The organism is Actinocatenispora comari, assembly GCF_017312725.1.
GTDB classification, from domain to species: Bacteria; Actinomycetota; Actinomycetes; order Mycobacteriales; family Micromonosporaceae; genus Actinocatenispora; species Actinocatenispora comari.
This window is the reverse complement of sequence record NZ_BOPO01000076.1, coordinates 1-56,731: the sequence shown is the minus strand read 5'-3', so window position 1 is coordinate 56,731 and position 56,731 is coordinate 1. Positions and strand designations below refer to the sequence as shown.

Sequence of the window (56,731 nt, the reverse complement as noted above, 5' to 3'; positions counted from 1 at the left end):
CGACCGCGCGCAGCACCGGCAGGTCGTGGGTGACGAACACGATCCCGCCGACCAGGCCGCGGTGCAGCAGCTCGCGCAGCAGTTCGGTCAGGGCCCGCTGGGTGGAGACGTCCAGCGCCGAGGTCGGCTCGTCGGCGATCAGCAGCTTCGGGTCCAGCAGCGTGGACAGCACCGTGACCACCCGCTGCCGCATCCCGCCGGACAGCTGGTGCGGGTAGCTGTCCACCACCCGGCGCGGCAGGTCCAGCGCGTCCAGCCGGTCGGTGAGCAGGTCGAGCGCGTCGGCGCGGCGGACCCGGCCGCGGTGCGCCCGGACCACGTCGACGGCGAGGTCGCCCACCCGGGTGGTCGCCGACAGCGAGTTCATCGCGCCCTGCGGCAGCAGCGACACGACGCTGCCGCGCCAGGTACGCGGCGGGCGCCGGCCACCGGACAGGTCGAGCTGCTCGCCGTCGATGGTCAGCTCGCCACCCAGCACCGACAGCGGCGGCCGCGCGGTCAGCGACAGTACCGCGGCCAGCGTCGACTTGCCGCTTCCGGACTCGCCGGCGATGCCGAGCACCTGGCCGCCGGACAGTTCCAGGCTCACGTCGTCGACCGCGACGACGTCGGACCCGCGCTGGGAGCGGTACGCCGCGCGCAGCCCGCGGGCGCGCACCAGTGGCGCCGCCGGTGCGGTGTCGCTCATTCCGCCGCTCCTTCCGGTACCGGGCGCTCCACCGGCAGCGGCAGCGCCGCGGGCCGGGCGGTACGCCGGCGCCGGGCGTGCCGGCGCAGCCGCGGATTGAACAGCTCGTCCAGGCTGGACTGCAGCATCAGCAGCGCGAACGCCAGCAGCGTCAGCAGCAGGGTGGGCGGCACGAACGCCCACCAGGCGCCGGTGCGCACCGACTCCCAGGCGAGCGCCCAGTGCAGCATGATGCCCAGCGACACCCCGCCGGACGGGCCGAGCCCCAGCATCGACAGCGCCGCCTCGTTGAGCACCGCGCCGGAGACCTGCAGCACGAACGCCATGCAGATGTACGACAGCATGTACGGCACGACGTCGTAGCAGATCAGCGAGAACGTGCCGGCGCCGGACAGCCGGGCCACGTCCAGGTGCTCGCGGGTACGCACGCTGGACGCCTGGGCGCGCACCGCACGCGCGGTCCACGGCCAGCTGGTGACCGCGAGCACCACCGCGAGGGTCAGGGTGGAGCGGGTGCCCAGCGCGATGGAGATCAGCACCAGCACCACGATCGACGGGATCGCCAGGATGACGTTGGTGAACCCCATCAGCCCCTCCTCGACCGCGCCGCCGCGGTAGCCGGCGAGGGTACCGACGGCGACCCCGAGCAGCGTCGCGATCGCGCCGGCGACCAGGCCGATCAGCAGCGAGGTGCGGGTGCCGTACATGAGGTTGGTGAACACGTCGTGGCCGAGGTTGTCGGTACCCAGCCAGGCGTGCGCGCTGGGGTGGTCGTACAGCCCGCCGACCACGTCGCCGACCTGGTGGGTGCGAAACACCAGCGGTGCGACCAGCCCGAACAGCAGGACCGCGGCGACGATGCCGGCCGCCACGTAGAACCGGGCGGAGAAGCGTGCGGCCGACATCAGCGCTCACCTCTGCTGCTCGCCCGGATGCGCGGATCGATGATGCCGTAGGCGATCTCGACGCAGAAGTTCGCGACCAGCACCGCGACCGCGATCAGCAGCGTCAGTCCGGTCACGACCGGGTAGTCGTTCTGGCTGATCGCGGTGAACAGCAGGGTGCCGACGCCGGGGTAGGAGAACACGATCTCGGTGATCAGCGCGCCGCCGACCAGCGTCCCGATCGACAGCGCCAGCCCGGTGACCTGCGGCAACATCGCGTTACGGAAGATGTAGCGGATGATCGTACGGTCCCGCAGGCCCAGCCCGCGGTCGTAGTTGACGTAGTCGCTGCCCAGCTCGTACACCGCCATCGAGCGCATGCCGACCGCCTGACCGCCGACGAACACGATCACCAGGGACAGGAACGGCAGCCAGTAGTGCGTCAGCGCGTCGGACACGAACGCGGCACTCAGTTCCGGCGAGTTGCCGAACGAGTACCCGCCGGACGGCGGCAGCACCGGGATCACCACCGCGAGCAGGTACAGCAGCAGGATCGCGACGCAGTAGTACGGCATCGACGAGGTGAACAGCGAGCCGAGGAACGCGCCGCGGTCGAACCAGCCGCCGCGGTAGGCGGCGAGCGCACCGAGCACGTTGCCGACCAGCCAGCCGAGCAGGATCGCCGGCAGCTGCAGCGCGATGCTCCACGGCAGCGCCTGCCCGATCAGCCCCTGTACCGTCGCCGGCGACTGGGCGAACGAGACGCCCAGGTCGCCGTGCGCCAGATGGCCGAGGTAGACCACGAACTGCTGCCACAGCGGCTTGTCCAGTCCGAACTCGTGCACGTAGTGCGCGTGGATGGCGTGCAGCTGGCTGCCCTCCACGCCACCGCGCGACAGCGACGAGACGATGGTGTCCACCGGGTTGCCCGGGATCAGCCGCGGTAGCAGGAAGTTGAGCAGGATCGCCACCAGCAGCGCACCCAGGTACCACGCCGCCTTGCGGCCCAGATACCGCGGCAGGCTCATGAGCGTTCCACCTTCACCACCTCCGGAACGCCCGTCACTTCGTGGTGGGCTTGAGGTCGTAGAGCCAGTCGATGCCGGCGCCGCGGAACTGCGGCGGTGCGGTCGGGTGCTTGGCGGTGGGGAAGCCGCTCCAGGTGCCGGTGTTGAACTCGTAGAAGTCCAGCGGCCGGTACACCAGCGGGATCATCGGGGCGTTGGCCATGAAGATGCGGTCCAGCTCGCCGTAGGTCTGCTTGGCCTCCGCGCCGGTCTGGGTCGCCGCCCTGTCCAGCAGCGGTGCCACCCGCGCATCGTGGAACCGGCCGTAGTTGTAGAACGCCGACGTGCCCGGCTTCGGCACCCCGCGCGAGTCGAGCACGTCGCGGAACCGCTGCCACGGGCTCGCCGCGCTCACCCCGGCCACGTACCAGCAGGCCAGGTCGAAGTTGCCGTTCTGCACCGCGGTGGTGGTCTGCGCCTGCTGCGGGAACTTCGTGGAGATGTCGAAGCCGGCCTCCTTCGTGCTCTCCGCCACCACCTGCAGTGCGGTCTGCCAGTCCGACCAGCCGGTCGGGGTCTGCGCGCTCCACGGGCCGAGCCGGGTGCCGTCGGGCAGCTTGTACACCCCGTCGGAGCCCTTCTTCGCGCCGAGCTCGTTCTCCAGGATCGACCGGGCCTGCGCCGGGTCGTACTTCCAGCCGTGCTGCGCGACGTTCTGCGCGTCGAAGTACTGTTCCTCCACACCGCGGGGCAGGATCACCGACGAGCGCGCGGGGTCGGAGTACTGCGACATCGCGGTCTTCGCGATCCGGGCGTAGTCGATGGCGAACGCCAGCGCCCGGCGCACCTTCGGGTTGTCCAATCCCTTCTTGGTCGTGTTGACCACCAGCATCGGGATCGACCCCGGCACCTGGTACGGAGCCTTGTCGTACCAGGTGCCGACCGGCTCGTGCTTGTCCTGCCACATCTTCCAGATCTCCGGCGTGAACTGCTGCATCACGTCCACCTCGCCGCGTTCGAAGGCGAGGTTGCCGGCGCTGTTGTCCTTGAAGATCGGATGCACCAGGTACTGCGGTGCGGGCAGCTTGCCGCGCACCGCCTTCCCCCAGTACTTGTCGTTGCGGGTGTACGCGAGCTGCGAGGCGGAGAACTTGTCCAGCTTGTACGGGCCGGAGCCGACCGGTTTGGTCACCGGGTACTCGGACAGCTGCTTGGTCTTCTGCTCGATCGGCGCCCAGACGTGCTGGGGCATGATGTAGACGGTCGCGAGTGACGACTTGACCATGCCGGGGTTGGGCTGCTTCGCGTCCAGCTCGATCGTCACGGTGTGCGGGTCGGTCGCGGTGACCGACTTCGCGTACTCGAAGAACGACCCGAACGGCACCTCGGGATGGCTCTTGGCCAGCTCCAGCGTGTAGACGACGTCGTCGGCGGTGACCGGTTTGCCGTCCTGCCAGGTCGCCTTCGGCTGCAGGGTCACCTGCAGGGTGTGGTCGTCCGGGGCCGTCAGCTTGCTGCCCAGCTGCGGTTCGAGCTTGCCGTCGAGCAGGTTGAACCCGAACAGCGTCTCGAAGACCAGCTGCATGTTGTCCTGCGCGGTGGGCCAGCCGGCGTTGGGGTTGAGCGGGTTGAAGGTGGTGGGCGGGGACCACTGGAACCCGGCCACGAACAGGGTCTTGCCGCGCTTGCCGCCGGCGCCGCCGCCGCTGCTGCATCCGGTGAGCAGGGTGCCGCCGAAAGCGGCGCCGGCCCCGGCCAACGACACCCCGGCGAGAAACTGTCGGCGGGTGGGCTGTGGTGCGGATTTCTCGGTCATCGTGCTGCCTCCTCCACGGAGCCGCTACGTTTTGTGGTTGACCGGTTCAGCAATGAGCTGGAATGAGAGCACCATGAATGCGGGATGGGGGTGCACGAGCACCGGTTCCGCCGCGTCATCGTGGCTTCAAGAAATGACGACACGCCACCGAATCCGCGCCGGGCACGGGTAAAGACGTGCTCGGATACGATCCGACCTGAGCTGGTAGAAGGAGATTAGAGCGGACCGGAGTGTGGCGCAATCCCTGTGCAAGTCAATTTTCGTAGCGGTTTCGCCGACGCTGGGCCGACGAGCCTTCGAGCTTTGAAAACAGGGCTGCAAGGCGGCTCCGCAAACATTGAGGTGAACCGGTTCGCCAGCCGGCCGCCGGTACGCCTCGGATCGGCTCGCGCGGCCCCCCGGCGGCGCGGTGCTCGGTTGGTCCGGAGCGCTCCGTAGACTCGCTGGTGGTGTCCGGCGTCCACCGCCGGCCCGTCGGTGCGCCGCCGGTCGGCCCGACGGGACGGAGCGGGTGGCACCCGGCGCCGGCAGAGTGACGGCATGTCCAGGGAGGACAGCGGTGCAGACCGACAGCAATCGGACGCCGTTCCACGGCGTGGTCGCGATCGACGGGCCGTCCGGCTCCGGGAAGTCGACCGTGGCCAGGCGGCTGGCCGTCGCGCTTCGCGCCGGCTACCTGGACACCGGCGCGATGTACCGGGCGGCCACCTGGGCGGTGCTGGCCGCCGGCGTCGAGCCGACCGACGCGGACGCGGTCGCCGACTGCGTGCGCTCCGCCGTACTGACCATCACCACCGACCCGACCGCCGTGTCGGTCCGGGTCGGCGACGTCGCGGTCGACGCCGCGATCCGGGGCCCGGAGGTCACCGGTGCGGTGTCCGCGGTGTCCGGGGTGCCGGCGGTGCGGGCGCACCTGATCGCCGAGCAGCGCCGGCTGATCGACGCCGCGCGCGACGCCGGCGGCATCGTGGTGGAGGGCCGCGACATCGGCGCCGTGGTCGCACCCGACGCGGAGCTGAAGGTGTTCCTCACCGCCGACCCGGCCGAGCGGGCCCGCCGGCGCAGCGCGGAGAACTCGACCGACGTCGCCGCCACCGCGGCCGACCTGCAGCGGCGCGACACCGCCGACTCGAAGGTGACCAAGCCGCTGGAGGCCGCCGAGGGCGCGCTCGCGGTCGACACCACGTACGAGTCGATCGACCAGGTCGTCGACCGGCTGCTCGGGCTGCTGGCCCAGCACGCCCCGGCCGGGGTCGAGGCGCCGTGACCGGCTCGGTCCCCCCGGACGCCCGGCCCGCCGGTGACGTCCCCGACCCGGCCGCGTACGGCGAGTTCGACCTGCTGTCCGACGACGGCTTCGGTGCGCCCGGTCTCGACCTGCCCGACCAGCCGACCGGCCCGGTGCCGGTGGTGGCGGTGGTCGGCCGCCCGAACGTCGGCAAGTCGACCCTGGTCAACCGGATCATCGGCCGCCGGCAGGCGGTCGTGCAGGACACCCCCGGGGTGACCCGGGACCGGGTCGCCTACGACGCGTCCTGGAACGGCCGGCCGTTCACCGTGGTCGACACCGGCGGCTGGGAGCCCGACGCGAAGGGCCGCGCGGCGGCCATCGCCGCGCAGGCCGAGTCCGCGATGCAGGCCGCCGACGTGGTGATCCTGGTGGTCGACGGCGTGGTCGGCAGTACCGACACCGACGAGGCGGCGGCCCGGGTGCTGCAGCGCGGCGGCAAGCCGGTGCTGCTGGTCGCCAACAAGATCGACAACACCCGGCTGGAGTCGGACGCGGCGGTGCTGTGGTCGCTCGGGCTGGGCGAGCCGCTGCCGATCTCGGCGCTGCACGGCCGTGGTTCCGGTGACCTGCTCGACCTGGTCGTGGCGAAGCTGCCGGAGCAGCCGGCCGCGGTCGAGCCGGGTGCCGGCGGGCCGCGCCGGGTGGCCCTGGTCGGCCGGCCGAACGTGGGCAAGTCGAGCCTGTTGAACAAGCTGACCAAGGAGGAACGGGCGGTCGTCGACAACGTCGCCGGTACCACCGTCGACCCGGTCGACTCGCTCGCCGAGATCGGCGGGCAGACCTGGCAGCTGGTCGACACGGCCGGGCTGCGCAAGCGGGTCGGCACCGCGAGCGGCACCGAGTACTACGCGAGCCTGCGCACCAACGCCGCGATCGACGCGGCCGAGGTGGTCGTCGTGCTGCTGGACGCGAGCGAGCCGATCTCCGAGCAGGACCAGCGGATCCTGACCAAGGTCGAGGAGTCCGGCCGCTCGCTGGTCATCGCCTTCAACAAGTGGGACCTGGTCGACGAGGACCGGCGCTACTACCTGGCCCGGGAGATCGAGCGCGACCTGCGCCGCATCACCTGGGCGCCGCGGCTCAACATCTCGGCCCGTACCGGCCGGGCGGTGGACAAGCTCGCGCCGGCGATGCGCACGGCGCTGGCCGGCTGGCAGACCCGGGTGCCGACCGGTCGGCTCAACCAGTGGGTGACCGAGCTGGTGCAGGCGCACCCGCACCCGGTGCGGGGCGGCAAGCAGCCGCGCATCCTGTTCGCCACTCAGGCCGGTGTCTGCCCGCCGCGGTTCGTGCTGTTCACCACCGGCGCGCTGGACGCGGCCTACGTGCGGTACGTGGAGCGGCGGCTGCGCGAGGACTTCGGCTTCGTCGGCAGCCCGATCCAGTTGTCGGTGCGGCCGCGCAAGCGCCGCGGCGACAAGTCCGGCAAGCACTGACCGGCCGCCCCCGGCGCGCGCCGCCGAGTCCGGTCCGCCGCGGCGGTCGGTGGAGCGCCGCGGCGTTGCCGGTCAGCGGGCGGTGACCAGCACCGGGGTACCGGTGAGGTCGAGGTGCAGGTGGCCGTCGTCGACGGTGACGGTGACCGGGTCGCCGAACACGTCGACCGCGGTCGCGCCCGGGTGGCCCCACGGCACCGAGACCGCGGTGCTCTCCTCGTCGTCGGGGTCGGCGAATGCGTCGCGCCGGGCCCAACCGACCAGCCGCGGCGTCGCCGGCCCGGTCAGTGCGTGGACGTACGCGTCCGGCTCCGGGATGGCCAGCCGGACCACCCCGTCCACTGTGGACATATGCGCCGCGAGCAGCGCGAACGCCTCGGCCGCCGGCGTCCGCGTCGGCTCCGCCACCCGGTCCAGCAGGGCGAACTTGCCGAACAGCAGGTCCATCAGCTCGTACCGGTCGCCGAAGCGCTCCGGCTCCTCCGGGGCGAGGTTCCAGCAGGATGCCCGGTGCACCCCGGCGGCGCACGCGAGGACGGTGCGCTGCACCAGCTGGCGCGCCGCGATCCGGTGCCGGCGCGACTCCAGCTCGGGCGGGCAGTCGCGCAGGAACATCCGCAGCGTGTCGGGCAGGGTGTCGGCCCGCTCGTACAGCCGGCGCAGCGCGGCGCGCGGCGGCGTCTCGGTGTCCGCGTGCGCCCGGTACTGCGCGACGGTGCCGGTGATCGCCTCGGTGGACATCGCACCGGCGGCGAACACCTCACCGAGCTCGCCGAACACCGTCGGGTCCTCGAACGGCAGCGGGCCGTTGAACTCGCCGACCAGTACCGGCCGGTCGTAGCCGCCCGCCCGCATCATCGCGTGCCCGCGCTCGATCATCGGACCCGTCGCGTACACGTCGCCGTACAGGTGCACGTCGAGGGCGTCGACGTGCTCGCCGACCGCCGGTAGCAGCGCGGCGAACCAGCGCGCCTCCTCGTCGTCGTCGGCACCGAGCGCGCCGGGCGGTGCCCCGCCGAGTACCACGGTCGCGGTCGGGTCGGCGGCCTTCACCGCGCGGTGGAACCGGGCCAGGTGCTCGACGTACTCGTCCCGGCTGCCGGCCCAGAAGTACGGGTAGCACGGCTCGTTCTCCGGCTGCCAGTACCGCACCCGGCCGGCGCAGTGCGCGACCAGCGCGCCGACCATCCGCTCGTAGGCGGCCGGGTCGGTGGGCGGCGACGGCGGCAGCAGGTCGGTGCGCTCCCGGGTGCCCCACAGCGAGCTGGCGCAGACGGTCAGCCACAGCTCGGTGTCGGCGTCCTGCGTCGCGAGCAGCGTGTCCACGTCGTCGAAGCGGTACTCGCCGGGCCGTGGCTCCAGCTGCTGCCAGTACAGGAAGACGCGCAGCAGCCGGCCGCCGAGGTCGCGGACCGCCGGTACCAGTGGCTCGGGCTCGGTCAGCAGTCCGTAGCTGATGCCGCGGGTGACGCCGAGCCGGATGTCGGATGCGTTCTGCATGCCGGCCATGCTGCCGCCGGCCGCTGATCGCGGCCGCACACGACGCTGTCAGCGGCCGGCCCGCGCACTGCGCCGTGTCAGCGCTCCGGCGGACCCCGGCACGCCGCGGCCCCCGGCGCCCCGCCGGCACCCCGGTCAGCGCCGCCGGCGGCCGCGGTCAGCGCCGCCGGCACCCCGGTCGGCGCCGCCGGCGGCCGCGGTCAGGACAGCTTGCCGAGCAGGTACTTGACGATCGCCCGGGCCTGCTTGTCGGCGGTCGCGTAGCTGTAGTTGGTGCCCTCGTAGGACTTGCCGTCCGAGCTGGCGCCGCTGTAGCTGGCGCCGCCCCACTTGACCGAGACGATCGCGTTCCCTGCGCGCGCCTCGACCCAGGCCCCGCCGAGGTGGTAGTTCTTCGCGTCCGCCTCGCTCTTGCCGTACACGACGACGTTGGTGTACTTCGCGGTGAACGCCTGGTCGCCCAGCCCGGAGATGTCCTTCGGGTCCTTCTCGTACTTGTTGTCGGCCTCCCCGGCGTACGACTTGTCGTCGGCGAACGTGTTCTTCGCGTCGTCGATCGGGCCCCGCGAGCTGGTCGACCTGGTCAGCTCGATCTGCAGGTACGCGGTCCGGTCGCTGTGGAAGATCTCCCACGAGCACAGACTCTGCTCGTCGCCGGGGCTGCCGTCCGCCTTCGCGCCGGCGACCTTCTTCGGCTTGGTGCTGCCCAGCGAGCATGGGTCCGGCAGCGTGTCGTACGTGCTCGGTGACGGTTTCGCCGACGCGCTGGCCGGTCGCGACAGGGTCGAGTCGTGGGCGGACGGGTGCCCGCCGGTGCCACCGGACCCGCCGCCGACCGCGAGGGTGATGCTGACCACGACGATGCCGACCAGCGCCGCGGCGCCGACCGCGATCACCGCCGGGAACCAGCCGGGCCGGCGCCGTGGCGGCCTCGGTGGCGGCGCGGTCGGGGCGCTCCACCCGCCCGTCGGGGCGTGCTGGCCCGGATTCTGGTCGGGTCGCCAACCGGGGTAGTCGCTCATGCAGCGATTGTTCGTGATCGCGGCCACCCGGGCCACCCGGCCCCCCGTCGATCGGCGTCAGGTGACCGGCCGGGTACCGCGGGGCAGGGTGCCGGCGCGCGCCGCCTGGTCCAGGTAGCCGAGCAGTACGTCGCGCAGGGCGCGGGCGGCGCGCGGCGGCTGGACGTCCTTGCGGTGCGCCAGGCCGATGGTGCGCGACAGCCCGGGCCGGGCGAACGGGGTGATCCGGAAGCTGTCCGCGACCACCATGCTGGGCACCACGGCGAGACCGAGGCCGGCGGACACGAAGCCGAGCACCGCGTCCATCTCGCCGCCCTCGATCGCGAACCGTGGCTCGAACCCGGCGTCGTGGCAGGCGGTCACGGTGAACTCGCGCAGGTCGTACCCGCGGCGGAACATCACCAGCGGCTGGTCCTCCAGGTCCGTGATGCGCATCGCGTCCGCGCTGGTCGGCGGCGGCGCGTCGATGGCGGAGGCGACCACCAGCTCCTCCCGGAGCAGGGGAGTGGTGGCGAGGGCCGGGCCGGACGCGGCGACCGGCAGGATGATCAGCGCCACATCCAGCTCGCCCTCGGCCAGGTCGCGGACCAGGTCACGGGAGCCGGACTCCTCGATGGTCAGCCGGATCCCCGGGTACTGCCGGCGGTACTCCCGCAGGACGGCCGGCAGCAGGCCGGTCAGCAGGCTCGGAGTGGCACCGAGCCGCACCCGGCCGGAGCGCAGCTGAACCAGCTCCTGCACCTCCAGCCGGGCGGTGTCGACGTCCGCCAGGATCCGCCTGGCCAGCGGTAACAGCGTCTCACCGGCGGGGGTGAGGGAGATGTTGCCGCGGGCCCGGCTGAACAGCGGCGCACCCAGTTCGTGCTCCAGTGCCCGGATCTGCTTGGACAGCGAGGGCTGGGCGACGTGCACCGCCTCGGCGGCGCGGGTGAAGTGCCGGGTCTCCGCGACGGCGAGGAAGTAGGCAAGTTGCTGGAGCTGCACGACCCCACGATAGCTGGAGGCTATGGAGTCCAGCGCGATCATGTCTTGGACCTCATACCACAACCGGTCCTACCGTTATCGGACGTGGCAATAGCGACCCGGGCGGCCCGCCCCTCACCTCTCCGCACGCTGTGGCACTCGACCGTCGGCAAGAAGGCGGTCATGGCCACCACCGGCGTGATCATGCTGCTGTTCCTGATCGTGCACATGGCCGGGAACCTGAAGATCTTCTTCGGCCCGACCGACTTCAACGGCTACGCGCACTGGCTGCGCACGATCGGCGAGCCGGCCCTGCACTACAGCTGGTACCTGTGGATCCAGCGGGTGGTCCTGCTCGGCTGCCTGGTCGCGCACGTGGTCTCGGCGATCCAGCTGACCCACCGCGACATCCACGCCCGGCCGCAGCGGTACCGGTCGAAGCGGCCGTGGCGGGCCACCTTCGCCACCAACACCATGCGCTACGGCGGCGTCATCATCGCGCTGTTCGTGGTCTGGCACATCCTGGACCTGACCGTCGGTGCGGTGAACCCGCGCGGCGAGGCCGGCCACCCGTACCAGAACGTCGTGGCCGACTTCCAGGTGTGGTGGATCGGGCTGATCTACGTGGTCGCGATGCTCGCCCTGTGCCTGCACATCTACCACGGCTTCTGGTCGGCGGCGCAGACGCTCGGCGCCAACAACGCGGCCCGCAACGTGGCCTTCAAGACGATCGCCACCATCCTGGCGCTCGTGATCACCGTGGGCTTCCTATCCGTACCGGTCGCGGTGATGACCGGGCTGGTGAGTTGATCATGTCGAACAAGATCGGTTCGTACACGGTCGGCGACGACCTCGTCGACACCAAGGCGCCGTCCGGCCCGGTCGAGGACCGGTGGGACAAGCGCCGGTTCGGGGCCAAGCTGGTCAACCCGGCGAACCGGCGCAAGCACCGGGTCATCGTGGTCGGCACCGGCCTGGCCGGCGGCTCGGCCGGCGCCACCCTCGCCGAGCAGGGCTACCACGTCATCCAGTTCTGCTACCAGGACTCGCCGCGCCGGGCGCACTCGGTCGCCGCGCAGGGCGGCATCAACGCCGCGAAGAACTACCGCAACGACGGCGACTCGATCTACCGGCTGTTCTACGACACGGTCAAGGGCGGCGACTTCCGCTCCCGCGAGTCCAACGTGTACCGGCTGGCGCAGGTCTCGGTGGAGATCATCGACCAGTGCGTCGCGCAGGGCGTCCCGTTCGCCCGGGAGTACGGCGGGCTGCTGGACAACCGCTCGTTCGGCGGCGTGCAGGTCTCGCGCACCTTCTACGCCCGCGGCCAGACGGGGCAGCAGCTGCTGCTCGGCGCGTACCAGGCGCTGGAGCGGCAGATCGACGCGGGCAACATCGAGATGCACCCCCGTACCGAGATGCTCGACCTGATCGTGGTCGACGGCCGGGCCCGCGGCATCGTGGCCCGCGACCTGATCACCGGCGAGATCTCCACCTACCTCGCCGACGCGGTGGTGCTCGCGAGCGGCGGGTACGGCAACACGTTCTACCTGTCCACCAACGCCAAGGGGTCCAACGCCACGGCGATCTGGCGGGCGCACAAGCGCGGCGCGCACTTCGCGAACCCGTGCTACACGCAGATCCACCCGACCTGCATCCCGCGCTCCGGCGAGCACCAGTCGAAGCTGACGCTGATGAGCGAGTCGCTGCGCAACGACGGCCGGATCTGGGTGCCGAAGAAGAAGGGCGACACCCGCTCGCCGGAGCAGATCCCCGAGGACGAGCGCGACTACTACCTGGAGCGCGTCTACCCGTCGTACGGCAACCTGGTGCCGCGCGACGTGGCCTCCCGGGCGGCGAAGAACGTGTGCGACGAGGGCCGCGGCGTGGGCCCGGGCGGCCTCGGTGTGTACCTCGACTTCGCCGACGCGATCAAGCGGATGGGCCGCGACAAGGTCGCCGAGAAGTACGGCAACCTGTTCGAGATGTACGAGCGGATCACCGCCGAGGACCCGTACCAGGTGCCGATGCGCATCTACCCGGCGATCCACTACACGATGGGCGGGCTGTGGGTCGACTACGACCTGCAGTCGACGATCCCGGGCATGTTCGTGATCGGCGAGGCCAACTTCTCCGACCACGGCGCGAACCGGCTCGGCGCCTCGGCGCTGATGCAGGGGCTGGCCGACGGCTACTTCGTGCTGCCGGCGACGATCAACGACTACCTGGCCCGCGGCGGGTTCGACCAGGTGTCGCCGGACGACCCGGTGGTCACCGCCACGGTCGGCGAGGTACAGGACCGGATCAAGCGGCTGCTCGCCGTCGACGGCGACCGTACCGTCGACTCGTTCCACCGCGAGCTGGGCATGCTGGTGTGGGACGAGTGCGGCATGTCGCGCAACGCCGAGGGGCTGCGCAAGGCGCTGAAGCGCATCCCGGAGCTGCGCGAGGAGTTCTGGCAGCGGGTCAAGGTGCCGGGCACCGGGTTCGAGCTGAACCAGTCGCTGGAGAAGGCGAACCGGGTGGCCGACTTCCTGGAGCTGGCCGAGCTGATGTGCCTGGACGCGCTGCACCGCGAGGAGTCCTGCGGCGGGCACTTCCGGGAGGAGTCGCAGACCGACGACGGTGAGGCCAAGCGCGACGACGACCGGTTCAGCTACGTCGCGGCCTGGGAGTACACCGGCGTCGGCGAGCCGCCGGTGCTGCACAAGGAGAACCTGGACTTCGAGTACGTCCACCCGACCCTGCGGAGCTACGCGTGAACCTCACCCTGCGGATCTGGCGGCAGCCCAATGCGGACGCCGAGGGCCAGATGGTGACCTACCAGGTCGCCGACGTCAGCGGCGACATGTCCTTCCTGGAGATGCTCGACATCCTCAACGAGGACCTGATCCTGCGCGGCGAGGAGCCGGTGGCGTTCGACCACGACTGCCGCGAGGGCATCTGCGGCTCGTGCGGCATGGTCATCAACGGCCAGGCGCACGGCCCGGAGCGCACCACGGCCTGCCAGCTGCACATGCGGCACTTCGCCGACGGCGACGTGATCGACATCGAGCCGTGGCGGGCCGGCGCGTTCCCGGTGGTCAAGGACCTGGTGGTGGACCGGTCGGCGTTCGACCGGATCATCCAGGCCGGCGGCTACATCACCGCGCCGACCGGGACCGCGCCGGACGCCCACGCGGTACCGGTGCCGAAACCGGACGCGGACACGGCGTTCGAGAACGCGACCTGCATCGGTTGCGGTGCCTGCGTGGCGGCGTGCCCGAACGGCTCGGCGATGCTGTTCACCTCGGCGAAGATCAACCATCTGAACGTGCTGCCGCAGGGCCAGCCGGAGCGCGAGTCGCGGGTGCTCAACATGATCACCACGATGGACGAGGCCGGCTTCGGTGGCTGCACCAACACCGGCGAGTGCGCGGCGGCCTGCCCGAAGGGCATCCCGCTCGCGAGCATCGCGAAGATGAACCGGGAGTTCCTGCGGGCCACCCGCAAGGCCGGCCGCTGACCGGCCGGTGAGCGCGACGGCCGCCCCGGTGTCCATCGTGGACACCGGGGCGCTCCGTCAGCGCCCGGTGACCTGGTCGACGTACCGGTCCACCTGCGCGCGGTCGTAGCCGCGCAGCACCACCGGAAAGCGCGCCGGGGCGGTGCCGCCGGCCCGCCACTGGTCGATCCAGTCGTCCACCGCCCGCATCTCGTACCCGCGCAGCACCACGGTGAACACCGGGTCGACGGTGCTCGCCGCCGGTCGGTCGCCCGCCGCCGGGGCGGCCGGCTCCGGACGCGGTGTCGAACCGGACGAGGTCTGCTCGACGTAGCGGTCCACCTGCCCGGCGTCGTACCCGCGCAGCGCGGTCGGGAAGCTCGGCGCGATCCACACGCCGGTCCGCAGCTGAGCGATCCAGTCGTCCACCGCCTTGACGTTGTAGCCGCGCAGCCGGATGTCGAACCGCGGCTCGAAGTCGGTCATCGCCACCTCCGGCCGTGCATGGTAGCCAGCCGGGGCACCCGGGGGCGGGATCAGCCGTGCCGGTCGGGGCGGCGGTGCAGCATCCGGGTCAGCAGCCGGGTCGCGGCCGGCTCGTCCGGGCCGAAGAACTCCGCGTCGACCGCCTCGACCGCGCGCACCGCACGCCGCGCCAGCTCACCGCCGGCGGCGGTCAGGCGCAGCCGGCGGGCCCGGCTGTCGGCCGGGTCGACCGCGCGTTCCAGCAGCCCCTTGGCCGCCAGCTTCCGCACCACCTGCGAGGTCATCTTCACGTCGGTACCGGCCTGGCGAGCGAGCCCGAGCTGGTTCGGCGGCTCGCCGTGCTCGCCCAGCCACCAGGCGCACGCCAGCAGCACGAACTGCACGTGGGTCAGCCCGTACGGGGCGAGGGCGGCGGTGATCGCGCGCTGCCAGTCGAGGGTGAGCCGCCAGAGCAGGAACCCGGGGCTGTCGGCGGCGCCGCCCGGGTAGCGGGTCGGGCCCGCCCCGTCGCTGGTCGCCGCCCCGCCGTCGGCCACCGTCACTTCTCGGCCCGGGCGAGCAGCCCGGCCATCGCCTCCGGGAAGTCCGCCGTGATCTGCGGACCGAGCTGCGGTCCGAGGGTGTCGGCCGCCGCGCCGGTGATCTCCAGCCGGTGCCGCACCCGGGTCCCGCCGGTGGGCAGCGTTTCCAGCGAGTGCCGGAACCGGAGGGTGACGCCGCCGAACTCGGTGACGTCCGCGTACGCGGTGCCGTCGGCGATCTCGTCGATGGTCGAGACGACCGGGTCCTGGCCGATCGGCGTCATGACCACCCGGGAGCCGACCCGGAACTCGCCGTCCAGCCGCACCGACTCCATCGAGGTGTCCCAGTCGGCCCAGTGGTCCAGATCGCGGAGCACCCGCCACACCCGCTCCGGACCGGCCGGCGTCTCGCCGACGTACTCGTGCTGCCACATGGCCGCCTCCTGATCTGCGCGAAGATTATCTTCGCGCAGACTAAGACACCGGGGCGCGGTCCGGCAAGGCGGTCGGGTCGGTCACACCGTGGCCTGGAACAAGCCGGAACGTGAAAGGGTTGATCGCAGACAGAGCATGCGCTCCGGGGCTCGGTGAAAGTCCGAACCGGCGGTGACAGTCCGCGACTCGCCGATCAGTGTCGGCGATTGAACCGGTGGAACTCCGGTACCGACGGTGACAGTCCGGATGGGAGGACGCGCACGCGGCTGGCGGTGCACCGAGCCGTCGCCGTGCGTCCAGGATGCCCCGGTGCAGGAAGGGGCTTGCGATGGGGCACGGCCTGATGCAGTACGGCGTCAGCATTCTCGGCCAACGCATCTCGTACGCCGAGATCCTCGGCCAGCTCGCCGCCCTCGCCGTGGTCTTCCTGGCGCAGCGGCGCACCCTGTGGACCTGGCCGATCCAGGTGCTCGCCACGGTGCTGCTGTTCGTCGTGTACACCTCGGCCGACCTCGGCGGGCTCGCCGCGCGGCAGGTGGTCATCCTGGCGATCTCGGTGTACGGCTGGTGGGCCTGGTCGCGCCGCCGCGACCCGGTGCACGGGGTGCTGGTGCGCACCGCGACCTGGCGCGAGCGGGCGGTCATCGCCGCGGTGCTGGCCGCCGGTACGGTCGGGGTCGCGGTCCTGCTCGACGTGCTGAACGCGTCGTGGGCGCCGTGGCCGGACGCCTGGATCTTCGTCGGTACCGTGGTCGCCTTCGCCGGTCAGGGGCTCGGGCTGGTGGAGTTCTGGCTGGTGTGGCTCGCGGTCGACGCGGTGGGCGTGCCGTTGCAGATCCACTCCCACCTGTACTTCTCCGCCGCGGTCTACGTGGTCTTCGCGGTCCTGGTGTTGATCGGGGTGCGCGACTGGCTGCGCACCGCCCGCCGCGAGGCGGTGCATCGCACCGCCGAACACGCCAACGCCTGAGCGCACGAAGCGGGGCGGCCCTCGACCGAGGACCGCCCCGCCGCCTCCGTGCAGCTCAGTGCCGCGGTGCGCCGGTGCCCGGGTCGAGCAGCAGCGGCCGCGCGTCCGGCCGGTGCCGGAAGTCGAGCATGCCGGTCAACGGCGACGCGATCGAGTCGTACGAGTGGTCGCCGATCCGGCGGGTGCCCCAGTTGTCCTCGACGAAGCGGATGATCGAGGTCTGGTCCAGCCGGGTGTGGTCGACGTAGTTGCGCTTCGAGTACGGCGAGAGCACCAGCATCGGCAGCCGCGCACCGTAGCCGCAGCGGTCCGAGTAGCCGCCCGCCGCCGGCTTCGCCAGGCACATCGGCTGGTCCTGGCTGGCGTCGGCGGAACCGTTGACGATCGGCGGCGACACGTGGTCGTACCAGCCGTCCGAGTCGTCGTAGGCGATCACCACCGCCGTCGAGGACCACTGCTTCGACGACTGGAGGTCGTTGAGCGTGGAGGCGAGGAACCGCTGCTCGTCCAGCGGGTCGGAGTTGCCGGCGTGCCCGTTCTGGTACGACGGCGCCTTGAGGAAGCTGACCGCCGGCAGGTTGTTCGCGCCCAGCGCGGCGTGGAAGTCGCTCAGGTCGTAGTTGTGGTTCGCCTGGTCGGTGTGGCCGATCGCGGCGACCGACGACGGCGGCAGGTGCTTCGGGTTCGACGTCGACTCGTAGTACTGGAACGGGTCGTGGTGCGGCGTGTAGTCGACGACCTGGTTGCCGCCGATGTTGGCGTGCGTGGCGCCGCACACCGCGTACCCGTTGGCCGTGCCGGTCGGCTTGAACCCGCCCTGGAACCAGCCCCAGGTCACGCCGGCCTCGTTGAGCCGGTCGCCGATGTTGTCGCCGGACATCACGGCGAGGTTCTCGTCCGCGGTGTGGTTGCGGTCCGAGCAGTCGTCGAACGCCGGGTCCGGGTCGCTGATCATCGTGCCGACGCCGTTGGCGTCGGGGGAGTGCACGAACGGGTCGCTGACCTTCTCGTGCGTCACCGGGTCCACCGCGTACACACCGTGGGTCTGGCCGGACACCAGGTCGATCGCGCCGGGCGTGGACGGGCCGAAGATCGAGTCGAACGAGTGGTCGGCCATCGCGTACCGCTGGGCGTAGTTCCACAGCGCGGTCACGGTGTTGCCGTCGAAGTAGTCCATCACCAGGCCCGGTTCGCCGAACAGGATCGGCTGGCCGGTGCAGGTGTCCTTCTCGGTGTACTCGACGAACTTGTCGGCCTTGCCGCCGTCGTAGGCCTGCTGCTCCGGCCCGTACGAGTGGTTCTGGTCGCAGGTGAGCGCGTGGTCGGGCGACAGCCGCTTCGGGTTGTACTGGTTCGGGTTGTGCTGCAGCAGCTCCGGCGACAGGCCGTCCACCTTCGGCGTGTGCTTCCTGGCGTGGAACGGCGTGCCGTCGGCGTTGGTGGCGTACGGGTAGGTGCCGAAGTAGTGGTCGAACGAGATGTTCTCGTCGAAGATCACCACCAGGTGCTTGATCGGCGTCGCGGTGTGCGCGGACGAGTGCGACCAGGTCGGGTGCGCCGTCTCGCCGGAGGCGGCGGCGGACGTGAGCGCCGCGCCGGTCAGTACCGCGACGGCGGCCGCCGCGATCGCGGTGCGCCGCCGGTGCCGGCGCCACCTGGCCTGTCGACCGGATGTTGGTGCTTCGTCCATCTGTCGCCCTCCCGCCGGTTACCTGCCGTTCACCGATCCGCGGGCGATTATGGCACTGATTTTCACGAAACAATAGGCAGGCGGAGTTTTCTGGGCAGAGCGCCCGGGTCAGGCGTCGCCGGGCGGCGCCGGCCCCGACCCCCTGCCGCCCGGCGGTGCGAGCCCCGACTCCAGGTAGGCGAACGCGTCGTCGATCAGCCGGGCCGGGTCGGTGCCGTCCGGTGCGTCGGTCCAGGCCTGGATCGCGGTACGGATCGCCGCCACCGACGCCGCCGCCGTCAGCTCCACGTACAGGTGGTCGGAGGCGAGCCCGGTGCGCCGGGCCACCCCGGCCGCGAGCGCCCGCTGCACCGAGCCCATCACCGCGACGAACCGGCCGATCAGCCCCGGCTGCTCCCGGATCAGCTCCAGCCGGTCCTGCCACAGGTCCATGCCCATCGCGTCGGCCACCGCCGAGCCGAGGACCGCGCGGATCGCCCGGAGCGGCGACTCGGACGCCGGGCGCCTCGCCACCGCACCGGTGACGAACGCGTCGATCTCCGCGTCCCAGTCGATCAGCGCCTCCTCCTTGCTGGCGAAGTAGTTGAAGAAGGTCCGCGGCGACACGCCCGCCCGGGCACAGATCTCCTCCACCGTGACCGAGTCCGGGTCCCGGCCGCGGACCAGCTCCAGCGCGGCGCGCTGCAACGCGTCACGGGTCGCCAGCTTCCGGTGTGCCCGTCGGCCCCGAATGATGCTCATCCGCGCCTCACCTCCGCCGAAGCGCCCGGCACCCGCCGAACCGGGCGCCGGGGTCCGTCACCCGCGGACCCGCCCGCTCGGGTGGCGCCGCACGGCAACGCTGTGGCCAGTGCCATCTTGGTCAATATCTTTGCAGCGGCTGCAAGGTTTCGATAGTTTGCAGTCAGTGCAAGACTGCCGCGTCGTGGCCCGCCACGCGCGGTCGAGACACCGAGCGGGCGGTGCCGTCCACCTCGTGGTACGGCGTCGTGGGGCGCTAGTCGCCGACCCGTCGCGGTGGTAGGGGGTCCGGTCCGGACCTCCACGTCACTGCGCACGTGGCCGACGGGGATTCGGTGGGGGACGTGACGGTAACCGAGACCGAGCAGTGTGCCGGCGACACCGACGGCGACGGGCCCACGGCCCGGGTACGGGCCCTGGCGGAGACCACCGCCGGCGACCGCGCCGCGGCCCGGGCGGCCGTGATCGAGTCGCTGCTGCCACTGGCCGACCGGCTGGCCCGCCGCTACCGGGGGCTGGGCGTGCCACTGGAAGACCTGCGCCAGGTCGCCGCGACCGGGCTGATCAAGTCGGTCGACGGCTACCGGCCGCAGCTGGGCCGGTTCATCGCCTACGCGGTGCCGACCATCACCGGCGAGCTACGCCGCTACCTGCGGGACCGGGCCTGGGCGGTGCGCCCGCCGCGGCGGCTGCAGGAACTCGCGCTGCGCACCCACCACGCCGCCGAGGCGCTCTGCGCCCGACTCGGCCGCTTGCCCAGCGTCACCGAGCTGGCCGACAGCGTCGGTGAACCGGTCGAGCAGGTCGGGCACGCGATGGCGGCGTTCCGGGCGTACATGGCCGTCTCGCTGGACGGCGCGGCCGGCGAGACGGACGCGCCGCTGGTCGAGCAGCTGCCCGGCGCCGACCCCGGTATCGACGCGGTCGTCGATCGGTTGGCGCTGGCCGAGGCGCTGACCACGCTGCCCGGCCGGGAACAGGCCATCATCCGGATGCGGTTCCTGGACGAGCTCACCCAACAGCAGATCGCCGCGAAGCTCGGCATCTCACAGGCGCACGTGTCCGGCATCCTGTCCCGCACCCTGCACGAGCTACGCGACCTACTGTCAGCCGAGGGCCCGACCGCGACGGTGCCGCCCGCGCAGCGGCGGCCACCTGCCGCCCGGCCCTGCGGTGCGCACGGCAACCGGCGCGCCCCGCGCTCGTCGCAGCCCGCGTACGGGCGGGGCCCCTGCCGCCGCGGCGGCGGCCGGGCGCACTGACGGGCACCGACCGTCCCCGCTGGTCAGCGCGCCGCTGGGCGCTTGATCGATCCTCCCGCATACTTGGAGGTCCGCACAGAGAGGGCTGTCGGCGCCTGTCGAACGCCCTCTCTGTGCGGACCTCTTTGGGGCACCTGGCGATGCGGGGGGAGTGGCGATGGCCGTACCGGTGTGGGTGTGGTTGGCCACCGTGCTGGGGATCGCGGTGCTGATCGGTGTGGACGTGTGGCATGCCCGCAGTCCGCATCCGGTCGGTTTCCGTGAGGCGGTCACCTGGTCGGCGATCTACCTGACCGGTGCGCTGCTGTTCGGTCTGGGCGTGTTGCTGTTCGCCGGCAAGGAGCCCGGTGCCGAGTTCTTCACCGGTTTCCTGGTGGAGAAGAGCCTGTCGGTGGACAACCTGTTCATCTTCGCGCTGATTCTCGGCCGGTTCGCGGTGCCACCCGAACACCAGCAGCGGGCGCTGCTGATCGGGGTGATCGGCGCGCTGGTGCTGCGCGGCGCGTTCATCGCCGTCGGTGCGGCGGTGATCAGCCAGTTCGCCGTCGCGTTCGTGGTGTTCGGCGCCTTCCTGCTCTACACCGGGGTTCGGCTGCTGCGGCCGCAGCAGGAGGAGCCGGACGTGCTCAACTCCCGGGCGGTGCGGCTGCTGCGCCGGGTCATGCCGGTCACCTCCGAGTACTCGGGATCGCGGCTGACGGTGCGCCAGCACGGCCGGCGCGCGGCGACGCCGCTGTTCCTGGTCGCGGCGACGATCCTGTCGGTCGACCTGGTGTTCGCGCTCGACTCGATCCCGGCCATCTTCGGCATCACCGAGAGCGCCTACCTGGTGTTCACCGCGAACGCGTTCGCCCTGCTGGGGTTGCGCGCGCTCTACTTCCTGCTGATCGGGTTGCTGGACCGGTTGGTGCACCTGCACTACGGCCTGGCGGTGATCCTGGTGTTCATCGGTGTCAAGCTGATCCTGCACTACGTGCACACCCTCGTGCCGGCGGTGCCGGGGATCCCGACCTGGCTGTCGTTGGTGGTCATCGTCGCCGTGCTCGCGGTGGTCACCGCCACCAGCCTGCGCGCCACCCGGCGCTGATCGTCCACACCGGACGGTCAGTCCCGGTGGTACGGGCGGGCCAGGGCGAGGTCCGGATCGAGGCTGACGCCGAAGCCCGGGGCGGCGTCGAGCTGGCCGATCCGCAGCCGGCCACCCTCGGGTACCGGCTCGCCGACGAGCTGCGGGTGGAACATCGGCACCACCTCGTCCGCGGCCGGCGCCATCATCAAGAACTCCGAGAACGGGCTGTTGTGCTGCCCGAACGCGAAGTGGTACGAGTACACGCTCGACCCGTGCGGCACCACGAGCAGGCCGTGCGCGTCGGCGAGCGTGCTGATCCGCAGCAGCTCGGTGAGCCCGCCGCACCAGCCGACGTCCGGCTGCAGGATGTCCGCGCAGCCCATCTCGGCCAGCAGCCGGAACCCCCACCGGGTCGCCTCGTGCTCACCGGTGGTCAGCAGCATGCCCGGCGGCAGCGCCTTGCGGATCGCCGCGTGGCCCCAGTAGTCGTCCGGCGGCAGCGGTTCCTCCAGCCAGCGCAGCCCGTGTTCGGCGGCGGCGTGGGCGAGCCGGATCGCGTAGTCGACGTCCAGCGACATCCAGCAGTCGTAGGCGAGCCAGGCGTCCGGGCCCATCGCGGCGCGCATCTCGGCCAGCAGCCGCAGGTTCGCCGCGAAGCCGTCGGCGCCCTCGGCCGGACCGTGGTGCAGCGGCAGCTTGCCGCCCAGGAAACCGAACTCCACCGCGAGATCGGGCCGGGCGCCGGTCGCGTAGCACGGCTGCTCGTCGCGGACCGCACCGCCGATCATCGCGTACACCGGCTCGTCGCGGACGTGCCCGAGCAGGTCCCACAGTGCGAGGTCGACGCCGCTGATCGCGTTGAGCACCAGGCCCTTGCGGCCGTAGAAGAGGGTCGAGGAGTACATCTGGTCCCAGATCCGGGACAGGTCGGTGACCGCGGCGCCCAGGACGAACCGGGACAGGTGCCGCTCCACGATCCACGCGGCGGGTTCGCCGCCGGTGGTGACCGCGAACCCGGAGCTGCCGTCGCTCGCCTCGGCGACCACGACCAGGGTGCCGAGCACGTTGAGCCCGAAGCTCTGCCGCGACTCGCGGTAGCCGGGATAGCGGGCCATCGGGGTGGCGATGTGGTCGTCGATCCAGTGTGGACCGTCCTGGTCGTGGTAGTCGGCGCCGCCGCCGCGCAGCACGTACGCCCGCAGGTCGGTGATCGTGGGTGCGGCCATCTCAGCCCTCCTCGTCGAAGCGGACCAGGATCTTGCTCGCGGTGGCGCCGTCGCGGGCGAGCCGGGTGAACGCGTCCGGCGCCTCCGCGAGCGGCACCTGCGCCGAGATCAGGGGCGCGAGCAGCTCCGGTACGGTGCCGGCCCACGCCGCGGTGGCCGCGAACTCCTCGGCGGTGTAGCAGAAGCTGCCGATCAGGCTGCGCTCCCCGGTACTGACCGGGTACGCGGCGAGGTCCAGCCGGGGCGCGCCCATGCCGACCAGCACGATCCGGGCGCCGGGTTCGGTCGCCGCGAGCGCCTCGGCCATGGTGGCGTCCACCCCGACCGCGTCGATCGCGACGCTCGCCGGTGCGCTCAACGCGTCGGCCGCGCGGCCGGGTTCCACCGTGGCCACGCCGAGCGCGTCGACCAGGGCGCGACGCCCCGGATCCGGCTCGGTGACGACGATCTCGGCCGCGCCGAGCCGCGCCGCGGCGAGCGCCACGGCCTGCCCGATCGGGCCGCCGCCGAGGATCAGCACCCGGTCGGCGGCGCCGAGGACGCCCCGGCGGGCCGCGTGGTAGCCGACCGACAGCGGTTCGACCAGCGCGCCGTGCGCGAGCGGCATGCCGGCCGGCAACGCGACCACGTTGGCGGCCGGCAGCAGCAGCCGGTCGGCGAACGCCGCGCTGCGGCTGGGCTCCACGCCGATGACCGTGCGGTTGGCGCAGATCTGCGACCGGCCGTCACGGCAGGCGGCACACTCCCCGCAGGCCAGCACCGGGTAGGCGGTGGCCTGCGTGCCCGGCGCCAGGTCGACGCCGGCGCCGACCGACTCGACCGTGCCGGCGGTCTCGTGGCCCATCACCTGCCCGGGCCGGCGCCGGCCGTTGTCGCCGGTGAACCCGTGCAGGTCCGAGCCGCAGATGCCGGTCGCGGCGATGCGCAGCACCACCTCGCCCGGGCCCGGCACCGGGTCGGGTCGCCGCTCGACCGTCAGGCTCCAGAAGTCGTCCAACACCAGTGCGCGCAAACCCGGCCTCCCGTGTCGTACCGGCCCGACGGTTCGGGCCGCTGTGCTATTGCAGGTTGACGAACATGCCGCCGTCGACGAGCAGCTCGGCGCCGTTGACGTAGCCGGCCTCCGGCCGGGTCAACAGCCAGATCGCGCCGGCGACGTCGGCGGGCACGCCGGTCCGGCCGGCCGGGATGCGCTGGGCGAACATCTCCCGCTTGCCCGGCCGCGCCAGGTCGTCGGCGTTGATGTCGGTCTCGATGGTGCCCGGCAGTACCGCGTTGCAGGTGATGCCGTGCGGCGCCAGCACGATGGCGAGCGACTTCATCAGCGAGCTGATGCCGGCCTTGGTGGCGCAGTAGTGCACCTGCTGGGAGCCGCCCACCCAGGCCGAGATCGACGACACCGACACCACCCGGCCGCCGCGGCCGGCCTCGACCATCTGCCGGGTGAACGCCTGGGTCACCAGGAACACGCCGCGCAGGTTCACCTGGTGGGTGCGGTCCCACAGCTCGACGTCGATGTCGAAGAAGTCGGCGAACGGGCAGATCCCGGCGTTGTTGACCAGCACGTCCAGCGGCCCGAACTCGGCGTGCACCGCCTCGGCCATCGCGGTCACCTGGGCCGGGTCGGCGACGTCGGCGGCCACCAGGTACGGCTCGCCGCCGGCCGCGGTGACCAGGTCCGCGGTGCGCTGCGCGTGCTCGCGCTCGCCGGGCGGGTAGTTGACCGCCACCCGCGCGCCGTCGCGGCCGAACCGTACCGCGGTGGCCCGGCCGATGCCGCGGGCCGCGCCGGTCACCAGGACTCGCTGTCGTTCGTCGGTCTGCGTCACGACCGTCCCTCCTCGTGCGTGCTCACGCGATCCGCCCGCCCGGGTAGCGGTCGAAGTTCGCCGGGTCGTACAGCGGCAGGATGTGCGTCGCGCTCCGGCGCACCCGGTCGTAGGTCGCCAGGCACTCGTAGATGTTCTCGCTGATCCCGATCGGATGGTCGGACAGCACGTTGTCGAGCAGGAAGTACGTGTCGGAGATGGCGGCGGTGCCGGTGGCGGTGTCCGCCTCGACGACCATCGACGCGCGGTGGTGCCCGCCGCTGAACCAGGTGCGCAGCCCCGGCGCGAGCTCGTCCTCGTCGGCGAGCAGCCGTACCCGCGGCCAGGCCTCGGTGACCAGGTGCACCAGGATCTCGTCCGGGATCGACGTGGCCCGGTCGTCGTGCGGGTGCGCGTGGGTGGTGTGGAAGTGCCGCCAGCCCCGCTCGGTGAGGCACAGCTGCGCCCCGGTGAACAGCGGCACGTTGCTCACCGTGTACAGCTGCAGCGGGGTGAGCAGCACGTGGGTGACCTCGGCCGGGGTGACGCCGTGCGCGGCGAGCGCGTCGACGACGTACTCGCCCGGCTCGCGGCGCAGCACCGCGCGGGGGCCGAGCACCTGGGTCCACTTCTCGTTCATCGGGCCCAGGTCGGCGGCGGGACCGGTGTTGACCAGCGCGGTGACGCCGTCGCCGCGGATCAGCGCGGTCTGGAACCGCAGCGGGATCCACTCGTCCCACCGGCTCATCCAGTACGCCTCGGGGCCGGGCACGTCGCCGCGGCCCATCGAGAGCAGATCCACCTGGTACTGGCTCACGGGGTCGTCCTCCTCGGTTGGTCGGCGACGAAGCCGAGCTCGGCGGACAGCGCGGATCCGGCCTCGCGCAACAGCTCCAGGGCGCGGGTGCGCAGTTCCCGGCGGAACCGGATGGTCGGCACCGAGACGCTCATCCCGGCGACGACGTGGCCGGTGGTGTCCCGGACCGGGACGGCGAGGCAGCGGACCCCGACCGTGTACTCCTCGGTGTCGGTGCCGTGTCCACGCCGCCGGACCTGGCGCAGCTGCTCGGTCAGGGCCGGCAGCGAGGTGATGGTGTGCTCGGTGAACGCCGTCATCGACACGCCGGCGTACCGGCGGGCCAGCTCCGCGTCGGGCAGCCCGGCCAGCAACACCTTGCCCAGCGCGGTGGTGTGTGCCGGCAGCCGGCGACCGACCGCGGAGGCGAGGGCGAGCGCCTGCCGCCCGTCCACCTTCGCGACGTACACGTTGTGCACGCCGTCGAGCACCGCGAGCTGGACGGTCTCGTTGAGCTCGTCCCGGATCTTGCGCATGTACGGCAGGGCGCGGTCGCCGAGCGCCAGCGACCGGCCGTACGCGTTGCCGGCGGACAGCGTGCGGATGCCCAGCGCGTACCGCCGGGTCTGCTCGTCGAAGCCGGCCCAGCCGGAGTCGACCAGGGTGCGCAGCAGCCCGTGCAGGCTCGACTTCGGATAGCCGAGCCGGTCGGCGAGTTCGGTGAAGCCCATCGGCTGCTCGTGCTCGGTCAGCACCTCCAGGATGGCCAGCGCGCGCCGCGCGGACTTGACCGGATCCGGCAGTGAGTTCATCTACATGAACTTTCTTTCCGTCTCTTGAACTGTTGGCGGCGACGCTACTACGTTTCCTGGCGAAACAGAACCGTGACATCTCACCGCCATCCGGGTAAACCTGCGAGGTACCGGCATGACGCACTCCGCCGCGGAGCGCTGGGAACGCGCGCAGTCCGACCCCGACCTGACCTACGGCCCGGTGCCGATCTGGTGGTGGTCGGGTGACCGCCTCGACCCCGACCGGCTGCGCTGGCAGCTGCATCGCCTGTACGACGGGGGAGTGCGCGCCGCGGTCGTGCTGAACCTCGCGCCGGCCGGCCCGCTGCACGGTTGCCTCGCCGACGACCCGCCGTTCGCCTCGCCGGCCTGGTGGCGGATCCTCACCGCGGTCTGCGCCGAGGCGCGCCGGATCGGCTTCCGGCTCTGGTTCTACGACCAGCTCGGGTTCTCCGGTGCCAACCTGCAGGCGGACCTGGTCAGCGCCGAGCCCTCCTTCGCCGGCTGGGACCTGCGCCGGACCAGCGTGACGGGTACCGGTGCGCTGCGGGCCACCGCCCCGCCGGGCGCGGTGCCGGTGGCCGCAGCACTGTCCACTGTGGACGATGCGGTCGGGGGCGCCGGGGCGGTGACCGAGGTCGCGGTGGACGCCTCGGGTGCCGGCGCCGACGCGGGGACCACCGCGGCCACGCTCACGCTGTACCACGCGGTGCGGCGCGGCTTCGACTACTGCGACCCGGCGGCGTGCGCGGCACTGCTGGACCAGGTGCACGGCGAGTTCGAGCGCAACGCCGGCGAGTACTTCGGTGACGTGATCGTCGGGTCGTTCCAGGACGAGCTGCCGGCGATGCCGACCTGGTCGCGCAGCTTCGCCGCCGAGTTCGCCGAGCGCCGCGGCTACCCGCTGACCGGGGTCCGGCTCGCCGCGCTGTTCGGCGGGGAGGGCGACGGGCACGCCCGGATCCGGTACGACTACCAGCGCACCCGGGCGCAGCTCGCCGACGAGGCGTTCTTCGTCCCGCTGCAGCACTGGCACCGGCGACACGGCCTGCTCTGCGGCTACGACCAGCAGCATCCGGCGCGGGCCGGCGAACCGATCGGGTCGACCGAGCTGTACGCGGACTATCCGCGGGTCGGCGCCCGGTACGGCGCGCCGGGCAGCGACCACTGGGGCGACCCGAAACTCCACAGTGGACTGTCGCACCTGCACGGCGGCAGCCGGACCTGGCTGGAGGGTTTCCACTCCAGCGGCTGGGGCGGCACGCTGGAGGAGACATTCGACTGGCTGCTGCCGTGGCTGCGGGCCGGCGTCACGCTCTACGACCCGCACGCGGTCTACTACGCCACCCGGGCCGGCTGGTGGGAGTGGGCGCCGCCGTCCACCTGCTGGCGCCAGCCGTACTGGCCGCAGTACCCGGCGTTCGCCCGGCTGGTGTCCCGGCTGTGCGAGCTGCTGTCGCTCGGTACGCACGAGTGCGACGTCGCCGTGCTGCACCCGACCGCCACCGTGCAGGCGGCGCTGACCGTCGACGGCCGGGCGTTGCCGGCGGCGCGCGCGGCCCACGAGTCGTACCTGGCGCTCAACGGCTCCGCGTCCTGGCTACGCGAGGTACCGGGGTCGCTGGCCGCGGCCGGGCTGGACCACGAGGTGGTCGACGACGCGGCCGTCGCCGACGGCACCGTCGCCGGCGGCCGGCTGCGGCTCGCCGACGAGACGTACCGCACGGTGCTGCTGCCCGGATGCGCGTGGCTGACCGACGACACCGCCGGCCGGCTGGCCGACCTCGCGGCCGCCGGCGGCCGGGTCGTCTGCGTCGGCACCACCCCGCGCGGTGCACTGCCCGCGAACGGACCGGGCTGGGCGAGGTTCTCCGCGGCCATTGCCGGCCGCGCGATCGAGACACCGACCGTGCCGGCCGAGCGCCCCGCCGAGCCGGCCGCCCGGCCGGCGCCGGACGCCGGCGGGGCCGGGCATCGGGCCGGGGCCGGCGGGTGCGGGCCGGAGCTGGCGGGTCGGCTGGCGGCGGAGGCGGCGGTGCGGTGCGACGTGCCGACGGTGGTGCGGCGCTCGGGTGAGGCCCGGCTGGTGTTGCTGATCGCGCACGACGACCGGACCGGTACCGCCCAACCGATGCACGGTGACTGGGTGTTCTTCGACGTGCACAGCTTCTTCGACTTCGACCGCTACACCCGCGCCATGCGCGAGCACGGGTACACGTTCCGGCCGGGCGACGGCGAGCGCGTCGCGACCCTCTCGGTACCGGCCGGGTGGGGTCCGGCGCAGCTGTGGGACCCGGTGGCCGGCACCCGCTGCGCGCTCGACCGGGCGGTCACCGGCGACCGCGCCACGGTACGGGTGCCGTTCGCGTCCGGGCCCGCCGCCGTGGTGGTGTTCGGCGCCGGCACGCCCGCCCCGCCCCCCGGACCGCGCCCGGGGCCGGTGCTCGCCACGCTGCCGCACCGCTGGGCCGGCACGGTCGAACCGACGCTGGACAACCGGTGGGGCGACGTCGGACCCGGCCGCGCCGATCCGCCCGTACAGACCTGGCGGCTGGCGCACCGGGAGGCCGATCCGCGGGTCGCCCCGGACGAGCTGTCCCCCGACGGCTGGACCGAGGTCGTCGCCACGTTCGGCCGGTACGGCTCGGTGGCCGGCCCGTGCGACACGGCCGCGGAGCTCGCCGCCGCGCGGTGGCGGCCCGCGGTGTACTCGCTGTCCCGCGGCATCCCGAACGATCCGCGACACCACGCCACGCTCGGCCCGAAGGGCTACGTGCCGGAGGAGTTCGTGCACCTCGACGCGGTCCGGGTCGGGCAGTGGGTCGCCCTGCGCACCGGCTTCCGGCTCGGCGGCGGCGACGACGCGGCCGGGCGATGGCTCGCGGTCGGCGCGCCGGGGGAGCGGCGCATCACCCTCGACGGCGCCGTGCTGCCGGCGGCCGGCGACGGCTACCTGACCGTGCAGCCGATCGCGGTGCGCGCCGGCCACCACGAGCTGACCGTCGCCGTACGGTCCGACGTGGCCGGTGCGGTGCGGCTGTGGTGGGCGCTGACCCGCGACCCGGACGAGGTACGCCGGCCGGAGTGGCTGGTACCGACGGGAACACCCGCCCGGGTCGGGCACCGGTTCACGCTGCCCGGCCGCCCCCGCCGCGCGATGCTGCAGATCGGTACCGAGGGGGCGGCGGTGATCCGGCTCAACGGCGACCGGATCGGCCGGCACGGCGGCTTCGACCCGTACGCGCAGAACCGGGCCGTGCGGGTACGTCCGTTCGACGTCACCGATCGGCTGGTGGCCGGCGAGAACGAGCTCGTGGTCGAGTTCACCGACCCGGCCGGCGCCGCGCTGTGGGTGGACGGGGTGATCGAGACCGACGCCGGCCGGGTGGACGTCGTGTCCGCCCCGGGCTGGACGATCGGCGCGCCGCGGGTGCGCCGGGAACAGTGGCTGGATCCGCGCACCGCGTGCCTGTGGCCGCGGCCGCATCCGCTGCCCGACGCCGGCTGGCTCGACGACCGGCCCCGCGGTGCCGTGCTCCCGGTGATCCCGTACGACCCCGTGTCGGCCGGACCGGTCAGCGCCGACCCGGGGACGGCGCGGACGCAGTGGTTCCGGTGGGTGCTGCCGCCGGGGGCGGAGCGGATGACGGTACCGGTGCGCGGCAGCGCGCGGGTGTGGCTGGACGGCGTCGAGGCGCCGGTGCGCGCCGGCGCGGTCGACCTGACGCCGAACGTCCGTCACGCCCTGCTCGCCGTGTCCACCGTGGACGGATCCGGCGGTGCGGCGTTGACCGGGCCGATCGGGTACCGGCTCGGCAGCGGCGAGATCGAGCTCGGTGACTGGGCCGACGCCGGCCTGGGCTCGTACTCCGGCGCGGTGCGCTACGCGCACACGTTCCGCTGGACCGACGCGGATCGGCCCACCTGGCTGGATCTCGGCGAGGTGCGCGGCACCGCCGAGGTGCGGCTGAACGGCGCGGCGGTCGGCGAGCTGCTGCTCTCCCCGTACCGGCTGCGCGTCGACCGGTGGCTGCGCGCCGGCGCGAACCGGCTGGAGATCGTCGTGCGCAACACCCTCGCGCCGTACCTGGGTGACACCACGCCGACCGCGGGAGTGTTCGCCGGTCAGCGCCGTTCCGGACTGTTCGGCCCGGTTCGGCTGCTGGGCGCCGCGGCACGGCCGGGAACCACACCCGTACCACCATCCGAGGAATCCGGACCGACCCTGCGACGGGAGCGGTGATGAGGCAAGCGAGTCAGGGGCATCGAGTCCTCGGTGTCGCGTCGAGGGAGGACGACCGATGAGCGTGGCAGCGAACGCGGTGCCCGACGGCACCGAGCGCCGGCGGTACTGGAAGTGGACGGCGGTGGCCGGCATGGCCAGCTACATCGACGCCGGGTCGATCGTGGCCGGCTCGGTCGGGCTGAGCCTGTGGACGCACAAGTTCGGGCTGACCAACAGCACCGTGGGGCTGCTCGGTGCGTTCAGCTCCAACGCGATCTCCGCCGGAATCGGCGCGCTGATCGGTGGCTGGATCTGCGACCGGTTCGGGCGCAAGAAGATCTACACCTGGGACCTGCTGCTGTACGCGTTCGGCATCCTGTGGATCATCTGCGCGGTCAACACCTGGATGCTGTTCGTCGGCTACATCCTGGCCGGCCTCGCCGTCGGCGCGGACGTGCCGGCGTCGTGGACGCTGATCACCGAATTGGCACCGGCGAAGACCCGCGGCCGAATGGGCGGCCTGGCCCAGGTGCTGTGGAACCTCGGGCCAGTGGTCACGTTGCTGCTGTCGCTCGCGCTGTCGTCGCTGGGCATGCTCGGGGTGCGGCTGGTGTTCGTCCACCTGCTGCTGGTCGCCGTCGTCACCTGGATCCTGCGGCACGGCGTGTCGGAGTCGGTGCGCTGGCAGCAGGCGACGAAGCGGTCCGCCGCGGACTCGCCGGGCGGCGGGGCCCGGATCGCCGCGCTGTTCACCCGGCGCGGCACGACCGCGCTGCTGTTCTGCATCGGCATGTACGGCGTCTGGAACCTGTTCGCCGGCACCAACGGCTTCTACTTCCCGTACCTGCTGAGCACGTTCGGCGCGCAGAGCCAGGCGGCGAGCGTCGGCCTGCAGTGCCTCAGCTTCGGCCTGACGGTGATCGGCACCCTGCTGGTGTACATGCCCTTCAACGACCGGGTGAACCGCCGGGTGCTGCTCGGCGTCAGCGTGGTGCTGCAGTTCGTCGGCATGGGGCTGTTCGTGGTGCTGCCGCTGAACCTGCCGGTGGCGCTGGCGTACGTGCTGCTGATCGGGTTCGGCTCCGGGTTCGGGCAGCAGCACTTCTTCCAGCTGTGGTCCGGCGAGCTGTTCCCGACCGTGCTGCGCTCCACCGCGCAGGGCTTCACCTTCGCGGTGGTGCGCATCGGGCTCGGCATCTGGAGCTTCTTCGTCCCGCTGATCACCGCGAACGCCGGGTTCCGGTACCTGGCGCTGATCCTCGTCATCCTGCAGGCGGTCAGCGGCCTGATCGGGGTGATCTTCGGTCCGCGGACCGCGGGCCAGACGCTGGAGCAGATCGAGGCGAGCCGCGGCTGGCGCACCGAACCGGCCGTCGACGCCGACGCGGTGCCCGAGAAGGGGATGGCATGAAGAGACGGACCGCCCTGACCGCCCTGACAGCCGGGACCGGCGCCGCCGCGCTCGGTGTGGTACCGCCGGGTTCGGCGACCGCGGCACCGGCCGGCGCGCCGCTGCACCCGTACCGGCTGCGGGTGGACGGCCTGGCCGACCCGCTCGGCATCGACGACACCGCGCCGCGGCTGTCCTGGTGGCTGGCCGGCGGCGGCACCGACCGGCGGCAGACCGCCTACCAGATCCGGGCCGCCTCGACCCGGTCCGGACTGTCCACCCCTGACCGCTGGGACTCCGGCCGGGTCGAGTCCGCGGACAGCACGCAGGTCGGCTGGGGCGGCACCGCGCTGGGCTCCCGGGATCAGGTCCACTGGCAGGTACGGGTGTGGGACGAGCAGGGCCGGCGCGGTGACTGGAGCGACGTCGCGACGTTCGAGTTGGGCCTGCTGTCCGCGAGCGACTGGACGGCGCGGTGGATCACCCACCCGGACTGGCTGTCGGTCCCGACCGGCACGCCGCTCCCGTTGCTGGCCAGGCAGTTCCGGGCCGGCACCGTGCGCCGGGCCCGGCTGTACCTGACCGGGGTCGGGATCTACGCGGCGACCCTGAACGGCCACCCGGTCACCGACGCGGTGCTGGAACCGCCGAACACCGACTACGCCACCCGGCTGGTGTACTCCTGCCACGACGTCACCGACCTGGTCGCGCACGGCGCCAACACCCTCGCGGTACGGCTGGGCAACGGCACGTTCAACGTGCCGGACACGCCGGAGAGGTACCGCAAGTACGTGGGGGTGCAGGGGCCGCCGAAGCTGCTCGCCCAGTTGGAGATCGACGGGGAGACGATCGGCACCGACAGCGGCTGGCGCACCACCCTCGGGCCCACCACGTTCGCCACCTGGTACGGCGGGGAGGACCACGACGCGCGCCGCGAACCGGCGGGTTGGCAGCAGCCCGGCGCCGACCTGTCCGGCTGGACGGCCGCCGCGACGACGGGTCCGCCGGCCGAGCACACCGTGCTCACCGCCCGGCGCTGCCCGCCGATCCGACCGGTCGGCACCGTGCCGACCGTCGCGATCACCCGGCCGAAGCCCGGCACGTACGTGTTCGACCTCGGCGTGAACATCGCCGGCTGGGAGGAGCTGCGGGTCGCCGGCCCGGCCGGTACCGAGGTGACGATCCTGCCGGGGGAGCGGTTGACCGCGGACGGGCTGGTGGATCAGGGCACCATGATCGCCGGCGGGGCGACCTCGCCGCCGATCGTGGACCACTACACCCTCGCCGGTGACGGCACCGAGGTGTGGCACCCCCGGTTCTGCTACCACGGGATGCGCTACCTGCAGGTCACCGGATTGCCGGTGGAGCCGGACACCAGCATGCTGCGCGGCATCGTGCTGCGCACCGACAACGAGCCGGCCGGCGAGTTCACCACCTCCAGCGCCCTGTACGACGGGGTGCACCGGATCATCGACCGTTCGGTGCAGGGCAACATGTTCAGCGTGCCGACCGACTGCCCGGACCGGGAGAAGCTCGGCTGGCTGGAGGAGACCCACCTCAACTTCGCCACTCTCGCCCGCAACTACGACATCGGTGCGTGGTTCACCGAGTTCCTGCGCACGGTGCGGGAGGCGCAGGAGGACACCGGGCTGATCCCGGACATCGCCCCGCAGTACGCGCACTTCTCCGGCGGCAGCCACGACGAGCCGAACTGGGGCAGTGCGATCATCCGGGCGGCAGCCGCCACCTGGCGCAGCTACGGCGACGACCGGGTGCTCGCGGACAACTACCCGGCGATGCAGCGTTATCTGGATTACCTGTCCGGCAAGGCATCCGGCGACCTGCTCGACTACGGGCTGGGCGACTGGGGCGAGCTCGGTCAGAACACCCCGACCGGTGTCGCCGCGAGCTACGGCTACCTGCGGGCCGCCCGCGGCCTGGCGGAGGTGGCGACCGCGCTGGGCCGGACGGCCGACGCGAGCGGCTACACGGACCTCGCGGACCGGATCGCCGCGGCGTTCGAGGCGGAGTACCGCGACGGGCACACCTACGCCAACGGGACCCAGGCGGCCGACGCGTTCGCGCTCGACGCCGGCATCGTCCCGACCGCCGACCGCGCCGCCGTGCTCGACCACCTGGTCGGCCAGATCCGGGCGTACGGCAACCACCTGACGGTCGGTGAGATCGCGCTGCCGGCGGTGTTCCGGGCGCTGTCCGCCGGCGGCCGGGACGACGTGGTGGCCGACATCCTCGCCACCACCGGCGATCCGAGCTACGGCTACCAGCTGGTGTGCGGCGCCACGTCGCTCACCGAGTACTGGGACGGGCCCACCGCGTACGGGTCGCAGAACCACTGGATGCTCGGCGCGATCGAGGAGTGGTTCCACACCCGGGTCGGCGGGCTCGACGCGGCCGAGGGCGCCGTCGGCTACCGCGACCTGGTCGTCGCACCGGTACCGGTGGGCGACCTGACCGCCGCGCGGGTGCGGTACCACACCCCGTACGGGCCGGCCGCGGTCGCGTGGTCCCGGCACGGGCACCGGTTCCGGCTCACCGCAACGGTTCCGGTCGGTACCACGGCGCTGCTCGTACCGCCGCCGGGCGTCACCGCGGCCCACCCGCCGCGCGGTGCCCGCCGGGAAGGCGCCGGGTGGCGGGTCGGGTCGGGGGAGTGGACGCTGACCGCGGCGACGGCCGACGCGGCGCCCCGGCCCGGACCGGTACAGCTGGCGGTCAACGGCCCGCGCACCGACGTGCCGGTGCTCGGCGACGAGCCGGTCACCGCCGAGTTCCGGCTGCACAACCTCGGCGCGACGACGGTCACCGTGACGCCGCGGGTCAGCGTCACCGCCGGCTTCACCACGAGGACCGGGACGCGCCGGGTCACGCTGCGCGCGGGCGAGACCGCGGCGGTGGCCGTGGCGGTGACCCGGACCGACCCGGACGTGGGTTCGGGCACGCTGCGGCTGTCGGCCGGCGGCACCACCACCGCGGTGGCGCTGCGCCAGACCGACGACTGGGTACGGCTGGCGACGATGAGCTCCTCCAGCGACCACAACGGCTCGGCCGCGTCCTACACCAACGACGGCATCGCCGACTCCGCGTACTGGCACAACGGCGTCGGCGGCTGGAACGACGGGACGAGCAGGCAGTTCCCGGACACGCTGACCGCGCGCTGGTCGCATCCGGTGCCGTTGCGCCGGGTCGTGGTGTACACGTTGGACAGCGCGCAGTACCCGGCGAGCCGGTACGGGCTGCGCGACTACGACGTGCAGGTCGCCCACGGCGACGGCTGGCGCACCGTGGCCAGCGTGCGCGGCAACACCGCCGGGCGCGTCGAGTCGACGTTCCCGGCCGTGCGGACCACCGCACTGCGGCTGTCGGTCACCGACACCAACGACCACGGCTACAGCCGGGTGTTGGAACTGGCGGCCTACTCCGACTGAGCCGGCCGCCGCGCCTGCGCCGGGGCCCGCTTCGAGGTCGGTGCCCCGGCCGCGCGGTCGCGCACCAGCAGCGCCACGCCGATCGCGGCGGCGAGCAGCAGCGCGCCGAGCGCGAGCCCGGCCCGTACCCCGCCGGGGCCGTCGGACAGGGTGCCGGACAGCACCGGACCGACGCACTGTCCGGCGGCGAACGCGGTGGTCAGCGCGGCGATCGCGGCCGTCCAGTGGCGCGGCTGCAGGTGCTGTCGGGCCGCCGCGGTGACGGCGGTGACCACGGTCAGGAACGCGCCGCCGAACGGCACCGCGGACGCCATCGCCACCGGCAGCCCGCCCGGAGCCAGCGGCAGCGCCGCGCCCAGCACCAGCACGCCGAGGATCAGCGCGATGCCCCGCCCGGCGCGCAGCCGGGCCAGCAGCGGCGACCACAGGAACCCGGCGAGGGTGGCGGCGGCGCCGAGCAGCGCCCAGAACGCGGTGACCGTACCGGCACCGGCGCCCTCGGCACGCAGGTACGCCACGATGAAGGTCATGTAGGCGATGTAGCCGGCGCCGAACATCCCGTAGCACACCAGCAGCGGCGCGAGCGGCCGCAGCGGCAGCCGCCCCGCCGGGCGGTCGGGCGCCGGGCCGTCGTCCGCCGGTACCGCGCGGGCCGCCGGCACCGCGGCCGCCAGCGCCGCGAAGGCGAGGACGCCGAGGACCACCCAGGCGCCGCGCCACCCGGCGGCGGCCAGCACCGGCGGCACCGCGAGCCCGGACAGCAGGATGCCGGCACCGCCACCGCAGAAGTACACCGCGAGCAGCCGGGTGGCCTGCCGGGCGCCGGCGTCCCGGCCGGCGCGGGCGGCGAGCCCGCCGCCGAGTACCAGCACCACCGCCCCGGAGGCGCCGGACACCAGTCGCAACGCAGCGAGCAGCGGCACCGAACCCGTCCCGGCCGACGCGAGGACCGCCGCGGCGGTGACGACCAGGCCACCGAGGTACGCGGTGCGCAGCCCCAGGCGGTTCGCGAGCGGCGCCGCGACCAGCGCACCGAGCAGGTAGCCGGCCGCGTTCGCGGTGTTCAGCGCGCCGGCGGTGGCGAAGCTCAGCGACAGGTCGGTCCGCATCGCCGGCAGCACCAGTGCGTACGCGAAGCGGGCCAGCCCGAGCGCGACCGCCGGCCCGGCGGCGAGTCCCGCCGCGACCAGCAGCGGCCGCGGCGCCGTCGCGGTGCGGGTCATCGCGGCAGGCCGGCGGCGAGGACCAGCGTCGCCAGCTGCCGGGCGACCGCGAACGGCGCCGCGTCGCCCTCCACCAGCACCCGGGCGTTCGCGCCGTCCAGCACGAGCAGCAGCTGCTCGCCGACCGTGGCCGGGTCGGTCGCGCCGCCCTGCCGGGCCAGCTCGGTGAACGTGCTCGCCCACCAGCGCTTGTGGTCCCGGATGACCTGCCGGGCCGCGGCGTCGTCGCCCTCGACCAGTTCGGCGGCGGCGTTGACGAACGCGCAGCCGCGGGCGCCCGCCGCCCGGTGCCACTCGGCCAGCCAGTCGAAGATCGCGAGGATCCGCTCGGCGGGGGAGCGGTCGGCGAGCCCGTCGAGGTGGCCGGCGAGCTCGTCCCGGCGGGTCTGGTGCTGCCGCGCCAGCGCCGCGGTGATCAGCTCGGACTTGGACCGGAAGTGCGCGTACAGGGTGGGCTTGGAGACGGTGGCGGCCGCGGTGATGGTGTCCACCCCGGTCGCGGTGACGCCGCGGCGGTAGATCACCGCGGCGGTGGTGTCGATGAGCCGGTCGCGCGCGGTGCCCCGCCTGGTCCGTTCGGCCATGCGTAGCAGACTAACAGGTCAGTAAAGTAAGTCGGATCGGCGCACGGTCAGCCGGTGAACACGTAGCTTCCGGTGAACACGTAGCTTCCGGAACCGACCCACACCACCGCGCCGCCGTCGTCGTCCGGCGTCACCGACCGCACGCCCGGCCCGTCGCCCGGCGGCGGCGTCACGCCGGCCGGCAGGTGCACGTCCGCGCTGGTGTTCGGCGGCACCACCACCTCCAGCCGGTACGGCTGGGCCCGCCACCGCACGCTCGCGAGACCGTAGCCGGTGTGCAGGCGGGCGCTGGCCGAGTCGATGCCGCCGCCGGGCCGCGGCCGTACCCTGATCCGCCGGTACCCGGGTTCGGCCGGCGCCAGTCCGCCCACCACCCGGTGCAGGAAGTCGCCGACGGCGCCGTACGCGTAGTGGTTGAACGAGGTCATCCCCTCGTCGGCGAACCCGCGCGACTCGCTCCACGAGTCCCACCGCTCCCAGATCGTGGTGGCGTCTCCGTGCACCACCGGGAACAGCCAGGACGGGTACGTGTCGCGCAGCAGCAATGCGTACGCGACGTCCAGCCGGTCGCCGTCGGCCAGCGCGTCCAGCAGCCACGGGGTACCGAGGAAGCCGGTACTCAGGTGCGTGTTGCGGGCGGCGACCTCGGCCGCGAGCCGGCGCACCACCGCGGGCCGCTCCGCCTCGGCGACCAGCCCCGCCTGCAACGCGAGCACGTACCCGGTCTGGGTGCCGCCGGCGATCCGCCCGTCCCCACCCACGTACCCGTCCCGGAACGCCGCGGCGGCCTGGTCGGCGATGTCCGCGCAGTGCGCGGCGGCGGCCGGCTCGTCCACCACCCGCGCCAGCCGCGCCGCGACCCGCGCCGAGTGCACCAGGTACGCGGCGTTCACCACGTCCTTGCCGGTCGGCGTCACCGCGAGCCAGTCGGCGAACCCGCCGGCCGGATGGCGCGGCGCGTCGGTCCGGTCCAGGTAGTCCAGCCAGCGCAGCATCGCCGGCAGGCACTCGCGCACCACCCGGGTGTCGCCGTACGCGGCGTGCAGCGCGGCCGGCACGAGCACGATCGCGTCGCCCCAGCCGGGGCTGCCGTGCTGCGGGGTGTCCAGGTGCCCGCTCAGCACGTCCGGCGCGACGTGCGTGATCGCCCCGTCCGGGCGCTGCGCGTCCCGCACGTCGACCAGCCACTTGCGCAGGAACGCGGCCACGTCGTACCCGAACGCCGCGGTCGGCGCGAACACCTGCGCGTCGCCGGTCCAGCCGAGCCGCTCGTCCCGCTGCGGGCAGTCGGTCGGTACCGCGAGGAAGTTGCCCCGCTGGCTCCAGAGGATGTTGTCGTGCAACCGGTTCAGCCGCGGATCGGAGCACTCGAACTCACCGGTGGCGGCCATGTCCGCGTACCCGACCAGCGCGGTGATCTCGGCGCCGTCCGGGCAGCCGGTCAGCTCGCAGTAGCGGAAGCCGTGGCTGGTGAACTCCGGCTCGAACACCTCGCCCGCGGGATCGCCGGCCAGCACGTACTCGTCGGTGGCGCGCGCGGTGCGCAGCGCGTCCAGGTACAGCTCGCCGTCGTGGTCGAGCACCTCGGCGTGCCGGACGAGCACGCGCCGGCCGGGCTCGCCGCGTACCCGCAGCCGGATCCAGCCGACCAGGTTCTGCCCGAAGTCGACGATCGTCCGGCCGTCCGCGGTCGTGCGCACCGACCGCGGCGCGAGCTCGTGCCGGACCCGGATCGGCGGCGCGATCGCCGCGGTGACCCGGCCGGCCGGCCCGTCGGTCGGCACCGCCGCCGGCCAGTCGCCGGCGAACCCCGGGGCGTCCCAGCCGACCGGTTCGGCCCGGGCGTCCACCACCGTGCCGTGTTGCAGGTCGGCGTACCGGACCGCACCGGTGCCGGTGCGCCATCCGGGGTCGGTGCCGATCACCGTGTGCCCGCCGTCGACGGTCCAGACGTGCAGTTCGGCCCGCAGGGCCCGGATGTGTCCATAGTGGAACGAGCGGCAGAAGCCGACGCTGCCGGCGAACCAGCCGTCCGCGAGCACCGCGCCGAGCACGTTGTCGCCGTCCCGCAGCAGGTCGGTCACGTCGTGGCTCTGGTACGGCACCCGGGTGGCGTAGTCGGTCCAGCCGGGCGCGAGCCGGTCGGCGCCGACCCGGGTCCCGTTGAGCCGCATCGAGTAGAGGCCGGCGGCGGTGACGTACAACCGGGCCCGCCGCACCGGCGCGTCGAGCCGGAACTCCCGCCGCAGGTACGGGCTGGGCCGGTGGGTCACCGCCGCGCGCCCCCACGGCGGCGCACCGTGCGGCCCGAGCGACACGGCGAGCCGACCGTCGTCGGTACGCCAGGTGTCGTCGGTGGCGATGGTGCGCGGCGGCAGCCCGTCGAGCGTGACGTCCAGCCGGCCGACCGCGTGGCCGGCCGGCGTCGTGACCGCGAGCTCGTTGCCGCCCGGGCGAAGTGCCCGGGCGGCGTCGCCGACCGCCGGCACCTCGGTGCCGTTGACGCGCACCGTGACCCCGTCCGCGAACGCGGTGGTTGCGGCCACGACCCGGCGGCCACCCGGCAGCTCGAACGAGGTGCGCAGCGTGGCCGGACCGCCGGCCGGCGCCGTGCCGTCGCCGACCGGCGCGCCGATCCGGTGCAGCGAGCGCAGCGGTTCGGTGGTGTCCAGGTCCGGTGGCAGCGGCGCGTCCCGCTCGCCCGCCGCGGTGATCCAGCCCGCCGTCCACCGTGCCTGGTCGAGCTGGCCGGTCTCCCAGCTGCCGGGCGGCGACCAGTCGCTCTCGGCGCCCGACTCGTCGGTGACGCGCACCCGGAACACGTACCGGGTGCGCGGCGCCAGCGCCGGGCCGCGGTAGGCGATCCCGACGCTCTCGCCGGACTCCACCAGCCCGCTGTCCCAGTGCGGCGGGGCCCCGAGCGGGTCGGCCTCGGTGGCCACCACGATCCGGTACGCCCGCTGCTCGATGCCGCGGCGGGGGCCGGTCAGCCGCCAGGACAGCAACGGCGACGGCTCGTCGATCCCGATCGGATCGACGAGCCGTTCCACCCGCGGATCGTCGACCCGCACCGGTTCCGTCACGTGCGCCACCCCCAGATGCCCGATGCGGCAACGCTTTCAGGCAGCCGGAGGGGGTGTCAAGAGCGTAGCGGTTCGCCGACCTCGTGCAGCGCCCGCAGGGCCCGGGCGTACGAGCGGGGCAGCGACTCCTGCTCGTAGTCGACGCCGAGCTCGGCGCAGTAGGCGGCGACCATCGGTTGCGCCCGGCGCAACGCGGGTCGCGGCATCGACGGGAACAGGTGATGCTCGATCTGGTAGTTGAGTCCGCCGAGCAGCCAGTCGGTGACCGGCCCACCGCGCACGTTGCGGGAGGTGAGCACCTGGCGGCGCAGGAAGTCGAGCTGCACGTCCGGCCCGAGTACCGGCATGCCCTTGTGGTTGGGCGCGAACGACAGTCCCATGTAGACACCGAACAGCGCCTGGTGCAGCGCCATGAACGCGATCGCCTTGCCCGGCGACAGCACGGTGAACGCGACGGTGACGTAGCCGACCACGTGCAGGCCGAGCAGCACGCCCTCCAGCACCGGGTGGCGCACCTTGCGGCCGAACGCCGAGCGGAACCCGGCGACGTGCAGGTTGAGCCCCTCCAACGTCAGCATGGGCAGGAACAGGAAGCCCTGCCAGCGGGTCACGAACCGCTGCACGCCGGAGGTCTCCTCGGCCTGCTCCTCGGTCCAGCGCACCGCGCCGGCGGCCACGTCCGGGTCGGCGCCGACCTGGTTGGGATGCGCATGGTGCCGCGTGTGCTTGTCCGACCACCAACCGTGCCCGAGGCCGATCAGCAGGTTGCCCGCGACCAACCCGATCCGTTCCGCGTTGCGGCGCGAGGCCACCACCTGCCGGTGTGCCACCTCGTGCCCGGTGAACCCCACCTGGGTGAACGCCACGGCGAGTAGCGCTGCCGTCGCCAACTGCCACCACGAGTCGCCGACCAGCGCGAACACCACCCAGGCCCCGACGTACAGGGCGGCAGTGGAGCCGAGCGCGAACACCTGGTAGACGGGTCGGCGGCGCAGCAATCCCGCCGCCGCGATCCGTCGGGACAGCTCTGCGTAGTCACTGCCAGTGCCACGTCGGACGGCGGTCGGTACGGACATCGCGGCTCCTGACTGGTGGGGGACAGGCCCCTCCAGAGTGCGGGAGTCACCGCTCCGGCGCAGTGCCGCACGCACCCCCATCCGTACTGGTGCCAGCCCCAGTACGGGCGCCGCCGCGGTCGAGGTGCGCCAGCGCCAGCAGGACCGCCGCGTTCGGGTCCGCGTCGTACCCGGTGGCGGTGAGCGGCACGTCCGGGCGCAGCAGGGTGCCGTTGTCCGGTTCGTCCGGCAGCGACACCGACCACTTGAACGACACCATGCCGCGCAGCCCGGAACGTTCCAGCCGGAACGGCAGGATGTCGATGAAGCAGTTCGCCGCCTGAGCCGGTGCTGTACCCACCACGGTCGCGCCGTGCCGGCGCAGCGCGAGCATGACGTCGAACCCGGCCGAGAACGTGAACGCGTCCACCACCACCGCCACCCGCGGTGCCGGCGGCGTCGCGACACGGGCGAGCTGCCGGTCGAAGGCGGGCAGCTCGCCGCGCAGCTCGGCCAGCGCGTCCCGGCGCAGCTCGCGGCGGCGGCGCGGATCGGCGCGGGTCGCGTGCCAGTCGCGCTCGGCGCCGAAGTCGTAGCCCGGCGCGGCGTCGCTGTCGCGGTAGTGCTCGAAGTACCGCGGGGAATGCCGCGGCACCTGGTAGCCCTCGTCGCCGTCGAGCACCGCCGCCACGCCGTACAGCAGGGCGGCGAGGAGGTCGCCGATGATCGAGTTGCCGCCCGGGCAGTGCCGCAGGTCGACCACCAGCCGGTCGCCGCCCGCGGCGCGCAGCCGCTCGAGCAGCCCGGCGACCGCGTCGCTCGCGGACGGTACGAGTGCGATCCGCTCGTCCACCGTCGCCGGCGCATCGGTCACACCCAGCCGCTCCAGCGCCGCGTCCAGGCGCTCGCCGAGCACCCAGTCGACGCCGTTCGCCCGGGCAATCTCGAAGGCCTCCCGGTAGCCCAGCAGCTCACCGAGTCGCAGGTAGCCGACGGTGCCCAGCAGCGCCGTCGCGATCCCGGTCGGCCCCGGCTCCGGCAGCCGCAGCCGGGACGCCGGCGCCAGCCGGTCGGCCGGCCGCGGCCGCCACGGCGTCAGCGTCACCTCGGCCGGTCCGCCCGAGGCGGTCACCTCGACCCGGCGCCGGTCCGCGGCGCCGGTCAGCAGCGTGGCCCCGACCGGGTCGTCCAGCGCCTGAGCGAGCTGCACCAGGTTGCCGTGCTCGTTGTCGTACCCGCGCAGCCGCCGCATCCGCTCGACCAGCTCGCCGAACGCGACCCCGTCGACGGCGCGCAGCCGGGCGCCGAGCAGCGGTCGGTGACCGGCGGCGTGCACGGCGCCGACGACGAGCGCGCCGTCCACCACGTCCCAGTCGATCCCGTACCGGGGTGCCGAGGCGTCGGTGAACGACCGGCGCCCGGGCGGGAACACGGCGGTGTGCGCGTCCCGCACGCCGGCGGCGAGCCGGGCCAGGTGCCCGTACAGGGCGGTGACGGTCAGGCCGGACGCCGGGATGGCCGCCCGCGTCTCGTCGACCGCCCGCCAGAACGCGACGGCGCCGCCGAACCCGCGGTACGCGTCCGGGTGGGTGTCGGTCAGCGTCTCGACGAGCTGGTCGAGATCGGCGCCCGCCGCGCTGGCGGACAGGGTCTGGTCGGCCGCCGGTGAGTCCATGGCGGCAGGCTAGCTGTGTCGCGCACCCCGCTCCGGGATCCGCGGCCGGGCCACGGTGCCGACCCGCACGGAGCGGCCCGGGGGCCGCCGGATCAGCTTCGGCGGCCGGTCGCCCGGTCGCCGTAACGGCGGCGGAACTTCTCCACCTGGCCGGCGGTGTCGAGCACCCGGCGCTGTCCGGTCCAGAACGGATGGGACGCCGCGCTGATGTCGACCACGACGAGCGGGTAGGTGTTCCCGTCGGACCACTCGACGGTCTGATCGGACGTCTCGGTCGAGCGGGTCAGGAAGCTCTCCCCGGTACTGCGGTCCTGGTAGACGACCGGGTGGTAGTCGGGATGGATGCCGGATTTCATGAGGATTCGCCCTCCTGCGGCGCGCCGCTTCGCTACCCACTCCGGATGCCCGCCGCCCGGCCGGCCATGCGCGCCGGGGCCGGGATCCCGCGATCCGGTGACCCGGCGCGGCGCAGCGCCGGGTCACCGCCGGCCGCTCACCTGTTGTTCGGGCCGACCAGCTTGAACCGGGCGCCGTTCGGGTCGTCCAGCACCGCGAGCCGCCCGTACGGGGTGTCCTCGGCCGGCCGCACGATCTTCGCGCCGAACTCGACCGCGCGGGCCGCGGTGGCGTCCACGTCGTCGGCGGCGAAGTAGATCGACCAGCCCTTGTCCGCATCCGGCATCCCGCTGCCGTCCATCACGCCGGCGAGCTGTTCCTCGCCGTTGCGCATCGTGGTGTACCGGAACTGCGGAGTGTCCGCCTCGGTCGCCGTGCTCCAGCCGAACACGGTGCGGTAGAAGCCGAGCACGTCCTCGTACCGGTCGGTGTGCAGCTCGAACCAGCCGGGCGCGCCGTCCACCGCGTACTCCAGGAAACCCTGGTGCCGGGCCGGCTGCCAGACCCAGATCAGGGCACCGTCCGGGTCGGTGACCAGGCCCATCGTGCCGAGATCGGCGACCTGCATCGCCGGCGAGGTGACGGTACCGCCGTTGCCGGCCGCGGCGTCGAGCGTGCCGGCGGCGTCGGCGGTGGCCAGGTAGACGCCCCAGCTGTCGTTCCCGGCGTAGTCGCCCTGGGCGGGCATCATCCCGGCGACCGGCGCGCCGTTGCGCTCGAAGGTGCTGTAGCCGCCGAACTCGGCGGCGGGCTCGTTCGCGTGCCAGCCGAACAGGTCGGTGTAGAAGCGGCGGCTCGCCGCCTCGTCGGTGGTGGACAGGTCGAGCCAGCAGGGTGCGCCGGCGGGCGGCGCGGTACGGGTGGTCATCGCTGTGCATCCCCTCGGGTCAAGGTCTCGCAGCGCCCGGGTCGCCGGCGCCGCGGTGGCGGTCTCTGCCGGTGTTGACGAGTGCATCATCGGGAACTCATCGCGGCCCCCGCCGCCGATCGCGCCGAGGTCCACACATCGGGGTGCCCGAGCCCGGCGAACCGGTCGCCACCCGGCGATCGGTTCGCCGCGCCGGTCCGCCGATAGTGTGGAGCCGACGGGTCCGGTCCGGACCTGCGAGGGGGCAACGTGACGACGGGCGGGTTCCGGACCGTCGCGGCCGGCGTCGAGTACGACGTCGAGGTGAAGCGGTCGCTGTTTCGCTGCACCCTGCGCCGGGTCGCCGACGAGGACGCCGCCCGCGAGGTCATCGCGCAGGTTCGCCGGGCGTACTGGGACGCCCGGCACCACTGCAGCGCGTACGTGCTGGGCCGGGCGCCGGCGCTGGAGCGCTCCAACGACGACGGCGAACCGGCCGGTACCGCCGGCGCGCCGATGCTCGCCGCGCTGCACGGCGAGCAACTGACCGACGTCGTCGCGGTGGTGACCCGCTGGTTCGGCGGCGTGCTGCTGGGCACCGGCGGCCTCGCCCGGGCGTACCGGTCGGCCGTGGCCGGCGCGATCGACGCCGCCGGGGTGCTGGTACGCCGGCCGGTCGCGCTGCTCGCCGTGGCCGTCGACCACGCGCACGCGGGCGGGCTGGAGCACGCGCTGCGGGTCGCCGACCCGGGCGCGGTGCGCGCCGTCGAGTACGCCGCGGAGGGCGTGCGGCTGACCCTCGCGGTCCCGCCGGAGCGGGTCGAGGCGGCGCGCGCCCTGGTCGCCGAGCAGACCGGCGGCACCGGCCGGCTCACCGAGACCGGCAGCGACTACGCGGACGCCTGAGCGGCGGCCGAAGGGGGACAGCGTGGACGAGCGGCTGTGGTCCGCGGCGGCGGCGGTACTGGCCGGCAACGACGCGGGCGGCTGGACCCGGGCCGCGCCACACCTGTACCCGCACCAGTGGAGCTGGGACTCCGCCTTCGTCGCGGTCGGCTGGGCGCACCTGTCGGTGCCGCGCGCGCTGACCGAGCTGCGCAGCCTGTTCGCCGGCCAGTGGGCGAACGGGATGGTGTCGCACATCGTGTACGACCCGGCGGCCGCCGCCGAGTCGTACTTCCCGGATCCGGCCCGCTGGGGCACCGGTGTCGCCGCGGCCGCGCCGGACCGGCCCACCTCCGGCATCTGCCAGCCGCCGGTGCACGCGCTCGCGTTGGCGCACCTCGCCGAGGTCGCCGACCGGGCCGCGACCCGCCCGGCCGGACCGGACCGCACCGGCGGTGCGCGCGACGACGTCGACCGCGTCGACGCCGCGTTGGTCGAGCTGTACCCGAAGGTGCTCGCCTGGCACCGCTACCTGGCCACCGAGCGCGACCCGCAGGGCAGCGGGCTGGTCAGCATCTACCACCCGTGGGAGTCCGGTACCGACAACTCGCCACGGTTCGACGCGGCGCTGGCCCGGGTCGAGGTCGGTGACCTGCCGCCGTACCGGCGGCGCGACACCGGGCACGTCGCGGACCCGGCGCAGCGGCCCAGCGACGCCGAGTACGACCGGTACCTGTGGCTGGTCGAACTGCTGCGGCGGGCCGGCTACGCCGACGACCGGATCGCCGCGACCCACCCGTTGGTGCTCAAGGACGTGCTGTTCAGTGCGATCCTGGTGGCCGCCAACGACGCGCTGGGCCGGATCGCCGCGCGGATCGGGGCGCCCGCGGCCGACCGGGCGGTGATCGCCGGCTGGCGGGACCGGGGCCGCGCCGCCGTCGACGCCTGCTACGACCCGCGGCTGCGACTGTGCCTGGATCGCGACGTCCGCGCCGGCACCCCGGTACGGTGCCGCACCGTCGCCGGGTTCGCCGGCCTGGTCGCCGGCGGCGAGCGCCGCTCGGAGCTGCTCGCCGAGCTCGCCTCGGCGCGGTTTCTCGGCGACGCCCGGCTGCGCTGGCCGGTACCGCCGTCCACCAGCCCGGCCGACCCGGCTTTCCGGCCCCGCACGTACTGGCGGGGGCCGAGCTGGCCGGTGCTCGGCTGGCTGCTGTGGCGCTCGCTCGGCTCGCTCGGCGAGCACACCGCGGCGGCCGCGCTGCGGGCGGCGTCGCTGGAGCAGGTTAGTACCGCCGGCTTCGCCGAGTACGTCGAGCCGTTCACCGGCGAGCCGCTCGGCTCACCGGACCAGTCCTGGACCGCCGCGGTCACCCTGGACTGGCTCGCCGCCGGCTGATCCGCGCCGCCGGCCGGTCCGGGCAGCGGCTCATCCGGGCGACCGGCTGATCCGCGCCGCCGGCCTGTCCGGGCAGCCGGCTCATCCGGGTCGCCGGCTGATCCGCGCCGTCGGCTCGTTCGGGCCGCGGGCGGGCCGGCGCCGGGTCAGCCCGGGTGCGCGCCGACCGTGTCGCGGATCGACTCGGCCGCGTCGCCGCCGTCGGCCCGGGCACAGTGCGCGCAGCAGTACAGGTGGCTGCCGACCTCGACGCCGTGTCCGATCACCCGGCACGAGCAGTGCTCGCAGATCGGCGCCAGCTGCTGGATCGCGCACTCGAACGAGTCGTACACGTGGGTCTGGCCGCCCAGCGTGCGAATCTCGAACGACATCCAGTAGTCGTTGCCGCAAACCTCGCAAATCGCCATGATTACCCCCGTTTCCGGCCGCTCCTTCCGCATCAGTGTGGCCGGCGCCCTCGCCGCTGTCCGCCGTTTCGCCCAACCGCGCGGCCCACCGGGGTCGGCGTCATCCCGGACGGGTGGCGGCGGGGGTGATCGGGTAGTGGACGGTCAGCAGGCCGTGCGCGGTGGCGTCGGGGCAGCGGTACCGGTGCGCCACGTCGGCGGCGAACCGGACGTGCCCGCCGGCGTGCACCGTCACCGGCGCGTCCACCGGCCCGACCAGGACCGTCCCGGAGAGCACGATCAGCTGCTCGTACGTGCCGGGGGCGTGCGCGGCCGAGCGCTGGTCGGCGCCGGCCCGGATGTCCACCCGGTACGCCTCGGTGACCAGGCCCCCGTCGGCCCGCCGCTCGATGAGGCGGGCGTCGACCGCGGCGCCCGACACCGCGGGCGCGTCGTCGGCGGGCCCCGGCAGTACCGCCGACAGCGGCGCGTCGAGCGCGGTGGTCAGGGCGTACAGGGTGGCGAGGGTCGGGTTGCGCTGGCCCGACTCGAGCCGGGACAGCGTCGCCTTGCCGATGCCGGAGCGCCGGGCCAGCGCGGACAGGCTCAGCGCGCGGGTCTCGCGCAGCGCCCGCAACCGGTGTCCGACCTGCTCGGCCAGCTCCATGCACCCTCCCCGCCGTCGCCGTTACCGGCTTGACCGTACCGGAGCGTGCTGGCTACCGTTCCATATACGAAACGCCAGTGAGGTGGAGATGACTCAGCTCGATCCGACCGCCCTGCCCGAACGAAGCCGCCAGGTCGCCGACGCGCTCGCCGCGGCCGGCGTCGCCACGACGATCCGCCAGCTCGCCGACTCGGCCCGGACCGCCGCGGCCGCCGCGGCGGCGCTGGACTGCGCGGTCGGTGCGATCGCCAACAGTCTCGTGTTCGTCAGCGACGACGAACCGGTCCTGGTGATGACCAGCGGCGCGCACCGGGTCGATACCGAGGCGCTGTCCCGCCGGTGGGGCCGCGGCCCGCTGCGCCGCGCCACCCCCGAGCAGGTACGAGCGGCCACCGGCCAGGCGATCGGCGGCGTCGCGCCGGTCGGCCACCCGCGTGCCCTGCCGGCCGTGGTGGACGAGGCGCTCACCGCCTACCCGGTGGTGTGGGCAGCGGCCGGCACCCCGCACACCGTGTTCGCCACCACGGCCGCCGAGCTGGTCCGGCTCACCGGCGGCCGCCTGCTCCCGGTCACCGCCTGACCCACCCGCGCCCGGGATTCCTGCCGCGCCGGCGGATCAGGCGGCGTGGAACGGTTCGGCGTAGCGGGCCGGGCCGGCCGGTACCGCGCCGTGCGGGCCGAGCGGCAGGGCGAGAAACGCCTCGTCCGGCCAGCCGTCCGGCCGCGACACGCCGAACTCGGAGGCCCGGCGGAAGCCGAACCGCGGGTAGTAGTCCGGATGGCCGAGCACCATCGCGGCGCTCTCGCCGCGGTCGGCGGCGGCGGTCAGCACCGCGCGGATCACCGCGCCGCCCGCGCCGCGCTGCTGGTACGCCGGCAGTACCGCCACCGGGCCGAGCCCGACGACCGGGGTGTCGCCGATCCGGCCGCGGGTCAGCAGCGCATGCGCGACCGGGGTGCCCGCGGCGTCGGTGGCGAGGTACGACAGGTCGGGCAGCCAGCCGGGATCGGTGCGTAGCGTCTCGACCAGGTCCGCCTCGTCCGGGCGGCCGAACGCGGCCCGGACGATCTGGTGCACCGCGGCGCGGTCCGCGGCCGCCTCCGGCCGGGTGCGCCAGGGCTCATCGATGGGGTCGGGCAAGGGCACTCCTCGGTGGTCGGGTCCCGCTGGGCCCCCCGATTCTGGCCGGGCCGCCCAGCGCGCGCACCCGCTTTGTCAGCACCAGCTGCTGCACCCCGAGCGTGACCGCGAGGCCCAGCCACAGCGACCCGGCCCGTTCCGGCTCCCCGAACAGCAGCTGGCCGCCGGCGGCGAACCCGATGCGTACCGCGATCGCGGCGAGCCACCACCACAGCGTCCCGACGCTGCCGCGCCGCCACGCGGCGCCGTGCTCGTCCAGCCAGAGCCGCATCGACGTCGCCCGCGGCACCGCCAGCGCCGCCGAGACGGCGAGCGAGGCGACCAGCAGCGCGATACCGGTGGCCGTCGCCGGGGCCGGGCCGGGTGGCGCCACCCCGAGCACCAGCAGCACGGCGACCCAGATCAGCGGCCGGGCCCGTACCTGCCGCGGCACGAACTGCCGCACCAGCACGATCGCCAGGATCACCACCGTCACGGCCGCGTTGATCGCCGTCATCGCCGTCCCTCCCACCCCGAATCCATGCCCAGGACGCTAGAAGCGGAGGTGGTGGCGTCGCGTCGGAGCACGCTCCGAACCCGCCGCTACGACCGTGGGGTGAGCCTCGGCGTCACGGCCGGGCGTGACCGTACCGGTACGCGTAGCGCACCAGCTGCGCGCGGTCCCGGCTGCCGGTCTTGGCCAGCAGGTGGGTGATGTGCGTCTTGACGGTGGCCGCGGACACCGTCAACCCCGCCGCGATCTCGGCGTTGGACTCGCCGGCCGCGATGTGCGCGAGCACCTCCGCCTCCCGCGCGGTGAGCGCCGCCGCGTCCGGTGCGGCCACCCCGGCCGGGATCCCGCGGGCGTACGCGTCGAGCAGCCGTCGCTGCACGCTCGGGTCCAGCAGCGCCTCACCGGCCGCCACCGTGGTGATCGCGTGTTCGATCTCGGCGGCGCTGGCGTCCTTGGTGACGAAGCCGCGGGCGCCGGCGTTCAGCGCCGCGAACACCCACTCGTCGTCGGAGTACGTGGTGAGCACGACGATCCGGATCTCCGGATGGTCGGCCAGGATGCGCCGGGTGGCGGTCGGGCCGTCGCAGCGCGGCATGGACAGGTCCATCAGCACCACGTCGGGACGCAGCCGGTCGGCGCTCGCGATCGCGTCCAGACCGTCGACCGCGGTACCGACCACGTCGATGCCGTCCAACAGGCCGAGCAGCATGGTCAACCCGTCCCGGACCACCCGCTGATCGTCGACCACCAGCACCCGTACCGCGGTCATCGCGGCTCACCCGGCCCGTCGTGCGCGGCGGTCAGCGGCAACCGGAGCACCACCGAGTACCCGTCGCCGGTCGGTCCGGCGACCAGCCCGCCGCCGAGCAACTCGGCCCGCTCGGCCATCCCCGCCAACCCCCACCCGCCGGGCGGAGTCGTCGCGCCGGTGCCGCCGTCGGTCACCGGTTCGCCCGCGGCCCCCGGTGTCGCGCCGCCCGGTCCGGTACCGGCGCCGACCGTGGCCGGCTGGGCGCGGGCGCTCGGCCCCGGCGTGGCCGGTCCGGCGTCGACCGCACCGGCCGGATGCGTTGCGGCGCCGCCGGAGTCGGTCACCGACACGGTGAGCCGCTCGGCCGTCCAGCGCACCGACACCGACGCCCGGGCACCGGTACCGGCGTGCCGCACCGTGTTGGTGAGCGCCTCCTGCACCATCCGGTACACCGCGAGGCCGACCTCCGGGGCGACCGGACGCGGTTCGCCGGTCACCGTGTACTCCACCGGCAGCCCCTGTTCCTGCCGGGCGCGGGCGACGAGGGTGGCCACCAGCGCCGGGCCGGGCAGCGCGGCGCCGCGCAGGGCCGCGACGACCTGGCGGGTGTCGGCGATCCCCGACCGGGTCAGCTGGTGCGCGTGGGCCAGCGCGGCGCGAAGCCGCGGGTCGGCGTCGGTACGCTCGGCGAGCACCTTCGCGGCCTCGAGTTGCAGCGCCAGGCCGGCGAACGTGTGCGACACGATGTCGTGTACCTCCCGGGCCAGCGCGCCGCGTTCCCGCAGCACCGCGGCCTGTTCGACGGCGGCACGGGTGGCCGCCTGCTGCTCCAGCAGCCGTTCGGCGTGGTCCCGGGCGGCGCCGCCGAGGGCGGCCAGGTCGCCCACCAGGTACATGAAGCCGGCGCCGAGCGCGAACACCGCGGTGACCGCGACGGGGACACCGGCCCACAGCAACACGGCGCCGAGCAGCACCACCAGCGCCGCCGCGATCGGCGCGGACACCCGTACCGGCAGCCGCATGGCCAGCCGGATCAGCGCGACGTAGCTGATCAGGTAGCCCAGCCCGTCCGGCGCGATCGCGGTCGACACGATGCCCAGCAGCCCGAACCCGGCGGCGAGCAGCGCCTCCCCGGTGGTGCCCGCGGAGCGCCAGACGACCAGTACCGCCCAGATCGCGGCCGCGAGCACCGCCAGCACGGTGACCGCGACCCGGGCGCCGACCGGGATGTCGACGAACGCGCCGGCGAACAGCGCCACCGCGATGGCGAGCGTGCCCAGCGCGGCCGCCCAGCGGCGCTCCCGTGGCCAGCCCATCCGCCCTCCCGCGCTCACGATCCGGCCCGAAGCAGATCGCACCAGGTCCGCCACCGGACGCTAACCCGCGGCCCGGTCGGCGGCATCGGAGCGCGGTCGGACCGGCCTACGACCCTGGTCGGAGCCCGAGCCGGCGGGCACCAGGAACGGGGTGAGCAGCCCGGGCAGTGCGGCGTCGGCCAGGCCGGTGGCGTCGGCGAGCGGCAGGTCGGGTACCGGGTAGGCCTGCTCACCGCCGGCGGTGGTGGCGGTGAGGGTGGCGAGCCCGGCGCGGCGCTGGAAGTACGACCGGCGCAGGTTCCAGCCGATGATGCCGTCGGTGGGCAGCGCGCTGCGCCGGCGCACCAGGCTGCCGCGCCCGGCGACGAGCGTCCCGTCGACCAGGGCGTGACCCAGCCCGCGGTACCGGTCCGCGGCCACCAGGACGGCCAGCACCAGCAGCACCAGCGTGGCGACCGGTACCCAGTCGGGCACCGGAACAAGCGCGTGCAGCACCACGGCGGCGAGCACCAGCAGCGCGCACGGCACCAGCGCCCGGGTGTACCGGCGGCGGCGGGCGGCCGGCCCGTGCCGGGTCAGCGGCACCGTGATCGGTTCGGCCCGTCCCAGTACGGCGACCGCGACCCGCCGCGCCTCGGCGCGCGGCGCCGAGGGCAGCAGCAGCGAGCCGCCGCGTTCGGCGCCGCGACCGACCCGCAGTCCGGTGGCGATGGCGATGCACCGGGCCCCGCCGACCGCGCGCAGCAGCAGCGGCTCGGAGACCTCGACGCCGCGCAGCCGCCGTTCCTCCAGGGTGATCGCCCGGGTGGTGATCAGTCCGCGGGTGACGTGCAGCGTGCCGCCGGGCAGCCGGGTCAACCGGAACCCCCAGAACGCCAGCACGTAGCCGCAGGTCGAGGCGATCGCGGCGAGCACCAGCAGGCCGAGCACGAGCTCGCCGATCAGCAGCGGCAGCGAGGTGTGCAGCACCCGGGCGGCGAGCTCCCGGGTCGCGCCGTACCGAGTGGGGTCGAGGTGGAACTCGTTCACCAGCCGGGACAGGAACGCGCCGATCACACCGACGGTGACCAGCCCGGACAGCGTGAACGGGCCGTAGCCGATCCAGCGCGGTGACAGCCGGGCGAGCTCGGTACCGGTCGGCGGCGCCGGCGGCGTCCACGGGAACCCGCCCGCCCGCGATCCGGTCCGCGATCCGGGCCCGGCCGCCCGCGAGCCGGCAGCCGTGTCCCCGGCAGCCGTGTCCCCGGCGGTCGCGGGTGCGGCGGTCGCGGGGCTGGTGGCCGGCCCCGGATCGGCCCGGTGCAGCAGCTCCTCGCGCAGTTCGGCGGCGGTCGCCGCGTTCAGCGCGTCCAGCCGCAGCCCGTCGGTGCGGCTACGGTCCGACAGTCCGGTACCGACGGTGACCCGGGCCAGGCCGAGCACCCGGTGCAGCGCCGGCGCGCTCACGTCGACGGTGCGGATCCGGTCCCGGCGTACCGACAGGACCCGCCGGTTGAGCACCCCGCGCCGCACCTGGACCTGCTCGGTCGAGATCCGGTAGCTCGTGGTCAGCCAGCGCAGGATCCCGAACGCGATCGCCGCGGCGGCGCCCAGCAGGCTGTAGACGGGGCCGTTGCCCGAGGTCGTACCGGCGATCAGCAGGCCCAGCAGCGCCGGGAGGAACTGCAGCAGCGACTGCACCGGGTGGATCAGCAGCATCCGGTTGGACAGCCGGCGCCACTGCGGTACGTCGTCGGCGCGCGGCACCGCGCCCCCGGCGCCGGCGGGCACGTCGCGGCCGTCCGGCGGTACGCCGTCGGCCGGCGGGTCGGGGTGCCCGGCCGGCGCCACGTCGTCGGCGCGCGGGCCGTCCGGCCCGGTGGGCGGGGTGGTCACGTCGCGTCGCCCCGCTCGGCCTGGGTGTCGGCGGTGAGCTGGTCGACCACCCGCAACGCGTCGTCGCGGTCCAGACCGTGGATGCGCAGCGGGCCGGCCGCCGAGGCGGTGGTGACGGTGACGTTGGTCAGCCGGAAGATCTGCTCGAACGGGCCGCGGTCGGTGTCGACGGTCTGGATCCGGGACACCGGCGCGATCCGGCGTTCCTGGTTGAACCAGCCGGACTGGGTGTACACCGCCTCCGGGGTCACCTCCCAGCGGTGCACCCGGTACCGCCACTGCGGCATCACCACCAGGTGCGCCGCGGCGAGCAGCACGGTGAGCGGCAGCGTCACCACCCACCAGTGCCGCAGCCAGCCCCACCCCAGCACGAGCGCGACGATCTGGGCGGCGATCAGCACCAGCCACATCGGCGCGGCGCTGGCGGTCCAGTACCAGATGGCGCGCCGGTGCACCCGGTGTCGCGGCGGCCGCAGCTGCAGGGTCTGCTCACTCACGCCGCAACGATGACACATCCCGGCCCGCCGGCCGGAGCGTGCAGGCGCTCAGCTGCCGGCGCGCTCGTCCGCCCGGTCCGGCTCGTCGCCGGTCAGCGCGCCGGCGAGCAGAGCGCGCAGGTCCTGCAGCCGGTCGTTCGCTTCCACCAGCACCGATGCGGGGCCGGGGCGGTGGGTGTCGCGCAGTACGACCGGTGTGTCCGAGCCGCTGCCGCGGTTGCTCATCTGTCACTCCCGAAACGGCGGTGTCTCCACCTGTTTGTCGAGATATGTACGCCTGCTGCCGGCGCCAGCGTAGTGCCCCGCCGGGGCAGTCGCCAGCGGTCTTGCAGACTCGTACAAACGGCTGATGTCCCGGCTTGCACCATGATCATCTAAGACGCACCGTCTTTATGTGTTCACCCTTTGTGGCGACACGCCGGCTTCGTTGCGCCGACACGCTTGCCACGCACAGTTGCGGGTGGCAGTGTCGGAACGGTCACGGAAAGCCCGTTGCCGGTGGCGATGGGCGGCAGTGGCTTCGGCCGTGGAAAGCGGTCGGATCACGTTCTCCGTGCCCTCCCGGGGGTTCTGTCTTGCCGTCGCTGGTCCGCAGTCCGGCGCCGGCCCACCGATACGGCGCGTACCGGTGCGGCCGGTCGGCAACACGCCCGCCGGTGCCGGAGGGTGATGGCGCGGCAAAGCGGCACGGTGCCGACATCCGGCGTGGCACGCTGAGCCGAAGTCCGGCCCGCGTGCCGGGCGTCCGGCCCCGGCTCGAGGAGTCCGCCGATGAGCGCCACGTCCTGGCGGGTACGCGAGTTGGCAGTCCTGGTCTACCGCCGGCACGTGCCGACCGGGCCCACCCGGTGCCGCTGCGGCGGCGCCGGTTGCCAGGCCCGACGGCGAGCCGCCGCCGTACTCGCCGCGCTGGGCGACGACCCCGGGCGGTACGACGACAACGGCGACTGCCGATCGACCCCCGCGCCGGTGCTGCCCCGGTAGCGCGGGCCGGCCACGTCTGCCGGCCCCGATCCTCGCCCGGCCGTATCTCCCTGCCGGGTGTTGCGTTGTGCATGTTGCAGGCAGGAGAACGTGCACCCGCCGGCCGGCATCGTCGCCGCTCGCCGGGGCGCACGCAGCAGTACCACCTCACAGGTGCCCGACCGCCGGGTACCGGGATGCGAGGTACCGCCATGCCCAGCACCGGAATGACCGGCACCGGGTTGCTCAGCACCGGGTTGCTCAGCACCGGGCTGCTCAGCGCCGGGATGACCGGCACCGCCACGCCCGGCGGCGGGACGTTCGGTACCGGAATGTTCGGCGAGGCGCCGACCCGTGACGGGTCGTCGGCACGCGCGCGGCGCGGACGGCCCGCGCGCGGTGTCGCTGCGCCCGCGCCCATCCGCGGCGACGGCGGTCCCGCCGCGCCAGTCCAGAGCCGTCCGTCTCCGCGCCGCGCCGCCGCCCGGGCGACCCCGGCCGATTCACGTGTCACCGGAAGGGACTCGCAATGAACCAGCGAGAGCGAGTGCATCATCGGCGTCGTGCGGTGAGCTGCCTCGTCGCCGCTGCGACGAAGGAGGGACGGCCATGAGTGAGCGTGAGCGAGCGTGTCATGGGCATCGCGCGTTCTGGTGCCTCATTGCCGTTCCGACGAAGGAGGGACGGCCATGAGTGAGCGTGAGCGAGCGAGTCATGGGCATCGCGCGTTCTGGTGCCTCATTGCCGTTCCGACGAAGGAGGGACGGCAATGAGCGTTGCCACCCTCCCGGCCAGACCTGACTCCCCGCCGGGCCCGACCCGCACCGTACTGGCCTGCGTGCCGGCCGGCGCGGCGGCCCGACTGCTCGCCGAACGCCTCGTCGCCACCGGCAACGGCCACCTGGTACGGCTGGCCACCACGCCCCGGCAGGCGCTGACCTGCTACACCCGGCAGCACACCGACGTGGTGCTGGTCGACTACCGGTTCGCCCGGGACCCGATCACGGTGCTCGGGCCGCGCCGCTCCCCGCACACCGCGGTGATCGTGGTGGACGTCGGTGCCGACGGTGACCTGCTGCTCGCGGCGGTCGCCGGTGCGGTGACCGGCGCGCTGCGGGTGGCGCCGCGCCGGCCGCCGCGGCCGCCGATCCGGCTGACCGGACGCGAACAGCAGGTGCTGCACGCGCTCTGCGACGGCGCCACGAACGAGGAGATCGCCGAACAGCTGTGCATCGGCGCCGACACGGTCAAGACGCACGTTCGCCGGTTGTACGACAAGCTCGGCGCGCGCCGCCGCACCCAGGCGGTCGCGCTGGCACTGCGTGCGGGGCTGGTCGAGTGAGGCTGGCCGGCGTCGAGCGGACCGCGGTCGACCGGTACGCCGAGGCGTTGCAGCAGCTCGCGCTCGCGGCGGCGGCCGGCGCCGAACGGGTCCGGTCGCCCACCGCGGACCCGGTCGGCCTCGCCGGCGAGGTCGGCGCGGCGCTGGCCGGCGCGTACCGGGGTGCCACGGTGGCGCGGGATCGCTTCCTGCACCCGGACGGTGCGGGCGAACCCGGTGCCGATCGCGGACCGCTGCCGGGCACCGCCGGTACCGGGCAGAGCCTGCCGCCGGTCGCGGACGAGGAGCTGCCGCGGATGTTCGCGCTGTGGCGCCACCGCGACCCGACCGGCCAGTCCGGTACCGGCGTCGTGCTGTTCGGGGTGGCGTTTCCCGGTGGTCCGGTGCTGACCCGGTGGCGCGGCCTGACCACCGGCATCTACCAGCTGGGCCTGTGGAACAGCGTCGACGAGGTGCTCGCGGTGCACGGTCACCGGGGCGCCACCGAGCTGATCTGGCTCAGCAACCCGACCGCCCGCCGCGACTGGACGAAGGACGGCTGACCCGACCCGGGTGTACCGGGCGGGGCCGGCGGTCCGGCTGCCTAGACTTGCCGGATGCGAAGCGCTGAACTGCTGATCGACTCACTCGACCGGGTCCGCGAGGTGGTGCACGGCGCCGTCGAGGGGCTGACCGACGAGCAGCTGGCCTGGCGGGCCGACCCGCAGGCCAACTCGATCGCCTGGCTGGTCTGGCATCTGACCCGGGTGCAGGACGACCACGTCGCCGACGTCGCCGGTACCGGGCAGGTGTGGGCGGACGGCTGGGCCGACCGGTTCGGGCTGGGGCTGCCGGTCGGCGACACCGGCTACGGCCACCGCAGCGACCAGGTCGCCCGGGTACGGGCCGGCGCCGAGTTGCTGACCGGCTACCACGACGCTGTGTTCGAGCGCAGCCGCCGCTACCTCGACGGGCTGTCCGACGCGGACCTGGACCGGATCGTCGACGAGCGCTGGGATCCGCCGGTCAGCCTGGGCGTGCGGCTGGTCAGCGTGATCACCGAGGACAACCAGCACGCCGGCCAGGCCGCCTTCCTGCGCGGCCTGGCCGAGCGCCGCTGACGAAGCCCCGACGCCGGCGGTGCACCTCGGCGCCGCGCCGGCCGGGCCCCGACCGGTGCCGCGGGCTCACCGGTGCCGCAGGCTCACCGGTGCCGCGGGCTCACGGGTG

51 protein-coding genes and 1 riboswitch (1 of these 52 cut by a window edge) are annotated in these 56,731 nt (G+C 73.7%); of the genes, 18 read left to right on the top strand and 33 right to left on the bottom strand.

Annotation, left to right across the window (positions count from 1 at the left end; all coding sequences use genetic code 11):
* The 4 genes in view from NUM_RS20065 to NUM_RS20050 are tightly spaced (at most 34 nt apart) and all read right to left on the bottom strand, a layout consistent with a single transcriptional unit that may run on beyond the window.
* Window positions 1-688: the 5' portion of an ABC transporter ATP-binding protein gene (locus NUM_RS20065; protein ID WP_207126434.1), read on the bottom strand. Its footprint begins 338 nt before the window's first position; 688 of the gene's 1,026 nt are visible here — the first part of the coding sequence; the start codon lies at window positions 686-688; its stop codon lies off the left edge, out of view.
* Complete coding sequence (locus NUM_RS20060; RefSeq protein ID WP_207126433.1) at window positions 685-1,593, bottom strand: ABC transporter permease; 909 nt, start codon at window positions 1,591-1,593, stop codon at window positions 685-687. The genes NUM_RS20065 and NUM_RS20060 overlap by 4 nt, the downstream gene beginning before the upstream one ends.
* The gene (locus NUM_RS20055) at window positions 1,593-2,600 is read right to left on the bottom strand and encodes an ABC transporter permease (RefSeq protein WP_207126432.1); all 1,008 of its coding nucleotides are present in this window, start codon (window positions 2,598-2,600) and stop codon (window positions 1,593-1,595) included. The genes NUM_RS20060 and NUM_RS20055 overlap by 1 nt, the downstream gene beginning before the upstream one ends.
* 34 nt (window positions 2,601-2,634) lie before the next feature.
* Window positions 2,635-4,395 carry an ABC transporter substrate-binding protein gene (locus NUM_RS20050; RefSeq protein WP_207126431.1) on the bottom strand — a complete coding sequence of 587 codons (1,761 nt, stop codon included), beginning with the start codon at window positions 4,393-4,395 and terminating at the stop codon, window positions 2,635-2,637.
* Between the two features lie 559 nt (window positions 4,396-4,954).
* Here NUM_RS20050 and cmk point away from each other — a divergent pair.
* Both cmk and der read left to right on the top strand, forming a co-directional pair.
* The gene (gene cmk / locus NUM_RS20045; RefSeq protein ID WP_225918715.1) at window positions 4,955-5,662 is read left to right on the top strand and encodes a (d)CMP kinase; all 708 of its coding nucleotides are present in this window, start codon (window positions 4,955-4,957) and stop codon (window positions 5,660-5,662) included.
* 71 nt (window positions 5,663-5,733) lie between these two features.
* Window positions 5,734-7,122, top strand: a complete 1,389-nt coding sequence (gene der, locus NUM_RS20040) for a ribosome biogenesis GTPase Der (RefSeq protein ID WP_207126453.1) — start codon at window positions 5,734-5,736, stop codon at window positions 7,120-7,122.
* 72 nt (window positions 7,123-7,194) lie between these two features.
* On the opposite strand, the gene NUM_RS20035 is transcribed toward der, so the two are convergent.
* The 3 genes from NUM_RS20035 to NUM_RS20025 all read right to left on the bottom strand — a co-directional run bounded on the left by NUM_RS20035 (window position 7,195) and on the right by NUM_RS20025 (window position 10,670).
* A complete protein-coding gene (locus tag NUM_RS20035) occupies window positions 7,195-8,622 on the bottom strand; it encodes a hypothetical protein (protein ID WP_207126430.1) in 1,428 nt (475 codons plus the stop codon).
* 200 nt (window positions 8,623-8,822) lie between these two features.
* A complete protein-coding gene (locus NUM_RS20030) occupies window positions 8,823-9,644 on the bottom strand; it encodes a hypothetical protein (protein ID WP_207126429.1) in 822 nt (273 codons plus the stop codon).
* Between the two features lie 57 nt (window positions 9,645-9,701).
* The gene (locus tag NUM_RS20025; protein ID WP_207126428.1) at window positions 9,702-10,670 is read right to left on the bottom strand and encodes a LysR family transcriptional regulator; all 969 of its coding nucleotides are present in this window, start codon (window positions 10,668-10,670) and stop codon (window positions 9,702-9,704) included.
* A 42-nt stretch (window positions 10,671-10,712) separates the two neighbouring features.
* Between NUM_RS20025 and NUM_RS20020 the strand changes: the two genes are divergently transcribed.
* Genes NUM_RS20020 through NUM_RS20010 form a run of 3 tightly spaced genes read left to right on the top strand, consistent with a single transcriptional unit; the run spans window position 10,713 to window position 14,112 of the window.
* The gene (locus tag NUM_RS20020) at window positions 10,713-11,417 is read left to right on the top strand and encodes a succinate dehydrogenase cytochrome b subunit (RefSeq protein WP_207126427.1); all 705 of its coding nucleotides are present in this window, start codon (window positions 10,713-10,715) and stop codon (window positions 11,415-11,417) included.
* 14 nt (window positions 11,418-11,431) lie between these two features.
* Complete coding sequence (locus NUM_RS20015) at window positions 11,432-13,369, top strand: fumarate reductase/succinate dehydrogenase flavoprotein subunit (protein WP_207126452.1); 1,938 nt, start codon at window positions 11,432-11,434, stop codon at window positions 13,367-13,369.
* Window positions 13,366-14,112, top strand: a complete 747-nt coding sequence (locus NUM_RS20010) for a succinate dehydrogenase/fumarate reductase iron-sulfur subunit (protein WP_207126426.1) — start codon at window positions 13,366-13,368, stop codon at window positions 14,110-14,112. The genes NUM_RS20015 and NUM_RS20010 overlap by 4 nt, the downstream gene beginning before the upstream one ends.
* 57 nt (window positions 14,113-14,169) lie before the next feature.
* Here the strand turns inward: NUM_RS20010 and NUM_RS20005 are convergent, their stop codons facing one another.
* The 3 genes from NUM_RS20005 to NUM_RS19995 are packed head-to-tail and all read right to left on the bottom strand — an operon-like array spanning window position 14,170 to window position 15,532.
* A complete protein-coding gene (locus NUM_RS20005) occupies window positions 14,170-14,577 on the bottom strand; it encodes a DivIVA domain-containing protein (protein WP_207126451.1) in 408 nt (135 codons plus the stop codon).
* A gap of 50 nt (window positions 14,578-14,627) precedes the next feature.
* Window positions 14,628-15,113 carry a MarR family winged helix-turn-helix transcriptional regulator gene (locus NUM_RS20000; protein ID WP_207126425.1) on the bottom strand — a complete coding sequence of 162 codons (486 nt, stop codon included), beginning with the start codon at window positions 15,111-15,113 and terminating at the stop codon, window positions 14,628-14,630.
* Window positions 15,114-15,115: 2 nt separating this feature from the next.
* Window positions 15,116-15,532, bottom strand: a complete 417-nt coding sequence (locus tag NUM_RS19995; RefSeq protein WP_207126424.1) for an SRPBCC family protein — start codon at window positions 15,530-15,532, stop codon at window positions 15,116-15,118.
* A gap of 136 nt (window positions 15,533-15,668) precedes the next feature.
* Window positions 15,669-15,795: riboswitch (FMN riboswitch) on the top strand.
* A 66-nt stretch (window positions 15,796-15,861) separates the two neighbouring features.
* On the opposite strand from NUM_RS19995, the gene NUM_RS19990 reads away from it, so the two are divergent.
* Complete coding sequence (locus tag NUM_RS19990) at window positions 15,862-16,503, top strand: nicotinamide mononucleotide transporter family protein (RefSeq protein WP_207126423.1); 642 nt, start codon at window positions 15,862-15,864, stop codon at window positions 16,501-16,503.
* A gap of 55 nt (window positions 16,504-16,558) precedes the next feature.
* Here NUM_RS19990 and NUM_RS19985 read toward each other — a convergent pair whose 3' ends face one another.
* Entirely contained in the window at window positions 16,559-18,193 is a 1,635-nt protein-coding gene (locus NUM_RS19985) for a phospholipase C (protein ID WP_207126422.1), read from the bottom strand.
* A 108-nt stretch (window positions 18,194-18,301) separates the two neighbouring features.
* Window positions 18,302-18,934, bottom strand: a complete 633-nt coding sequence (locus NUM_RS19980; RefSeq protein ID WP_207126421.1) for an acyl-CoA-like ligand-binding transcription factor — start codon at window positions 18,932-18,934, stop codon at window positions 18,302-18,304.
* A 344-nt stretch (window positions 18,935-19,278) separates the two neighbouring features.
* Between NUM_RS19980 and NUM_RS19975 the strand changes: the two genes are divergently transcribed.
* Both NUM_RS19975 and NUM_RS19970 read left to right on the top strand, forming a co-directional pair.
* Window positions 19,279-20,196 (top strand): sigma-70 family RNA polymerase sigma factor, encoded by a 918-nt coding sequence (locus NUM_RS19975; protein WP_207126420.1) that lies wholly within the window; start codon window positions 19,279-19,281, stop codon window positions 20,194-20,196.
* Window positions 20,197-20,353: 157 nt separating this feature from the next.
* Window positions 20,354-21,283 carry a TerC/Alx family metal homeostasis membrane protein gene (locus tag NUM_RS19970; protein WP_207126419.1) on the top strand — a complete coding sequence of 310 codons (930 nt, stop codon included), beginning with the start codon at window positions 20,354-20,356 and terminating at the stop codon, window positions 21,281-21,283.
* Between the two features lie 17 nt (window positions 21,284-21,300).
* Here the strand turns inward: NUM_RS19970 and rhmD are convergent, their stop codons facing one another.
* From rhmD to NUM_RS19945, 5 genes are read right to left on the bottom strand one after another with little or no spacing between them, the layout of a single operon-like run.
* A complete protein-coding gene (gene rhmD, locus NUM_RS19965) occupies window positions 21,301-22,491 on the bottom strand; it encodes an L-rhamnonate dehydratase (protein WP_207126418.1) in 1,191 nt (396 codons plus the stop codon).
* A 1-nt stretch (window position 22,492) separates the two neighbouring features.
* A complete protein-coding gene (locus NUM_RS19960; protein ID WP_207126417.1) occupies window positions 22,493-23,503 on the bottom strand; it encodes a zinc-dependent alcohol dehydrogenase in 1,011 nt (336 codons plus the stop codon).
* A gap of 46 nt (window positions 23,504-23,549) precedes the next feature.
* Window positions 23,550-24,320 carry an SDR family NAD(P)-dependent oxidoreductase gene (locus tag NUM_RS19955; protein ID WP_207126416.1) on the bottom strand — a complete coding sequence of 257 codons (771 nt, stop codon included), beginning with the start codon at window positions 24,318-24,320 and terminating at the stop codon, window positions 23,550-23,552.
* Window positions 24,321-24,342: 22 nt separating this feature from the next.
* The gene (locus NUM_RS19950) at window positions 24,343-25,116 is read right to left on the bottom strand and encodes an MBL fold metallo-hydrolase (RefSeq protein WP_207126415.1); all 774 of its coding nucleotides are present in this window, start codon (window positions 25,114-25,116) and stop codon (window positions 24,343-24,345) included.
* Window positions 25,113-25,907, bottom strand: a complete 795-nt coding sequence (locus NUM_RS19945; RefSeq protein WP_207126414.1) for an IclR family transcriptional regulator — start codon at window positions 25,905-25,907, stop codon at window positions 25,113-25,115. The genes NUM_RS19950 and NUM_RS19945 overlap by 4 nt, the downstream gene beginning before the upstream one ends.
* Before the next feature lie 115 nt (window positions 25,908-26,022).
* Here NUM_RS19945 and NUM_RS19940 point away from each other — a divergent pair, with 115 nt between their 5' ends.
* From NUM_RS19940 to NUM_RS19930, 3 genes are read left to right on the top strand one after another with little or no spacing between them, the layout of a single operon-like run.
* Entirely contained in the window at window positions 26,023-30,129 is a 4,107-nt protein-coding gene (locus NUM_RS19940) for a hypothetical protein (protein WP_207126413.1), read from the top strand.
* A 58-nt stretch (window positions 30,130-30,187) separates the two neighbouring features.
* Window positions 30,188-31,522, top strand: a complete 1,335-nt coding sequence (locus NUM_RS19935; protein ID WP_207126412.1) for an MFS transporter — start codon at window positions 30,188-30,190, stop codon at window positions 31,520-31,522.
* The gene (locus NUM_RS19930) at window positions 31,519-34,947 is read left to right on the top strand and encodes an alpha-L-rhamnosidase (protein WP_207126411.1); all 3,429 of its coding nucleotides are present in this window, start codon (window positions 31,519-31,521) and stop codon (window positions 34,945-34,947) included. Before NUM_RS19935 ends, NUM_RS19930 begins: the two co-directional genes overlap by 4 nt.
* On the opposite strand, the gene NUM_RS19925 is transcribed toward NUM_RS19930, so the two are convergent.
* The 7 genes from NUM_RS19925 to NUM_RS19895 all read right to left on the bottom strand — a co-directional run bounded on the left by NUM_RS19925 (window position 34,935) and on the right by NUM_RS19895 (window position 43,831).
* Entirely contained in the window at window positions 34,935-36,170 is a 1,236-nt protein-coding gene (locus NUM_RS19925) for a YbfB/YjiJ family MFS transporter (RefSeq protein WP_207126410.1), read from the bottom strand. The genes NUM_RS19930 and NUM_RS19925 overlap by 13 nt on opposite strands.
* Entirely contained in the window at window positions 36,167-36,754 is a 588-nt protein-coding gene (locus tag NUM_RS19920; RefSeq protein ID WP_207126409.1) for a TetR/AcrR family transcriptional regulator, read from the bottom strand. Before NUM_RS19920 ends, NUM_RS19925 begins: the two co-directional genes overlap by 4 nt.
* Before the next feature lie 47 nt (window positions 36,755-36,801).
* Window positions 36,802-39,837 carry an alpha-L-rhamnosidase gene (locus NUM_RS19915; protein WP_207126408.1) on the bottom strand — a complete coding sequence of 1,012 codons (3,036 nt, stop codon included), beginning with the start codon at window positions 39,835-39,837 and terminating at the stop codon, window positions 36,802-36,804.
* A gap of 56 nt (window positions 39,838-39,893) precedes the next feature.
* Entirely contained in the window at window positions 39,894-40,913 is a 1,020-nt protein-coding gene (locus tag NUM_RS19910; RefSeq protein ID WP_207126407.1) for a fatty acid desaturase family protein, read from the bottom strand.
* Between the two features lie 46 nt (window positions 40,914-40,959).
* On the bottom strand, window positions 40,960-42,567 hold the full coding sequence (locus tag NUM_RS19905) for a S41 family peptidase (protein ID WP_207126406.1): 1,608 nt from the start codon (window positions 42,565-42,567) through the stop codon (window positions 40,960-40,962).
* Window positions 42,568-42,659: 92 nt separating this feature from the next.
* Entirely contained in the window at window positions 42,660-42,923 is a 264-nt protein-coding gene (locus NUM_RS19900) for a type B 50S ribosomal protein L31 (RefSeq protein ID WP_207126405.1), read from the bottom strand.
* A 137-nt stretch (window positions 42,924-43,060) separates the two neighbouring features.
* Window positions 43,061-43,831 carry a VOC family protein gene (locus NUM_RS19895; RefSeq protein WP_207126404.1) on the bottom strand — a complete coding sequence of 257 codons (771 nt, stop codon included), beginning with the start codon at window positions 43,829-43,831 and terminating at the stop codon, window positions 43,061-43,063.
* Window positions 43,832-44,080: 249 nt separating this feature from the next.
* Between NUM_RS19895 and NUM_RS19890 the strand changes: the two genes are divergently transcribed.
* Together NUM_RS19890 and ggh are read left to right on the top strand one after the other, a co-directional pair.
* On the top strand, window positions 44,081-44,716 hold the full coding sequence (locus NUM_RS19890) for an IMPACT family protein (protein WP_207126403.1): 636 nt from the start codon (window positions 44,081-44,083) through the stop codon (window positions 44,714-44,716).
* Between the two features lie 22 nt (window positions 44,717-44,738).
* On the top strand, window positions 44,739-46,091 hold the full coding sequence (ggh, locus tag NUM_RS19885; RefSeq protein ID WP_207126402.1) for a glucosylglycerate hydrolase: 1,353 nt from the start codon (window positions 44,739-44,741) through the stop codon (window positions 46,089-46,091).
* Between the two features lie 146 nt (window positions 46,092-46,237).
* Here ggh and NUM_RS19880 read toward each other — a convergent pair whose 3' ends face one another.
* Together NUM_RS19880 and NUM_RS19875 are read right to left on the bottom strand one after the other, a co-directional pair.
* Complete coding sequence (locus NUM_RS19880; protein ID WP_207126401.1) at window positions 46,238-46,498, bottom strand: Prokaryotic metallothionein; 261 nt, start codon at window positions 46,496-46,498, stop codon at window positions 46,238-46,240.
* 100 nt (window positions 46,499-46,598) lie between these two features.
* Entirely contained in the window at window positions 46,599-47,144 is a 546-nt protein-coding gene (locus NUM_RS19875) for a helix-turn-helix domain-containing protein (protein ID WP_207126400.1), read from the bottom strand.
* Between the two features lie 88 nt (window positions 47,145-47,232).
* Here NUM_RS19875 and NUM_RS19870 point away from each other — a divergent pair, with 88 nt between their 5' ends.
* Window positions 47,233-47,724: a YbaK/EbsC family protein gene (locus tag NUM_RS19870; protein ID WP_207126399.1), complete on the top strand. Its 492-nt coding sequence runs from the start codon at window positions 47,233-47,235 to the stop codon at window positions 47,722-47,724.
* A 36-nt stretch (window positions 47,725-47,760) separates the two neighbouring features.
* On the opposite strand, the gene NUM_RS19865 is transcribed toward NUM_RS19870, so the two are convergent.
* From NUM_RS19865 to NUM_RS19835, 7 genes are all read right to left on the bottom strand, one after another.
* Window positions 47,761-48,285 (bottom strand): GNAT family N-acetyltransferase, encoded by a 525-nt coding sequence (locus NUM_RS19865; protein ID WP_225918714.1) that lies wholly within the window; start codon window positions 48,283-48,285, stop codon window positions 47,761-47,763.
* The gene (locus tag NUM_RS19860; protein ID WP_207126398.1) at window positions 48,266-48,781 is read right to left on the bottom strand and encodes a hypothetical protein; all 516 of its coding nucleotides are present in this window, start codon (window positions 48,779-48,781) and stop codon (window positions 48,266-48,268) included. Before NUM_RS19860 ends, NUM_RS19865 begins: the two co-directional genes overlap by 20 nt.
* A gap of 112 nt (window positions 48,782-48,893) precedes the next feature.
* Window positions 48,894-49,547 (bottom strand): response regulator transcription factor, encoded by a 654-nt coding sequence (locus NUM_RS19855; RefSeq protein ID WP_207126397.1) that lies wholly within the window; start codon window positions 49,545-49,547, stop codon window positions 48,894-48,896.
* Window positions 49,544-50,845, bottom strand: coding sequence for a sensor histidine kinase (locus tag NUM_RS19850; RefSeq protein ID WP_207126396.1), 1,302 nt, complete (start codon window positions 50,843-50,845; stop codon window positions 49,544-49,546). Before NUM_RS19850 ends, NUM_RS19855 begins: the two co-directional genes overlap by 4 nt.
* Before the next feature lie 60 nt (window positions 50,846-50,905).
* Window positions 50,906-52,720, bottom strand: coding sequence for a PH domain-containing protein (locus NUM_RS19845; protein ID WP_225918713.1), 1,815 nt, complete (start codon window positions 52,718-52,720; stop codon window positions 50,906-50,908).
* A complete protein-coding gene (locus NUM_RS19840; protein WP_207126395.1) occupies window positions 52,717-53,217 on the bottom strand; it encodes a PH domain-containing protein in 501 nt (166 codons plus the stop codon). The genes NUM_RS19845 and NUM_RS19840 overlap by 4 nt, the downstream gene beginning before the upstream one ends.
* Window positions 53,218-53,265: 48 nt before the next feature.
* Window positions 53,266-53,442, bottom strand: coding sequence for a hypothetical protein (locus tag NUM_RS19835; RefSeq protein ID WP_207126394.1), 177 nt, complete (start codon window positions 53,440-53,442; stop codon window positions 53,266-53,268).
* Window positions 53,443-53,988: 546 nt separating this feature from the next.
* Here NUM_RS19835 and NUM_RS19830 point away from each other — a divergent pair.
* From NUM_RS19830 to NUM_RS19815, 4 genes are all read left to right on the top strand, one after another.
* A complete protein-coding gene (locus NUM_RS19830) occupies window positions 53,989-54,201 on the top strand; it encodes a hypothetical protein (protein WP_207126393.1) in 213 nt (70 codons plus the stop codon).
* A gap of 748 nt (window positions 54,202-54,949) precedes the next feature.
* The gene (locus tag NUM_RS19825; protein WP_207126392.1) at window positions 54,950-55,522 is read left to right on the top strand and encodes a helix-turn-helix transcriptional regulator; all 573 of its coding nucleotides are present in this window, start codon (window positions 54,950-54,952) and stop codon (window positions 55,520-55,522) included.
* Window positions 55,519-56,064: a hypothetical protein gene (locus NUM_RS19820; RefSeq protein WP_207126391.1), complete on the top strand. Its 546-nt coding sequence runs from the start codon at window positions 55,519-55,521 to the stop codon at window positions 56,062-56,064. Before NUM_RS19825 ends, NUM_RS19820 begins: the two co-directional genes overlap by 4 nt.
* A gap of 54 nt (window positions 56,065-56,118) precedes the next feature.
* Window positions 56,119-56,622, top strand: a complete 504-nt coding sequence (locus NUM_RS19815; protein ID WP_207126390.1) for a mycothiol transferase — start codon at window positions 56,119-56,121, stop codon at window positions 56,620-56,622.
* Window positions 56,623-56,731: the final 109 nt, after the last annotated feature.

What these genes read in the sequence shown, in the direction of transcription:
- NUM_RS19925 (WP_207126410.1), bottom strand. Translation starts at nt 36,170, where the DNA reads ATGACCCGCACCGCGACGGCGCCGCGGCCGCTGCTGGTCGCGGCGGGA.
- NUM_RS19880 (WP_207126401.1), bottom strand. Translation starts at nt 46,498, where the DNA reads ATGGCGATTTGCGAGGTTTGCGGCAACGACTACTGGATGTCGTTCGAG.
- NUM_RS19875 (WP_207126400.1), bottom strand. Translation starts at nt 47,144, where the DNA reads ATGGAGCTGGCCGAGCAGGTCGGACACCGGTTGCGGGCGCTGCGCGAG.
- NUM_RS19995 (WP_207126424.1), bottom strand. Translation starts at nt 15,532, where the DNA reads ATGTGGCAGCACGAGTACGTCGGCGAGACGCCGGCCGGTCCGGAGCGG.
- NUM_RS19815 (WP_207126390.1), top strand. Translation starts at nt 56,119, where the DNA reads ATGCGAAGCGCTGAACTGCTGATCGACTCACTCGACCGGGTCCGCGAG.
- NUM_RS20005 (WP_207126451.1), bottom strand. Translation starts at nt 14,577, where the DNA reads ATGACCGACTTCGAGCCGCGGTTCGACATCCGGCTGCGCGGCTACAAC.
- NUM_RS19905 (WP_207126406.1), bottom strand. Translation starts at nt 42,567, where the DNA reads ATGGACTCACCGGCGGCCGACCAGACCCTGTCCGCCAGCGCGGCGGGC.
- NUM_RS19970 (WP_207126419.1), top strand. Translation starts at nt 20,354, where the DNA reads ATGGCCGTACCGGTGTGGGTGTGGTTGGCCACCGTGCTGGGGATCGCG.
- NUM_RS19830 (WP_207126393.1), top strand. Translation starts at nt 53,989, where the DNA reads ATGAGCGCCACGTCCTGGCGGGTACGCGAGTTGGCAGTCCTGGTCTAC.
- NUM_RS20050 (WP_207126431.1), bottom strand. Translation starts at nt 4,395, where the DNA reads ATGACCGAGAAATCCGCACCACAGCCCACCCGCCGACAGTTTCTCGCC.
- NUM_RS19980 (WP_207126421.1), bottom strand. Translation starts at nt 18,934, where the DNA reads ATGAGCATCATTCGGGGCCGACGGGCACACCGGAAGCTGGCGACCCGT.
- NUM_RS19900 (WP_207126405.1), bottom strand. Translation starts at nt 42,923, where the DNA reads ATGAAATCCGGCATCCATCCCGACTACCACCCGGTCGTCTACCAGGAC.
- NUM_RS19935 (WP_207126412.1), top strand. Translation starts at nt 30,188, where the DNA reads ATGAGCGTGGCAGCGAACGCGGTGCCCGACGGCACCGAGCGCCGGCGG.
- NUM_RS19855 (WP_207126397.1), bottom strand. Translation starts at nt 49,547, where the DNA reads ATGACCGCGGTACGGGTGCTGGTGGTCGACGATCAGCGGGTGGTCCGG.
- NUM_RS20025 (WP_207126428.1), bottom strand. Translation starts at nt 10,670, where the DNA reads ATGATCGCGCTGGACTCCATAGCCTCCAGCTATCGTGGGGTCGTGCAG.
- NUM_RS19920 (WP_207126409.1), bottom strand. Translation starts at nt 36,754, where the DNA reads ATGGCCGAACGGACCAGGCGGGGCACCGCGCGCGACCGGCTCATCGAC.
- NUM_RS19835 (WP_207126394.1), bottom strand. Translation starts at nt 53,442, where the DNA reads ATGAGCAACCGCGGCAGCGGCTCGGACACACCGGTCGTACTGCGCGAC.
- NUM_RS19860 (WP_207126398.1), bottom strand. Translation starts at nt 48,781, where the DNA reads ATGACGGCGATCAACGCGGCCGTGACGGTGGTGATCCTGGCGATCGTG.
- NUM_RS20055 (WP_207126432.1), bottom strand. Translation starts at nt 2,600, where the DNA reads ATGAGCCTGCCGCGGTATCTGGGCCGCAAGGCGGCGTGGTACCTGGGT.
- NUM_RS19895 (WP_207126404.1), bottom strand. Translation starts at nt 43,831, where the DNA reads ATGACCACCCGTACCGCGCCGCCCGCCGGCGCACCCTGCTGGCTCGAC.
- NUM_RS19940 (WP_207126413.1), top strand. Translation starts at nt 26,023, where the DNA reads ATGACGCACTCCGCCGCGGAGCGCTGGGAACGCGCGCAGTCCGACCCC.
- NUM_RS19850 (WP_207126396.1), bottom strand. Translation starts at nt 50,845, where the DNA reads ATGGGCTGGCCACGGGAGCGCCGCTGGGCGGCCGCGCTGGGCACGCTC.
- NUM_RS19930 (WP_207126411.1), top strand. Translation starts at nt 31,519, where the DNA reads ATGAAGAGACGGACCGCCCTGACCGCCCTGACAGCCGGGACCGGCGCC.
- NUM_RS20030 (WP_207126429.1), bottom strand. Translation starts at nt 9,644, where the DNA reads ATGAGCGACTACCCCGGTTGGCGACCCGACCAGAATCCGGGCCAGCAC.
- NUM_RS19910 (WP_207126407.1), bottom strand. Translation starts at nt 40,913, where the DNA reads ATGTCCGTACCGACCGCCGTCCGACGTGGCACTGGCAGTGACTACGCA.
- NUM_RS19985 (WP_207126422.1), bottom strand. Translation starts at nt 18,193, where the DNA reads ATGGACGAAGCACCAACATCCGGTCGACAGGCCAGGTGGCGCCGGCAC.
- NUM_RS19945 (WP_207126414.1), bottom strand. Translation starts at nt 25,907, where the DNA reads ATGAACTCACTGCCGGATCCGGTCAAGTCCGCGCGGCGCGCGCTGGCC.
- NUM_RS19825 (WP_207126392.1), top strand. Translation starts at nt 54,950, where the DNA reads ATGAGCGTTGCCACCCTCCCGGCCAGACCTGACTCCCCGCCGGGCCCG.
- NUM_RS20035 (WP_207126430.1), bottom strand. Translation starts at nt 8,622, where the DNA reads ATGCAGAACGCATCCGACATCCGGCTCGGCGTCACCCGCGGCATCAGC.
- rhmD (WP_207126418.1), bottom strand. Translation starts at nt 22,491, where the DNA reads ATGGCCGCACCCACGATCACCGACCTGCGGGCGTACGTGCTGCGCGGC.
- NUM_RS20060 (WP_207126433.1), bottom strand. Translation starts at nt 1,593, where the DNA reads ATGTCGGCCGCACGCTTCTCCGCCCGGTTCTACGTGGCGGCCGGCATC.
- NUM_RS19870 (WP_207126399.1), top strand. Translation starts at nt 47,233, where the DNA reads ATGACTCAGCTCGATCCGACCGCCCTGCCCGAACGAAGCCGCCAGGTC.
- NUM_RS19990 (WP_207126423.1), top strand. Translation starts at nt 15,862, where the DNA reads ATGGGGCACGGCCTGATGCAGTACGGCGTCAGCATTCTCGGCCAACGC.